General features: G+C 62.1%; 53 protein-coding genes (2 of these 53 only partly in view). 28 read left to right on the forward strand and 25 right to left on the reverse strand.

Going from position 1 to position 56,553, the window contains the following annotated elements; all coding sequences use genetic code 11:
- Positions 1–186: the end of a YbaN family protein gene (locus tag V6765_RS10030; protein ID WP_448428279.1), read on the forward strand. It extends 204 nt beyond the left edge of the window; only the last 186 of its 390 coding nucleotides appear in the window; its start codon lies off the left edge, out of view; it ends in the stop codon at positions 184–186.
- A gap of 12 nt (positions 187–198) precedes the next feature.
- Here V6765_RS10030 and V6765_RS10035 read toward each other — a convergent pair whose 3' ends face one another.
- Entirely contained in the window at positions 199–1,278 is a 1,080-nt protein-coding gene (locus tag V6765_RS10035; protein ID WP_448428281.1) for a LacI family transcriptional regulator, read from the reverse strand.
- Positions 1,279–1,840: 562 nt separating this feature from the next.
- On the opposite strand from V6765_RS10035, the gene V6765_RS10040 reads away from it, so the two are divergent.
- From V6765_RS10040 to mgrA, 7 genes are all read left to right on the forward strand, one after another.
- Complete coding sequence (locus V6765_RS10040; RefSeq protein WP_448428283.1) at positions 1,841–3,073, forward strand: ABC transporter substrate-binding protein; 1,233 nt, start codon at positions 1,841–1,843, stop codon at positions 3,071–3,073.
- A gap of 75 nt (positions 3,074–3,148) precedes the next feature.
- On the forward strand, positions 3,149–4,042 hold the full coding sequence (locus tag V6765_RS10045) for a carbohydrate ABC transporter permease (RefSeq protein WP_448428285.1): 894 nt from the start codon (positions 3,149–3,151) through the stop codon (positions 4,040–4,042).
- Between the two features lie 4 nt (positions 4,043–4,046).
- Positions 4,047–4,943, forward strand: a complete 897-nt coding sequence (locus tag V6765_RS10050; RefSeq protein ID WP_230718428.1) for a carbohydrate ABC transporter permease — start codon at positions 4,047–4,049, stop codon at positions 4,941–4,943.
- Positions 4,944–4,946: 3 nt separating this feature from the next.
- The gene (locus V6765_RS10055; protein WP_448428795.1) at positions 4,947–6,041 is read left to right on the forward strand and encodes an ABC transporter ATP-binding protein; all 1,095 of its coding nucleotides are present in this window, start codon (positions 4,947–4,949) and stop codon (positions 6,039–6,041) included.
- Positions 6,042–6,129: 88 nt separating this feature from the next.
- Positions 6,130–6,891 (forward strand): sugar phosphate isomerase/epimerase family protein, encoded by a 762-nt coding sequence (locus V6765_RS10060; protein WP_448428287.1) that lies wholly within the window; start codon positions 6,130–6,132, stop codon positions 6,889–6,891.
- 11 nt (positions 6,892–6,902) lie between these two features.
- Positions 6,903–8,024: a Gfo/Idh/MocA family protein gene (locus tag V6765_RS10065; RefSeq protein WP_448428289.1), complete on the forward strand. Its 1,122-nt coding sequence runs from the start codon at positions 6,903–6,905 to the stop codon at positions 8,022–8,024.
- Positions 8,025–8,131: 107 nt separating this feature from the next.
- Positions 8,132–9,181 (forward strand): L-glyceraldehyde 3-phosphate reductase, encoded by a 1,050-nt coding sequence (gene mgrA / locus V6765_RS10070; protein WP_448428291.1) that lies wholly within the window; start codon positions 8,132–8,134, stop codon positions 9,179–9,181.
- Between the two features lie 103 nt (positions 9,182–9,284).
- On the opposite strand, the gene znuA is transcribed toward mgrA, so the two are convergent.
- Positions 9,285–10,271: a zinc ABC transporter substrate-binding protein ZnuA gene (gene znuA / locus V6765_RS10075; protein ID WP_448428293.1), complete on the reverse strand. Its 987-nt coding sequence runs from the start codon at positions 10,269–10,271 to the stop codon at positions 9,285–9,287.
- A 123-nt stretch (positions 10,272–10,394) separates the two neighbouring features.
- On the opposite strand from znuA, the gene V6765_RS10080 reads away from it, so the two are divergent.
- The 3 genes from V6765_RS10080 to V6765_RS10090 are packed head-to-tail and all read left to right on the forward strand — an operon-like array spanning position 10,395 to position 12,425.
- Positions 10,395–11,207, forward strand: coding sequence for an ATP-binding cassette domain-containing protein (locus V6765_RS10080; protein WP_448428295.1), 813 nt, complete (start codon positions 10,395–10,397; stop codon positions 11,205–11,207).
- A complete protein-coding gene (gene znuB, locus V6765_RS10085; RefSeq protein WP_448428297.1) occupies positions 11,200–11,997 on the forward strand; it encodes a zinc ABC transporter permease subunit ZnuB in 798 nt (265 codons plus the stop codon). The genes V6765_RS10080 and znuB overlap by 8 nt, the downstream gene beginning before the upstream one ends.
- Before the next feature lie 14 nt (positions 11,998–12,011).
- Positions 12,012–12,425, forward strand: a complete 414-nt coding sequence (locus V6765_RS10090; protein WP_448428299.1) for a Fur family transcriptional regulator — start codon at positions 12,012–12,014, stop codon at positions 12,423–12,425.
- Positions 12,426–12,441: 16 nt separating this feature from the next.
- On the opposite strand, the gene V6765_RS10095 is transcribed toward V6765_RS10090, so the two are convergent.
- The 3 genes from V6765_RS10095 to V6765_RS10105 are packed head-to-tail and all read right to left on the reverse strand — an operon-like array spanning position 12,442 to position 14,985.
- Positions 12,442–13,719, reverse strand: coding sequence for a diguanylate cyclase domain-containing protein (locus V6765_RS10095; protein ID WP_448428301.1), 1,278 nt, complete (start codon positions 13,717–13,719; stop codon positions 12,442–12,444).
- Entirely contained in the window at positions 13,719–14,261 is a 543-nt protein-coding gene (locus V6765_RS10100; RefSeq protein WP_448428303.1) for a gamma carbonic anhydrase family protein, read from the reverse strand. The genes V6765_RS10095 and V6765_RS10100 overlap by 1 nt, the downstream gene beginning before the upstream one ends.
- A 34-nt stretch (positions 14,262–14,295) precedes the next feature.
- Positions 14,296–14,985, reverse strand: a complete 690-nt coding sequence (locus V6765_RS10105) for a fumarylacetoacetate hydrolase family protein (RefSeq protein WP_448428305.1) — start codon at positions 14,983–14,985, stop codon at positions 14,296–14,298.
- Positions 14,986–15,205: 220 nt separating this feature from the next.
- On the opposite strand from V6765_RS10105, the gene V6765_RS10110 reads away from it, so the two are divergent.
- Positions 15,206–16,366, forward strand: a complete 1,161-nt coding sequence (locus V6765_RS10110; protein WP_448428307.1) for a diguanylate cyclase — start codon at positions 15,206–15,208, stop codon at positions 16,364–16,366.
- A 69-nt stretch (positions 16,367–16,435) separates the two neighbouring features.
- Here V6765_RS10110 and gndA read toward each other — a convergent pair whose 3' ends face one another.
- From gndA to V6765_RS10125, 3 genes are all read right to left on the reverse strand, one after another.
- Positions 16,436–17,860 (reverse strand): NADP-dependent phosphogluconate dehydrogenase, encoded by a 1,425-nt coding sequence (gene gndA, locus V6765_RS10115; protein ID WP_448428309.1) that lies wholly within the window; start codon positions 17,858–17,860, stop codon positions 16,436–16,438.
- Positions 17,861–18,096: 236 nt separating this feature from the next.
- Complete coding sequence (gene ttcA / locus V6765_RS10120) at positions 18,097–18,942, reverse strand: tRNA 2-thiocytidine(32) synthetase TtcA (protein ID WP_448428797.1); 846 nt, start codon at positions 18,940–18,942, stop codon at positions 18,097–18,099.
- Between the two features lie 50 nt (positions 18,943–18,992).
- Entirely contained in the window at positions 18,993–19,919 is a 927-nt protein-coding gene (locus tag V6765_RS10125; protein WP_448428311.1) for a glutaminase, read from the reverse strand.
- A 247-nt stretch (positions 19,920–20,166) separates the two neighbouring features.
- On the opposite strand from V6765_RS10125, the gene V6765_RS10130 reads away from it, so the two are divergent.
- Positions 20,167–20,787 carry a PadR family transcriptional regulator gene (locus V6765_RS10130; RefSeq protein ID WP_448428313.1) on the forward strand — a complete coding sequence of 207 codons (621 nt, stop codon included), beginning with the start codon at positions 20,167–20,169 and terminating at the stop codon, positions 20,785–20,787.
- 74 nt (positions 20,788–20,861) lie between these two features.
- Here the strand turns inward: V6765_RS10130 and V6765_RS10135 are convergent, their stop codons facing one another.
- The 6 genes from V6765_RS10135 to V6765_RS10160 all read right to left on the reverse strand — a co-directional run bounded on the left by V6765_RS10135 (position 20,862) and on the right by V6765_RS10160 (position 27,013).
- On the reverse strand, positions 20,862–21,425 hold the full coding sequence (locus V6765_RS10135; protein ID WP_448428315.1) for a GNAT family N-acetyltransferase: 564 nt from the start codon (positions 21,423–21,425) through the stop codon (positions 20,862–20,864).
- A gap of 5 nt (positions 21,426–21,430) precedes the next feature.
- Positions 21,431–22,270 (reverse strand): 3-mercaptopyruvate sulfurtransferase, encoded by an 840-nt coding sequence (gene sseA / locus V6765_RS10140; protein ID WP_448428317.1) that lies wholly within the window; start codon positions 22,268–22,270, stop codon positions 21,431–21,433.
- A 39-nt stretch (positions 22,271–22,309) separates the two neighbouring features.
- Positions 22,310–23,032, reverse strand: coding sequence for an alanyl-tRNA editing protein (locus V6765_RS10145; protein WP_448428318.1), 723 nt, complete (start codon positions 23,030–23,032; stop codon positions 22,310–22,312).
- 10 nt (positions 23,033–23,042) lie between these two features.
- The gene (locus tag V6765_RS10150; protein ID WP_448428319.1) at positions 23,043–24,074 is read right to left on the reverse strand and encodes a cysteine synthase A; all 1,032 of its coding nucleotides are present in this window, start codon (positions 24,072–24,074) and stop codon (positions 23,043–23,045) included.
- Positions 24,075–24,169: 95 nt separating this feature from the next.
- Positions 24,170–25,594, reverse strand: coding sequence for a cryptochrome/photolyase family protein (locus V6765_RS10155; RefSeq protein WP_448428321.1), 1,425 nt, complete (start codon positions 25,592–25,594; stop codon positions 24,170–24,172).
- 84 nt (positions 25,595–25,678) lie between these two features.
- Positions 25,679–27,013 carry a L,D-transpeptidase gene (locus tag V6765_RS10160; protein WP_448428323.1) on the reverse strand — a complete coding sequence of 445 codons (1,335 nt, stop codon included), beginning with the start codon at positions 27,011–27,013 and terminating at the stop codon, positions 25,679–25,681.
- A gap of 151 nt (positions 27,014–27,164) precedes the next feature.
- Between V6765_RS10160 and V6765_RS10165 the strand changes: the two genes are divergently transcribed.
- From V6765_RS10165 to V6765_RS10180, 4 genes are all read left to right on the forward strand, one after another.
- Positions 27,165–28,001, forward strand: a complete 837-nt coding sequence (locus tag V6765_RS10165) for a DUF4432 family protein (RefSeq protein ID WP_448428325.1) — start codon at positions 27,165–27,167, stop codon at positions 27,999–28,001.
- Between the two features lie 75 nt (positions 28,002–28,076).
- Complete coding sequence (locus V6765_RS10170) at positions 28,077–28,415, forward strand: TIGR01244 family sulfur transferase (protein WP_448428327.1); 339 nt, start codon at positions 28,077–28,079, stop codon at positions 28,413–28,415.
- A gap of 67 nt (positions 28,416–28,482) precedes the next feature.
- Complete coding sequence (locus V6765_RS10175) at positions 28,483–28,827, forward strand: RidA family protein (RefSeq protein ID WP_448428329.1); 345 nt, start codon at positions 28,483–28,485, stop codon at positions 28,825–28,827.
- 124 nt (positions 28,828–28,951) lie between these two features.
- Complete coding sequence (locus tag V6765_RS10180) at positions 28,952–29,668, forward strand: ribonuclease T2 family protein (RefSeq protein ID WP_448428331.1); 717 nt, start codon at positions 28,952–28,954, stop codon at positions 29,666–29,668.
- 3 nt (positions 29,669–29,671) lie between these two features.
- Here the strand turns inward: V6765_RS10180 and V6765_RS10185 are convergent, their stop codons facing one another.
- Positions 29,672–29,998, reverse strand: coding sequence for a BON domain-containing protein (locus V6765_RS10185; protein ID WP_448428333.1), 327 nt, complete (start codon positions 29,996–29,998; stop codon positions 29,672–29,674).
- A gap of 178 nt (positions 29,999–30,176) precedes the next feature.
- On the opposite strand from V6765_RS10185, the gene ettA reads away from it, so the two are divergent.
- Entirely contained in the window at positions 30,177–31,826 is a 1,650-nt protein-coding gene (gene ettA / locus V6765_RS10190) for an energy-dependent translational throttle protein EttA (protein WP_448428335.1), read from the forward strand.
- 268 nt (positions 31,827–32,094) lie between these two features.
- Here the strand turns inward: ettA and V6765_RS10195 are convergent, their stop codons facing one another.
- Positions 32,095–32,961, reverse strand: a complete 867-nt coding sequence (locus V6765_RS10195) for an ATP-binding protein (RefSeq protein WP_448428337.1) — start codon at positions 32,959–32,961, stop codon at positions 32,095–32,097.
- A gap of 232 nt (positions 32,962–33,193) precedes the next feature.
- On the opposite strand from V6765_RS10195, the gene yajC reads away from it, so the two are divergent.
- The 5 genes from yajC (at position 33,194) to V6765_RS10220 (ending at position 38,050) form a co-directional block, all read left to right on the forward strand.
- Positions 33,194–33,538 carry a preprotein translocase subunit YajC gene (gene yajC, locus V6765_RS10200; RefSeq protein ID WP_448428339.1) on the forward strand — a complete coding sequence of 115 codons (345 nt, stop codon included), beginning with the start codon at positions 33,194–33,196 and terminating at the stop codon, positions 33,536–33,538.
- Positions 33,539–33,673: 135 nt separating this feature from the next.
- On the forward strand, positions 33,674–36,229 hold the full coding sequence (secDF, locus tag V6765_RS10205; protein ID WP_448428341.1) for a protein translocase subunit SecDF: 2,556 nt from the start codon (positions 33,674–33,676) through the stop codon (positions 36,227–36,229).
- Between the two features lie 4 nt (positions 36,230–36,233).
- On the forward strand, positions 36,234–36,620 hold the full coding sequence (locus tag V6765_RS10210) for an Mth938-like domain-containing protein (RefSeq protein WP_448428343.1): 387 nt from the start codon (positions 36,234–36,236) through the stop codon (positions 36,618–36,620).
- Positions 36,621–36,655: 35 nt separating this feature from the next.
- A complete protein-coding gene (locus V6765_RS10215; RefSeq protein WP_448428346.1) occupies positions 36,656–37,507 on the forward strand; it encodes a phytoene/squalene synthase family protein in 852 nt (283 codons plus the stop codon).
- 120 nt (positions 37,508–37,627) lie between these two features.
- A complete protein-coding gene (locus V6765_RS10220; protein WP_448428348.1) occupies positions 37,628–38,050 on the forward strand; it encodes a hypothetical protein in 423 nt (140 codons plus the stop codon).
- An 18-nt stretch (positions 38,051–38,068) separates the two neighbouring features.
- Here V6765_RS10220 and trmFO read toward each other — a convergent pair whose 3' ends face one another.
- Complete coding sequence (gene trmFO / locus V6765_RS10225) at positions 38,069–39,469, reverse strand: methylenetetrahydrofolate--tRNA-(uracil(54)-C(5))-methyltransferase (FADH(2)-oxidizing) TrmFO (RefSeq protein ID WP_448428350.1); 1,401 nt, start codon at positions 39,467–39,469, stop codon at positions 38,069–38,071.
- A gap of 406 nt (positions 39,470–39,875) precedes the next feature.
- Between trmFO and V6765_RS10230 the strand changes: the two genes are divergently transcribed.
- Both V6765_RS10230 and V6765_RS10235 read left to right on the forward strand, forming a co-directional pair.
- The gene (locus tag V6765_RS10230; RefSeq protein WP_448428352.1) at positions 39,876–42,275 is read left to right on the forward strand and encodes a phosphoketolase family protein; all 2,400 of its coding nucleotides are present in this window, start codon (positions 39,876–39,878) and stop codon (positions 42,273–42,275) included.
- Positions 42,276–42,347: 72 nt separating this feature from the next.
- On the forward strand, positions 42,348–43,550 hold the full coding sequence (locus V6765_RS10235; RefSeq protein ID WP_448428354.1) for an acetate/propionate family kinase: 1,203 nt from the start codon (positions 42,348–42,350) through the stop codon (positions 43,548–43,550).
- A gap of 308 nt (positions 43,551–43,858) precedes the next feature.
- Here V6765_RS10235 and V6765_RS10240 read toward each other — a convergent pair whose 3' ends face one another.
- Both V6765_RS10240 and V6765_RS10245 read right to left on the reverse strand, forming a co-directional pair.
- A complete protein-coding gene (locus tag V6765_RS10240) occupies positions 43,859–44,149 on the reverse strand; it encodes a helix-turn-helix domain-containing protein (RefSeq protein WP_448428356.1) in 291 nt (96 codons plus the stop codon).
- A 94-nt stretch (positions 44,150–44,243) separates the two neighbouring features.
- Positions 44,244–44,459, reverse strand: coding sequence for a DUF2842 domain-containing protein (locus tag V6765_RS10245; protein ID WP_448428358.1), 216 nt, complete (start codon positions 44,457–44,459; stop codon positions 44,244–44,246).
- Positions 44,460–44,563: 104 nt separating this feature from the next.
- On the opposite strand from V6765_RS10245, the gene V6765_RS10250 reads away from it, so the two are divergent.
- Positions 44,564–45,652, forward strand: coding sequence for a COX15/CtaA family protein (locus tag V6765_RS10250; protein ID WP_448428360.1), 1,089 nt, complete (start codon positions 44,564–44,566; stop codon positions 45,650–45,652).
- A 6-nt stretch (positions 45,653–45,658) separates the two neighbouring features.
- Here the strand turns inward: V6765_RS10250 and V6765_RS10255 are convergent, their stop codons facing one another.
- From V6765_RS10255 to V6765_RS10265, 3 genes are all read right to left on the reverse strand, one after another.
- Complete coding sequence (locus V6765_RS10255) at positions 45,659–46,492, reverse strand: DODA-type extradiol aromatic ring-opening family dioxygenase (RefSeq protein WP_448428362.1); 834 nt, start codon at positions 46,490–46,492, stop codon at positions 45,659–45,661.
- Between the two features lie 383 nt (positions 46,493–46,875).
- Positions 46,876–47,802 carry an N-acetyl-gamma-glutamyl-phosphate reductase gene (gene argC / locus V6765_RS10260; RefSeq protein WP_448428364.1) on the reverse strand — a complete coding sequence of 309 codons (927 nt, stop codon included), beginning with the start codon at positions 47,800–47,802 and terminating at the stop codon, positions 46,876–46,878.
- Positions 47,803–47,901: 99 nt separating this feature from the next.
- Entirely contained in the window at positions 47,902–49,158 is a 1,257-nt protein-coding gene (locus V6765_RS10265; RefSeq protein WP_448428366.1) for an AGE family epimerase/isomerase, read from the reverse strand.
- Between the two features lie 262 nt (positions 49,159–49,420).
- On the opposite strand from V6765_RS10265, the gene metH reads away from it, so the two are divergent.
- Complete coding sequence (gene metH / locus V6765_RS10270; RefSeq protein ID WP_448428368.1) at positions 49,421–53,191, forward strand: methionine synthase; 3,771 nt, start codon at positions 49,421–49,423, stop codon at positions 53,189–53,191.
- An 18-nt stretch (positions 53,192–53,209) separates the two neighbouring features.
- Here metH and V6765_RS10275 read toward each other — a convergent pair whose 3' ends face one another.
- The 3 genes from V6765_RS10275 to V6765_RS10285 form a co-directional block, all read right to left on the reverse strand.
- Positions 53,210–54,001: a phytanoyl-CoA dioxygenase family protein gene (locus V6765_RS10275; protein WP_448428370.1), complete on the reverse strand. Its 792-nt coding sequence runs from the start codon at positions 53,999–54,001 to the stop codon at positions 53,210–53,212.
- Positions 54,002–54,151: 150 nt separating this feature from the next.
- Positions 54,152–54,778, reverse strand: coding sequence for a glutathione S-transferase family protein (locus tag V6765_RS10280; protein WP_448428372.1), 627 nt, complete (start codon positions 54,776–54,778; stop codon positions 54,152–54,154).
- A gap of 118 nt (positions 54,779–54,896) precedes the next feature.
- Positions 54,897–56,111, reverse strand: a complete 1,215-nt coding sequence (locus V6765_RS10285) for an NADP-dependent isocitrate dehydrogenase (protein WP_448428374.1) — start codon at positions 56,109–56,111, stop codon at positions 54,897–54,899.
- Positions 56,112–56,344: 233 nt separating this feature from the next.
- Here V6765_RS10285 and V6765_RS10290 point away from each other — a divergent pair, with 233 nt between their 5' ends.
- Positions 56,345–56,553 carry the 5' end (the start) of a carbohydrate kinase gene (locus tag V6765_RS10290; RefSeq protein WP_448428376.1) on the forward strand. Its footprint extends 922 nt past the window's final position, so 209 of the gene's 1,131 nt are visible here — the first part of the coding sequence; it begins with the start codon at positions 56,345–56,347; the stop codon falls past the right edge of the window.

A 56,553-nucleotide genomic window follows, 5' to 3' on the forward strand; every position in this document is an offset into this window, starting at 1 on the left:
GAGGGCGCGATCTCGTTGCCGGCCAAGCTGCTTGCCGTGGCGGCCATGGGCTGCAGCATGGTCTCGGTTCTGCTGTTTGCCGGCGCATGGCCGTGGCTGCAGGCCGGCGTCGCGATCGTGCTCGCCTGTTGCGCGCTCTACGTGCTCACCCGCCCTTCGCCGTCCAGAATGGCTGCAGACGGCTGATCTCCCCGCGTTTTAGCTGTTTTCCCGCGCCCTTGCCGCCGGCGCTTTCGACCAGTCCGGCTTGCTGATGCTCTGACGCGGCTTTGAGCCGGCATTGTCGATGCGGGCGAGAACGGCGCGGGCGAGTTCGCGGCCGGCCTGGCTGAAATCCTCGCTCATGGCGATGAGTTCCGGGTTGATCCAGTTCAGGAAATCGGCCGGCTGCTTCGCCACCACGTCGACCTCGCGGCCAAGCGTCAGGTTGCAGTCTCTCAGCGCCGCCATGATCGGTATCGCGCTGCTGCCGCTGCAGGCGATCACGGCGTCAGGCGGATGGCTGGAGCGCAGCGTCGCGAGCATGCCGCTACGGATCTCGGTCAGGGGCGAATCGGTCGAGATCGATGTCAGCGGCGTCTCCTCCAGCGAAAACTGGCTGAGGCCGCGCTCGAAGCCGGAGCGGAAATATTTGTAATAGGTCAGATGGCTCGGCGGCTGCAGGCTGACGATCCGCCGCCGCCCGCGCCCCGCCAGCATTTCAACGGCATCGAAGGCATAGGCATCGTTGTCGAAGTCATGGAAGGGATAGTCGATACTGCCTTCCGTGCGGCCATGGGCGGCAAACGGCATGCCGCGCTCGCGCATGAGCTTGATGCGGGGATCGTCGGGCTCGATGCGCGAGATGATCACGCCATCGGCCGAGCCGGTGTCGAGGATGTAGCGCACCGGCGCCATCTGGTCGTGATGGATCGGCTGCGGCATCAGCACGAGATGATAGGGCGTGTCAGCCAGGATTTCCGAGATGCCGAAGATCATCTGGCCGGCCATGCCCATGATTTCCTCTTCAAGGTTGAGGATGAGGGCAATGACATTGGTCTTGCCGGTCCGAAGCCTGACGCCGGCGCGATTCGGCATGTAGCCGAGCTGTTTGGCCACCAGCCGCACCCGCTCCTTGGTGTTCTCTGCGATATCCGGCGCATCCTTCAGCGCACGCGAAACGGTGGTGACGCCGAGCCCGGTCATATAGGCGATGGTCTTCAGCGTTGGTCGGGCGTTCGCGGTCTCGGCTGTGCGGCCCTCTGTTCGGCCATCTGTGCGGCTTGTCGTCGGTTTCATTGCGTCTCCTCATTCGCCGGCAACCGGACATGATTGCAAACGTGCTTTGCCGCGCGAAACTGGTCGCGCGCCCCGGCTCGTCTGTGTCTCGAGGTTGCACCTCTTCCGCCTTGCCCTGAACAGCCCCGCCTGTCGCCGACGCTTATAGCGTCTCCCGGCAATCCATGCGCAAAAAAAAGCGCTGTCTGCCATGCCTCAAGCGGCCTCCTCCCGTCCAGGAACGGGGATGACAGCAATGTAGCGCGGCACGAGCTGAAACGATACAGAAAAGTGTTTCTGAGCGTTCGAGCCCCTGATTTTCAAGGCGTAAGCGGGGTCATGACGCATAGGTCACCGCATTGTGTGCGTTAGCGAACAAGCGCTGCGACGGACGCCGGTTTTCTGTAAGAAATGCCATAAAATTAACTGTTTAATGGGGTATTTGCATTGCAATACGATTTGCGGTCGGAGCGCAGGGGATTCCGACTAAAGTCGCATCGAAACAAAAACTTCGACAAAAAGGTTGCCAGCTTCCGGGAATTTGAATACCGTTTTCCGGTAACGTTTCAGTTGGGAGGACAAGATGAAACATGCACTTCTCACCGCAGCACTCGCTGCCGGCGTCGCGATGCCGCTTTCCGCCAGCGCGACCGATCTCGAAGTAACCCATTGGTGGACCTCCGGCGGGGAGGCTGCCGCCGTGAAGGTTCTTGCCGACAATTTCAACGAAACCGGCAATACCTGGGTCGACAGCGCCATCGCCGGTTCCGGCACCACCGCCAACCCGATCATCGTCAGCCGCATTCTCGGCGGCAACCCCATGGGCGCGACCCAGATGAACACCGGCCGCGATGCCGAGGAGCTCATCAAGGCCGGCCTGATGCTCGACCTGACCGAGCTTGCCGAGAAGGAAGACTGGGCCAGCAAGATCCGCCCGGCCAAGCTTCTCGAAGCCTGCGAATATGACGGCCGCATCTATTGCGTTCCGATCAACATCCACTCCTGGCAGTGGATGTGGCTGAACCGCCATGTGTTCGAGGATAACGGCATTCCGGTCCCGACCAACTGGGCTGAACTGGTGGAAGCCGCGCCGAAGCTGCAGGAGGCCGGTGTTATTCCGCTCGCCACCGGCCAGCCCTGGCAGGTCGACGGTATCCGCAACGTGATGCAGGTCGCCATCGGCGGTGTGGACAATTACCTCGCCGTCAACGGCGACAAGGATCCCGAAGCGGTGATGAGCGATGAGAACCGCGCCATCTGGGAAGCCTTTGCTGAAGCCCGCACCATGGTCGATGATGCCTATTCCGGCCGCGACTGGAATGTCGCCACCAATATGGTGATCCAGGGCGATGCCGCGGCCCAGATCATGGGTGACTGGGCGCAGGGCGAGTTTGCCCAGGCCGGCCAGGAAGCCGGCGTCGACTATGATTGCCTGCCGGGCCTCGGAAACAACCCGGTTCTGGATACCGGCGGTGACGCCTTCTATTTCCCGAAGACGGATGACCCGGATATCACGGCCGCCCAGCTCGAGCTCGCCTCCATGCTGGTCTCGCCCGAAACCCAGGTCGAGTTCAATCTGGTCAAGGGCTCGCTGCCGGTGCGCGGCGATGTCGATCTGGAAGCCGCCAATGCCTGCATGAAGAAGGGTATCGAGATTCTCGCGAACCCCGAAAACGTGCTGCCCTCGACCGAGCAGCTGCTCGACTCCGATACGCAGGGCCAGATCACCGACCTCGCGCTCGAATTCTTCTCCTCCGACATGTCGGTCGACGAAGCGATGGAGCGCCAGCAGGAAATCATCGAACAGGCAATGTAATTTGCCCGGTTGAGTGGCGGGGCGGGTTTACCGCTCCGCCTTTCTTTCTGCACCAATCTCGTGAGGGGAGCAGCAATGGCTGATGTCGCTCGCCGTCCGATGGGCCTGTTCAAGAATCTGAACGCCAAGATCGCGGCCATACCGATGATGCTCACCGCGGTGGTCATCTTCATCGGTTGCACCGCCTGGACGGTCATCTATTCATTCACCGATTCAAGGCTTCTGCCGAGCGAGAACTTCGTCGGTTTCGCGCAGTATGATCGCCTGTTCGACACCACGCGCTGGAATGTCGCGATCGTCAACCTGATGATCTATGGCGGGCTGAGCCTGATCTTCTCTTTCGTCGTGGGCTTCATTCTGGCAACGCTGCTCGACCAGAAGATCCGCTTCGAAAACACCTTTCGGACCATCTTTCTCTATCCCTTCGCGCTTTCCTTCATCGTGACCGGTCTGGTGTGGCAATGGATCCTCGATCCCGGCCTTGGCCTGCCGAAATTTCTCGATGAACTCGGGCTGCCCGGCGGCGACCTCGCGCTGCTCGGCAACAAGCACACGGTGATCTACGCGCTGGTGATCGCCGGCCTGTGGCAGGGCACGGGCCTCGTCATGGTGCTGATGCTGGCGGGGCTTCGCGGCATCGACACCGAAATCTGGAAAGCTTCGAAGATCGACGGCATCCCGGCATGGCGCACCTATATCTTCATCGTCATCCCGATGATGCGCGGCGTTTTCGTTACCACGCTGGTGATCGTCGCCTCCGGCATCGTCCGGGTCTACGACCTTGTCGTGGCCATGACCCAAGGGGGACCCGGCTTCGCCTCCGAAGTGCCCGCGAAATATGTCTACGACCTGATGTTCCAGCGCGGCAATATCGGGCAGGGGCTGGCGGCATCCACCGTCATGCTGGTCACTGTGTTCATCATCCTCGTGCCCTGGGCATTGATGGAATTCAGAGGCAAGAAGAGGTAGCAACATGGCTGACATCGCTTTGAACGGACCTGCGGGTCCGCGCCCGAAACGCCGGCTCGCCCCCTCCAGGATCATTCTCTATTCCATCCTGTTCGTCGCCGCTGTCTATTATCTGATCCCGCTTTACGTAATGATCGTGACCTCGCTGAAGGGCATGCCGGAAATCCGCATGGGCAACATCTTCGCCCCGCCGGTGGAAATCACCTTCGAGCCCTGGGTCAAGGCCTGGAGCGGCGCCTGTACCGGACTTTACTGCGAAGGGATCAGCGTCGGTTTCTGGAACTCGGTCAAGATCACCGTTCCCGGCATCATCATCTCGATCGCGGTCGCCTCGGTGAACGGCTATGCGCTTGCCAACTGGCGCTTCAAGGGCTCGGAATTCTTCTTCACCGTGCTGCTGTTCGGGGCCTTCATTCCCTATCAGGTGATGCTCTATCCGCTGGTGATCATCCTGCGCGAACTGCACCTGTTCTCGACGCTCCCGGGCATCGTGCTGGTGCACACCATTTTCGGCATGCCGATCCTGACACTGTTGTTTCGCAATTATTTCGCCTCGCTGCCGGAAGAGCTGTTCAAGGCGGCCCGCGTCGATGGCGCGGGGTTCTGGCAGATCTTCTTCAAGATCATGCTGCCGATGTCGCTGCCGATCTTCGTCGTCGGCATGATCATCCAGACCACCGGCATCTGGAACGACTTCCTGTTCGGCGTGATCTTTGCCGGTCAGCAGAACTATCCGATGACGGTCCAGCTTAACAACATCGTCAACGCGGTTCAGGGCGTGAAGGAGTACAATGTCAACATGGCGGCGACCCTTCTGACCGGCCTTGTCCCGCTCGCCGTCTATTTCGTTTCCGGACCGCTGTTCGTGCGCGGCATCGCCGCCGGCGCGGTGAAAGGGTAAATGATGAATACCAGTGTTTCCATCAAGGACCTGTCGCTCTCCTTCGGGGCCGTGGACGTCCTCAAGAACCTCGATCTCGATATCCAGGACGGCGAGTTCCTCGTGCTGCTCGGCTCGTCCGGTTGCGGCAAGTCCACGCTTTTGAACTGCATTGCGGGCCTGCTCGACGTCACCGGTGGGCAGATCTTCATCAAGGACAAAAACGTCACCTGGCTTGAGCCGAAGGATCGCGGCATCGGCATGGTGTTCCAGTCCTATGCGCTCTATCCGCAGATGACGGTCGAGAAGAACCTCTCCTTCGGCCTTCAGGTCGCCAAGGTGCCGAAACAAGAGATCGACAAGCGCGTCAAGCGCGCCTCCGAAATCCTGCAGATCGAGCCGCTCCTGAAGCGCAAGCCCGCCGAGCTTTCCGGCGGCCAGCGCCAGCGTGTCGCGATCGGCCGCGCTCTGGTGCGCGATGTCGATGTGTTCCTGTTTGACGAGCCCTTGTCGAACCTCGACGCAAAGCTCAGGTCGGAGTTGCGCGTCGAGATTAAGCGGCTGCACCAGTCCCTTGAAAACACGATGGTTTACGTGACCCACGACCAGATCGAGGCGATGACGCTGGCCGACCGGATCGCGATCATGCGCGGTGGGGTGATCCAGCAGCTCGACGAACCGACCACGATCTATAATCGTCCCGTCAACCGCTACGTCGCCGGCTTCATCGGTTCGCCGCCGATGAACTTCATGGATGGCGAGCTGCGCCGCGAGAACGGCAAGCCGGTGTTCCGCACCAATGATGTCGACTTCTCGCTCGAAGGCTATGATGCCAATGGCGAATTGCCGGAATCCGGCAAGGTCACGCTCGGCGTCAGGCCGGAACATATCGTCATCGACAAGGCGCTGTCGGAGGAAAACCTCGAAGTGCATGAGGCGACCGTCGACCTCGAGGAGCCGATGGGCGCCGACAGCCTGCTGTGGCTGAAACATGCAGGCCACCTGATCACGGTCAGGGTCAACGGCAATGTTCGCTACAAGGTCGGGCAGAAGATCCGCTTCGCCTTTGATATCCCGCTCGCCTCGGTCTTCGACGCGGAGACCGAATTGCGGCTTTGAAGCAAGGCCGCGAGGGGACAGCCCCGCGCGGCATGAATAACAGGAAGGGCCTGCCGGCCGGAGCAATGGCGGCAGCCGGAGGAAACAGATGACAAAACTTGGATTCCAGCTTTACAGCGCGCGCAACTACCAGCCGTTTTCGGCGATCTTCAAGAAACTCGCCGCGGCGGGCTACAGCGAAGTGGAAGGCTATGGCGCGCTTTACGACGATCTCGATCAGGCGGCGCTCGACCGGCTTTCCTCCGATCTGGCGACGATCGGGCTTACAATGCCGACCGGTCACTTCAGCCTCAACATGCTGGAAAATGATCCCGAGCGCGTGCTCGAGATCACATCGGCGCTGAAGATGGACAGCGTGTTCTGCCCCTTCCTGATGCCGGATGACCGCCCGACGACGGCCGAAGGCTGGCGCGATTTCGGGGCGCGGCTGGAAAAGGCCGGCGCGCCCATGCGCGATGCAGGCCTCGTGTTCGGCTGGCACAACCACGATTTCGAATTTGCAGCCCTTGAAGATGGCAGCGTGCCGATGACGCATCTGATGGAAGGCGGACCGTCGCTTGCCTGGGAGGCTGATATCGCCTGGGTCATCCGTGGCGGCGCCGATCCGCTGCACTGGATCGAGACGTTCAAGGATCGCCTCAGCGCCGTCCATGTCAAGGATATCGCCGAGCCGGGCGAAAACGAGGATGAGGACGGCTGGGCCGATGTCGGCCACGGCACGGTCGACTGGAAAGGGCTGATGGGCGTCCTGAAGTCGCTGCCGATCCGCCACTACATCGTCGAGCACGACAATCCGAACGATATCGACCGTCTTATCGAGCGGTCGATCGCATCCTTCCAGTCTTTCTGAACGAGGCATTCATGACCAGCGAACTTGGTGTCGGCATCCTCGGATGCGGCAATATTTCCGCGACCTATTTTTCTCTCGCGCCGCTGTTTCGCGGCCTGAAGGTGCTCGCCTGCGCCGACATCAATCCGGCGGCGGCCACCGCGCGCGCGGAGGAATACGGCGTGACGGCACAGAGCGTCGACGAACTGCTCCAGAACGACGAGCTCGACGTCATCGTCAACCTCACCATTCCGGGCGCGCATTACGAGATGTCGAAGCGGATTCTCGAGGCGGGCAAGCATGTCTATTCGGAAAAGCCGCTGGTGCTTTCCGTCGACGAGGGCAAGGAACTCGGCCGCATTGCCGCCGAGAAGGGTCTTTCCGTCGGCTGCGCGCCGGATACGTTTCTGGGTGGCGCCCATCAGCGCGCCCGCAAATATATCGATGAGGGCGGCATCGGGCGGGTCACCTCCGGCACCTGCCACGTGATGAGCGCTGGCATGGAGATGTGGCATCCCAATCCGGATTTCTTCTTCCTGCCCGGCGGCGGCCCCGTGCTCGATCTCGGCCCCTATTACATCGCCAACCTGATCAACCTCATCGGCCCGGTGAAACAGGTGGCGGCGCTGACCTCGATGGCCAACGAGACCCGCACCATCACCTCCGAACCGCGCCGCGGCGAGATCATCCCGGTGAAGACGCCGACCAATATCCATGCGCTGCTGGAGTTTCAAAGCGGGGCGACCATCTCGCTTGGCGCAAGCTGGGATGTGTGGGCGCACCGTCACTCCAACATGGAGCTTTACGGCACGGAAGGGACGCTGTTCGTGCCCGACCCCAACTTCTTCGGCGGCAAGGTCGAGGCGGCGGGCCGCGACGGCAAGACGTCCGAACTCGACAGCCAGGATCACCCCTTCGGCAAGCCCAACCAGGGCGAGCGCGCCAATTACCGCACGGCCGGCCTTGCCGATATGGCAGTGGCGCTGATCGAAGGCCGCGATGCCCGCTGCTCGCTCGCCCGCGCGCTGCACGGCGTCGACGTCATGGCCGCGATCCTGAAGTCCGGGGAGACCGGCGCGTTCGTCCCGCTTTCAACCACCTGCACCCAGCCGGCGGCGCTGGATGCGGCGGCGGCGAGGGCGCTGTTGCGGTAGGGCGTGGCGCTTTGCGCCCGGCTTGCCTATAATCGAATCGCAAGAGGCGGCGTTCTGCCGCCTTTTTCATGGCCGGGCCGTCCCGGCCCTTCAGGCAGGAGGATATGATGCGCTGGACACCCTCGAAGACCCGCTACGATACGATGCAATATAACCGCTGCGGCGCGTCCGGGCTCAAGCTGCCGGCGATATCGCTCGGCCTGTGGCACAATTTTGGCGACGATACCGAGCGCGCGCGCAAGGTTGCGATCTGCCAGACCGCCTTTGATGCCGGGATCACCCATTTCGATCTCGCCAATAATTACGGCCCGCCGCCCGGTTCCGCCGAAAAGGCCTTCGGCGATATCCTGCGCAACGAGTTTGCCGGTCTGCGCGACGAGCTGATCATCTCCTCCAAGGCCGGCTATGGCATGTGGGACGGGCCCTACGGCGAGTGGGGCAGCCGCAAGAACCTTCTCGCCTCCTGCGACCAGAGCCTGAAACGGCTTGGCCTCGACTATGTCGATATCTTCTATTCCCACCGCTTCGATCCGGATACGCCGCTCGAGGAAACCATGATGGCGCTCGACCAGATCGTGCGGTCGGGCAGGGCGCTCTATGTGGGAATTTCTTCCTACAATTCCGAGCGCACGCGTGAGGCCTACAAGATACTGAAAGAACTGAAGACGCCCTTCGTCATTCACCAGCCGAGCTATTCGATGATCAATCGCTGGGTCGAGGAGGACGGTCTGCTGGATACGCTTGCGGAACTCGGGCTCGGCTCGATCGTGTTCTCGCCGCTGGCCCAGGGCATGCTGACGTCGAAATATCTGAAGGGCATTCCCGAAGACAGCCGGGCGGCGCAGGGCAAATCGCTACGCCATGAATTCCTGCGCGAGGACACGCTTGATCATATCCGGGCATTGAACGCGATCGCCGAGCGGCGCGGCCAGACGCTGGCGCAGATGGCGCTGGCCTGGGTGCTGCGCGGCGGGCGGGTTACCACCGCGCTGATCGGCGCAAGCCGGCCGGAACAGGTGCTCGATTGCGTGAAGGCCCTCGACAAACCCGATTTCACTGAAGCCGAGCTTGCCGAAATCGACAAATATGCTCGCGAGGCCGACATCAACCTCTGGGCGCGATCGGCCGAACGTAAGGGGCCGGAGCGGCAGAAATAGCCGGGTCCCGGACCGGCGGACAAAAAAAGGCCTGCGGGGGCACTACTCACCCGCAGGCCACAACGCCCGGCCATGCGCGCCCGGGCGATGTCCTTGTGGTCGATTACCCGGCCACAAAGCAGTCGGTGAGGTTGCCCGCGAGGTTTTCCAGAAGCAGGAAATAGAGATCCGGCCCGTCCTCAAGACCCGCGCCCAGCGGATCGAGAATGCCGGTGCGGGCATCGGTTCCTTCGATCACGGTATCGATGATCTTCGGCGGGAATTGCGGTTCGGAGAACACGCAGGCAGCACCCAGTTCGGTCAGCTTGTCGTGGATTTCGCGGATGCGCTGTGCGCTCGGCGGGGCTTCGGGATTGACCGTGATCGAACCCGCGGCCTCGACGCCGAACCGGTTGCCGAAATAGTGATAGGCGTCGTGGAAGACGACGTAGGGCTTGGGGTTCACGGCATCGATCTGCGCTTGAATGTCAGCCGACAGCCCATCAAGCCGGGCCTCGAGCTTTTCGGCATTGTCGGCATAGATCTCGGCATTGGCGGGGTCGTTTTCCGAAAGCGTTTCCGCCATGGCGGCGGCAAAGGCCTTCGCATTCATCGGATCGAGCCACATATGCGGATCGACTTCTCCGTGGTGGTGGTCGTCATGATCGGCTTCGTGATCATGGTCGGCATGGTCGTCGTGCCCGTCCTCCTCATGACCCTCGTGATCATGGTCATGCGCATCGAAGGCGCCGCCTTCGCGCGGGGCGAGCGTCTCCACGCCAGGGGCGTCTTCCAGTTCCACGATCTCGGCATTGCCGCCGAGCGCGTCGAGCGGCTTGTCGAGAAAATGCTCCAGCGCCGGACCGATCCAGAACACGACGTCGGCATTCTGCAGCGCGCGCGCCTCGGAGGGCGTCATGTTGTAGGTGTGAGGCGAGGCGGCGCCCTTCACCAGCAGCGTCGTTTCGGTCGCGGTTCCCGCGGTCAGCGCGGTCGTCAGCGAATAGAGCGGCTTGATCGACGTCACGACCTTGAGGGCATCTTCTGCCGCTGCGGTCTGGGCGAGGGCCATCGCGGCCGTCGTGAGGAGAAGCAGGCGGGACGTTTTCATGAGAACCTCATTATTTTCGAAGGCGGGTAGCCCGGGGATTGCAGTTCGACGTAATGTTATTACATCAATTGCGTTACGCTATAACGTATGCCATAGACGCGGACAAGACGGAGTTTTGAAAAAATGCATTCGAATGACCTGCTGGTCTCGCTCGACAATGCCGGGCTCCACCGCAATGGAAGGTGGCTCGTGCGCGGCGTGGGCTTCAGCGTGCGCCGCGGCGAGATCGTCACTCTGATCGGGCCGAACGGCGCGGGCAAATCCACCAGCGCGCGGATGGCGCTCGGGGTTCTCGCGCCCGATGAGGGCCGCGTCGAGCGCGCCGGCGGCCTGACCATCGGCTACGTGCCGCAGAAGCTCGCCATCGATCATTCCCTGCCGCTGACGGTGCGGCGGTTGATGACCCTGACCGGGCCGCTTTCGGCTGATGCGATCGCCGAAGCGCTGGAGGAGGTCGGTATCGCCCATCTCGCAAAGGCCGAGGTCCAGACCCTTTCCGGCGGCGAGTTCCAGCGCGCGCTACTGGCGCGGGCGATTGCCCGCAAACCCGATCTGCTGGTCCTGGACGAGCCGGTGCAGGGCGTCGACCATGCCGGCGAGATCGCGCTTTACGCCCTGATCTCGCACATCCGGGAGCGCCAGGGCTGCGGCATATTGATGATCTCGCACGACCTGCATGTGGTGATGGCGCGAACCGATACGGTCGTCTGCCTCAACGGCCATGTCTGCTGCACCGGCACGCCGGAGGCCGTGAGCGGCAGCGAGGCCTATCAGTCGCTGCTCGGCGCCCGTGGCGATGGCGCGCTCGCGCTCTACCGACATGATCACGACCACACCCATCTGCCCGATGGCAAGGTGCGCCATGCCGATGGCTCGGTCACCGAACATTGCCATCCCGATGACGGCCATCATCACGAGGCGCAGGAACATGCTTGACGATTTCTTCGTGCGCGCGCTGGTCGCCGGCATCGGCGTTGCGTTGATGGCGGGCCCGCTCGGCTGCTTCATCATCTGGCGCAAGATGGCCTATTTCGGCGACACCATGGCGCATTCGGCCCTGCTCGGCGTGGCGCTGTCGCTGTTGTTCACGGTCAACCTGACGCTCAGCGTGTTCGTCGTCGCGACCATCGTGTCGGTGATGCTGATCATGCTGGAGCGGCGGCGGGCGCTCTCCACCGACAGCCTGCTCGGCATTCTCGCCCATTCGACGCTGGCGATCGGCCTGGTGATCGTTTCGTTCCTGACCTGGATCCGGGTCGATCTGATCAGCTTCCTGTTCGGCGACATCCTTTCGGTGACGCGCGCCGATATCGCCACGATCTGGCTTGGCGGGCTGGTGGTGGTCGCGGCCGTGGCGGGCCTGTGGCGGCCGCTCCTGGCGGCCACGGTTTCGCCGGAGATCGCTCAGGCCGAGGGCATGCGGCCGGAGACGGTGCGCTTCATCTTCATGCTGCTGATGGCGCTGGTGATCGCGATCGCGATGAAGATCGTCGGCATCATGCTGATCACCTCGCTGCTGATCGTGCCCGCCGCCACCGCGCGTCGGTTCGCGCGGACGCCGGAGATGATGGCGGTGTTCGCATCGCTGATCGGGGTTGTGAGCGTGGTGGCAGGATTATATTCCTCGCTCTATTATGACACGCCGTCCGGTCCGTCGATCGTGGTGGCCGCCATGCTGATATTTCTGGTGACGCTGGTGCCCGAAGCGGCAAGGCGGCCGCGATGAAAACGAGGGACGATATGAAAAGGCCCGATGAAAAGCTGACCCGCAACCAGGCGCTGGTGTTCGACTGCCTCAGCGGCAGCGAGGCGCCGATTAGCGCCTACACCATTCTGGACCGGCTGCGCGATCAGGGCTTCAAGGCGCCGCTGCAGGTCTATCGCGCGCTTGAAAAACTCACCGAGGCCGGGCTGGTCCACCGGCTGGAGAGCCTGAATGCCTATGTCGCCTGCGCCCATCCGCATCAGGATTGCAGCCATCACGGTATGACGGCCTTCGCGATATGCGAGGGCTGCGGCGCGGTGATCGAGTTCCATGCTCACGATATCGAGGATGCGCTCGGCCGGCTGGCGCGTTCGAAAGGGTTTCGGCCCGGCGCGATGACGGTGGAAATGCGGGGGCTATGCGCCGCCTGCGCTGCCGGCGAAGCATGAAGCCGTCTATGCGGGCTCAGTTTCGCAGGACGGCCTTTGCGGCATTGTCGGCAAATTCCGGAGCGGGATCCATCGAGAGGTCGACCCGCGTGCAGTTGCGGCCCGCGCGCTTGGCGGCATAAAGCGCCCGATCGGCCCTGATCAGCAGATTGCGCGAATCGTGTTGGGTCGTCGCGGGGTATTCGACGGCGATGCCGATACTGACCGACAGCCGCTTGCGCGGGCTCGATGCATGTGGAATCGCGAGTTCTGCAATGGCGTCATGAATGCGGGCGCTGAGGGCAAGGGCCGCATTCTCGTCGCTGTCCGGCAACACAAGGGCAAACTCCTCGCCGCCGAAGCGCGCCGGAAGATCCTCGTCGGACCGGGTCGATGCCTTGAGCGCGGCGGCAACCCGTTTCAGACATTCGTCGCCGGCGGGATGGCCGTAGGTGTCGTTATAGCCCTTGAAGTGATCGATATCGATCATCAGCATGGCAAGCGGCTGGTCCGTCTCCCCGGCTGCCGTCCAGCTCTGTTTCAGAAAATCATCGAACAGACGGCGGTTGGCGAGCGCCGTAAGGGCGTCCGTGTTCGAGATATCGTTGAGCGAGCGATACTTGGCATAGAGCGCGTCGGCATAGACCTTTTCGCGCAGATAGAGGAGGAACACTTTCCGCTCGACCGACTCGATGCGGTAGCTCGCCAGCAAGGTGAGCAGGCTTGTCACGCCGAGAAAGATCAGGGGAGAGGCCTTTTCCATCGGCAGCAGTGTCGGCAGCGGAAGAATGAAGAAGGCGGCGATGGCGAAGTTGACCGATGCGGCAACCACGGCCTGTGACGTGCGCAGCGGCAACGCGATATTGCCGACGATCGCCAGCAGAATAAAAGTGTACGGTTCGAATTCCACGATCGGGTTGCCGGGCGTCTTCAGCATCAGCCCGGTGCCGATCGCCGAGACTGCGACACCGAAAACCGAAATCCAGCCCGGAAGGCGGGTGTCGAGATCGCGCATGATCAGAACTGTTAGCGCTGACAGCAAGGCCAGAACAACGCCGGATCTGATCAGGGTCATGCGGGCCAGCAATTCCTCCCGATAAATCATATCGATAAACGCAAAACCTGCGATCACGAGGATGCCGATCGCGCCTGCCCAGACGAGCTGGCGGTGGCGGCTGCGATGCATCTCCTCCACGAAACGGCTTTCGAGCGGGCGCGTGAAGCGGAGCAACACCCCCCGTCTTCTCAGGTTGAGCTCGATCTGCTCGTCGAGCAACTGGTCCGTGCTCGACAGGCTCGCTACGCGTCGCAGCATCATGGCGTCCGAGACTCCGTCGGCGCGAGATCCCGGCTGAAACGTTTCCAGTTGGCGATATAGTTCTCGGCCGATTGGCGAAGGCCAGCAATCGCGGCGTCATCGAGTTCGCGAATGGCGCGGGCCGGCGATCCGACGATCAGGCTGTTGTCGGGAAAGGATTTGCCCTCGGTCACCAGTGCGTTTGCGCCGACCAGCGAGTTGCGGCCGATCGTTGCGCCGTTCAGGATCGTGGCCCCCATGCCGACAAGGCTGTTGTCGCCGATCGTGCAGCCATGCAGGATCACGCGATGGCCGACGGTGCAGCCTTCGCCGATCGTGGTCGGGAATCCAAAGTCGGTATGGATGATGACGCCGTCCTGGATATTGCTGCCCTTGCCGATGGTGATCGGCTCGGTGTCGCCGCGCAGCACGGCGGTAAACCAGATGCCGACATCCTCGCCGACGATGATGTCGCCGATCACCGACGCGTCGGGCGCGATCCAGAATCTGCCTTCAGGCGGCAATTGCGGCCGTTTATCGGCGAGGTTGTAAAGCGGCACGTCTATCTCCTCTCAAACGCAGACAGAGACTATATCAGATTACCTCGAATGCAAGGTCTCCAACGCCTTCGATGGTGCACGCAATGCGATCACCGCGCTCGACCGGTCCAACGCCCGCGGGCGTGCCGGTGAGGATGACGTCGCCGGCGGCAAGGCGCACATAACGGGAAAGCTCGGCGATGATTTCCGCGGTCTTCCAGATCATCTGCGAGAGATCGCCGTTCTGGACCACCGCGCCGTTGCGCACAAGGCTGATCGCGCCGCGCGCGGGATGGCCGATTTCGGCGGCGGGCGCGATTGCGGAGACGGGCGCGGACCCCTCGAAGGCCTTGGCCATTTCCCACGGCCTCGATTTCGCCTTGGCTTCGTCCTGAATGTCGCGCCGGGTGAAATCCACGGCGACGCCATAACCGTATACACAATCCAGGGCCTCACCGACGCCGATATCGGCGCCGCCATTTTTCAGGGCAACGAAACACTCCACCTCGTGGTGGACGTTCCGCGACTGGACGGGATAGGGAAAGGGTTTGCCGTGGGCGACGAGATTGTCGGGGTTCTTCTGGAAGAAGAACGGCGCTTCGCGGCTGGGATCATGCCCCATTTCCACCGCGTGTGCGGCGTAGTTGCGACCCACGCAATAGACCCGGCGAACGGGAAAAGTGCTTTCACTGCCTCTGACGGGCAGGGCGACGACGGGCGGAGAGGGAATGACGAATGATGACATCGGTGTTTGTCCTGAAAGCGGAAACCACGACAGGTGCATTTTGACAACAGCCGGGCTCCCACGTCGGGCCGGATGAAGCAAAACAGGTCACAAAGTAGGAACTTCAGTTGCGCTGGTCCAGCGTTAACCCTACCAACTTTGCGGCGGAGCGGTATATATCGGACATCCCTTGCTCTGACGGCGCCCTTCAGCGAGCTGCAGGCCTTGTTGTTGGAAATCGATGGCTGTGTTTTCGCGGCTTCGAAGATTGAAGAAAGGCCTGGCGGTTCAGGACGCGATGCTTGAGAATCTGGAAATCGTCATCGCCATGCTGGAAAAGGTCGGCATGGCGGCCCTCATCGTGCTCGCCTACAGGTTGATCCGGTATGCGCGCTTTTCGATCGTCCGTTCATCGCTCGCGACCGGGTTGCTGTTCGGCTTCGGGGCCGTGGTTACGATGGTCGATCCGCTCGAGGTGCTGCCGGGCATCATCGTGGATATCCGGGCGGTCATGGTTGCCCTTGCGGCGCTTTTCGGCGGTCCGCTAGCCGCCTTGATCGCCTCGGCCGTGACCATCGCAATGCGGATATATATCGGCGGCGTCGGTGCGCTTGCGGGCTGCGTCAGCATTGCGCTCGCCGCGGTGATCGGACTTGTCTACACGCGCCTCAGTGGCGGACGACGCGATGCTCTCGGTCTTGCCATCTTGGGGCTTTTGCTCTCGCTCACTCTGGTCGCCGGCGTATTCGCGCCCGTGCCGGTGGTGTCCTCCACAACGCCGGCGCTCATCATCCGCAATCTGCTGGGAACCATGATCCTTGGCTATCTGCTTGCCATGGAGGAGCGGCGCGAGGCTGAATATCGCGCCTACAAGCGCGAGGCGGAGCGCGATCCGCTCACGGGGCTCAAGAACAGGCGGGCGCTCGAGGCGTTCGACCAGCGGCGCGCCACCGAAGAGGAGCGGCCTCCGTTCGCCGTTCTGATGATCGATATCGATCGGTTCAAATCCCTGAATGACGTTTACGGTCACGCCTTCGGAGACGTGGTTCTGCGACGGCTTGCCGAGATTGTCCGCGGGCGCATGCGCGGCTTCGATCTTGTGGTGCGCTATGGCGGAGAGGAATTCTGCGTGGTGGTCAAGGAGGCGACGCTGCGTAATGCCAGGCGCATCGCGGAGGATATCAGGATCCAGATCATGGAAGAGCGTTTCCAGACGGCGACCGAGGCGGTCGCCGTGACTGTCAGCGTCGGCGTCGCGGAATCAACCCCCTCGGCCCTGTCGGTATTCCATGTCATAGAGCATGCCGACAAGGCGCTCTATGATGCCAAGAACAGCGGCCGCAACCGCGTGTGCACCTATCGACCGGAAACCGATCGCAGGCAGAATACCCGTTCGGTCTGAGGCTCAACCCGGAATACGAAAAAAGCCCCGTCGCCGGGGCTTTCCGATTTGCTATGCCTTGCGGCCGGTTCAGACCGCGCCGCTGCCCCAGGGCCCGTGATGGATGTCGAGGCCGTCGAGACGGTCGAAACCATGGGCGCCGAAGAAATCGCGCTGCGCCTGAATCAGGTTGGCAGTGCCGCGCGACTGGCGATAGGCATCGAAATAGGTGAGCGCCGAGGCAAGGCCCGGAACCGGAAGGCCGGCGGCGGTGGCCGCAGATACGATCCGGCGCAGCGACGGCATGCACTCGTTGACCATCTCGGAGAAGGCCGGCGTCACGATCAGATTGGCGACATCCGGGGTGTCGGAGAACGCCTTGGTGATCTCGTCCAGGAACTGCGAGCGGATGATGCAGCCGGCGCGCCAGATGCGCGCGATTTCCGGCATCGGCAGGTTCCAGCCATATTCCTCGGAGGCCGAGGCCATTACGTCGAAGCCCTGGGCGTAAGCCGCGATCTTGGCGGCGAACAGCGCCAGTTCGAGGTCGCGGTTGAGCCAGGGGCCGGCTTCGATGCCGAAGGAAAGCTCCTCCTTGTTGAACATCGGTTCCGCTGCGGCACGCTCGCCGCGCATGGCGGAGATGCAGCGGGCGGCCACGGCCGCCTCGATCACGGTGGCGGGCACGGCAAGCTGCTGGGCCTCGATCGCGGACCAGCGGCCGGTGCCCTTCTGGCCGGCGGCATCGACGATCACGTCCGGCATCGGCTTGCCGGTTTCCGGATCGCTGGCGCGCAGCACCTTCTCGGTGATCTCGATCAGGAAGGAGTTCAGCCGCCCCTTGTTCCATTCGCCGAAGATGTTGGCGATATCGTTGGCGTCCATGCCGCAGCCATCGCGCAGAATGCCGTAGATTTCGGCGATCATCTGCATGTCGGCATATTCGATGCCGTTATGGATGGTCTTGACGAAATGGCCGGCGCCGTCCGGGCCGAGCCATGCGCAGCAGGGGTCGTTGTCGAATTTGGCGGAGATCGAGGTCAGCACCTTCTCGACGCGCTTGTAGCTGTCCTCGGTGCCGCCGACCATGATCGAAGGACCATGACGCGCGCCTTCCTCGCCGCCCGACACGCCCATGCCGATGAAGGTCAGGCCGGTGCCGTCGAGTTCCTTGAAGCGGCGGCGGGTGTCGTGGAAATTGGCGTTGCCGGCATCGATGATGATGTCGCCCTTGCCGAGATAGGGGCGCAGCTTTTCCATTTCCTCATCAACGGGATCGCCGGCCTTGATCATGATGATGATCGGGCGCGGCGGGCGGATGGCCGCGACGAAATCCGAAAGCGTCTCGGTGGGGACGATGTTCTTCTGCAGCTCGCCCGCTCCGGCGTAGAATGCGCGCGTCTTGTCGGCCGTGCGGTTGTAGACCGCGATCCTGTTGCCCTTCTCGGCAATGTTGAGGGCGAGGTTGGAGCCCATCACTCCAAGCCCGATCAGTCCGATTTCTGCTTTTTCCAAGACATCACCTCTTGTCTTTGGCGCATCATGTGGATTGCCGTGGGCAATGATGCGCAATTTCGAAAACCCGGATAGCCTTCAGCTGCGCCGGGGAGTGCGCGGCAAACCGGGGTTGGCCTTTTGTGGCACCGCCACGGGCAAACGGCAAGACGTGGCGGCGCAAAACCGGCGCTTTTCGCCGGGCGGCCGAGAAGTTTTGCCGTTCTGTCACAAAGCTTAGACGTGAAAACGCGGGGTTAGCGTTTGGCGGTCAGCGCGGAGAAATCGAACAGCGACGGATCGAGCAGATGCGAGGGATTGACGCTTGCAAGCGCCCGCAGCATCACGTCCTTGCGGCCGGGCATGCGCGCTTCCATGTCGGCCAGCATCTCTTTCATGGCGTTGCGCTCCAGTCCGTCCTGCGAGCCGCAGAGATCGCAGGGGATGATCGGAAACCGCATCGCCTCGGCAAACCGCGCGAGATCGTCCTCGGCGGCATAGGCGAGGGGGCGCAACACCATCAGGTCGCCCTCGTCGTTCAAAAGCTTTGCCGGCATGGTCGCGAGCTTGCCGCCATGGAACAGGTTCATGAAGAAGGTCTCGAGAATATCCTCGCGGTGGTGGCCGAGCACCAGCGCGTCGCAGCCTTCCTCGCGCGCGATCCGGTAGAGATTGCCGCGCCTCAGACGCGAACAGAGCGCGCAATAGGTGGAGCCCGGCGCGAGCTTCTCGGTCACGATCGAATAGGTGTCGCGATATTCGATCCTGTGCGGAACGCCGAGCTTCGTCAGGTAATCGGGCAAGACATGTTTGGGGAAATTCGGCTGGCCCTGATCGAGATTGCAGACAAGGATGTCGACCGGCAGCAGCCCGCGCCATTTCAGCTCCAGCAGTACGGCGAGCAGGCCATAGCTGTCCTTGCCGCCTGAAAGCGCGACCAGCCAGCGCTTCTGGTCCTTCAGCATGTCGAAATCGGCGATCGCCTGACGCACCTGCCGGAGCAGCCGCTTGCGCAGCTTGGAAAAGCCGACGGAGGAGGGCGCGTCGGCAAACAATGCCTGGAAGGCATCGGGCAGGGTATCGTCGGCCAGTTCGTTCATCATCGCTCCGGGCGCTTGGTTTGCCATGGGAATGCCTGTTTACGCCGAAAGGATCAACCCGCAAAAACCGACCAGCCGGTGCGCGCCGCCAGCATTTCCAGCGCGACGGAACCGAGCGCGGGGTTGCCGGTGGCATCCAGCCCCGGCGACCACACCGCGATCGAGGCCTTGCCGGGCGCGACCGCCAGAATGCCGCCGCCGACGCCGGACTTGCCGGGAAGACCGACCCGGAAGGCGAAATCGCCGGAGCCGTCATAATGGCCGCAGGTCAGCATCAGCGCGTTGATGCGGCGCGCCCTTCGCGGCGAGACCACGGAAAAGCCTGTCAGCGGATTGGTGCCGTGATTGGCGAGGTAAAGCCCGGCATGTGCAAGCTGGACGCAGTTCATCATCAGCGCGCATTGATGAAAATAGACGCCAAGAACATGATCGACCGGGTGGTGGATGTTCCGGAAGCCACGCATGAAATTGGCAAGTGCGAAATTGCGGAAACCGGTGCGCTGTTCCGATTGCGCTACCTTCTCGTCGATCGACAGCGTCTCGTCATTGGCGATGAAATGCATGAAGCGCAGAAATTCGCCGATCGCCTCGCGGGGCGCGTGGCCGGCAAGCACGATATCGGACACCACGATCGCGCCGGCATTGATGAAAGGATTGCGCGGTATGCCGTGCTCGTGCTCAAGCTGGACAATGGAATTGAAGGCGGAGCCCGAGGGCTCGCGCCCGACCCGTTTCCAGATCGCCTCGCCGACCTTGCCGAGCGCCAGCGTCAGCATGAATACCTTGGAAATGCTCTGGATCGAAAACTGCGTCTCGGCGTCGCCCGCCAGATAGGTCTTGCCGTCGATGGTGGTGATGGCGATGCCGAACTGATCGGGGTCGACCTTGGCAAGCTCGGGAATGTAGTCGGCCACCTGGCCTTCGCCGGCGCGCGGCTGGAGCTCGCGCACGATATCGTCAGCAATGGTCTGCAGGTTCATGCCGGTCATCTCCCTTCAAAGCATTTCATGATCGATGACGCCATCCCATCCCCGCGCCAGGGCGGCAGGACCGCTGCATAGAGAAATCGGCGTCCGCGGTAAACGCCGATTTTCCCCGTAGTGTATTGGAATTCACCGCTGGATGAGAAGCCGCTCGGGCTCAATTGAATTTTCGATATATCGTATCTTGCAATTTTCTCCAGAAATTATATCTTTAGATATATCGTAAACAGCAGGAGCACTCATGATGAGACAATTTGAAGAGCATCGGTCGCACGATCCCCGCGCAGGGTTCCGCGAATATATGATGATGGCGCGCGGCGGCGGCGGTTTCGGTCGGGGCGGCTTCGGCGGTCCGTTCGGTTTCGGCGACGGCGACGGTCCCGGCAGGCCGGGCCGCTTTCTCGGGCAGGGGCAGATTCGCCTTCTGGTTCTCCACCTGATCGGGGAGGAGCCCCGCCATGGCTACGAAATCATCAAGGCCATCGAGGAAATGAGCGGCGGTTTCTATGCGCCGAGCCCCGGCGTGATCTACCCGACGCTCTCCTTCCTTGAGGAAGGCGGCTATGTGGCGGCCACCGAGGACGGAAACAAGAAGCGCTATGCGATCACGGAGGAGGGCAGCGCCTATCTCGCCGAAAACATGTTCGAGGCATCCATGGCGTTGAAGGCGCTGTCGGCGATCGGCGACAAGATGAAGCAGCGAAAAGAGCGTCACAAGGCCGAAGCCGGCCCCGAACTGCCGCGAAGCGTCGACGTCGCGATGCTGAACCTGCGCGAGGTGATCGCCCGCAAGCTGGATGATGACCCTGCCGCCGCCAGCGACATCGTCCGCTCCCTCCTGGAGTTCACGGCTCGCTACGAATAGTCTTCGCGGAATTTCGATATAACGAAAGATATAACCCGGCGCTCTCGCCGGGTTATTGCCTCATGTGGCGAATTCTAAAACCGCCGCGCCAATTCCAGAAGTTCGGCATCCGACAGCGGCGCGATTTCGCTTTCATGGGTGGAGACCGGCGAGAAGCCGAATTGCTGGTAGAGCTGGAGCGCGCGCGGGTGGTCGAGATTGTTGGTCTCGGTGATCACTTTCTCGGGCTGATCGGCCCAGATCGCCTTCAGCGCCTGCAGCAGGAACCATTTGCCGACGCCGAATCCGAGCGCGCGTTCGAACAGGCCGAAATGCACAAGTCGCGTAACGCTGTCATCCTCGCGGTGGTATTCGTAAAAGCCGGCCGGCGCGCCCTCGAGATAGAACACGGTCACCGTTGTGCGGTCATTGTGGATGGTGGCGGCCAGATCCTCGTCGCTCATGCGCACCCGGTCGACCCATTCCCAGCGGGTGCCGACTTGGCGATAGAGAAAACGGTAATAGGCAAGCGGAATTTCCGGCACCCGCATCAGCGCGATATGAAGGTTCGACGGCGCCAGCATATGGGCCTTCGGCGCAGCGGTCATTTCAAGCCGGGTGACGTGAACCGGGATCGATGTTGTCTTTTTTTTCGGCATCGCGCTCAGGCCTTTCCGGTCGCGACGGGCGTATCATCGCGGCTGCCCCATTCCGACCACGAGCCGTCATAAAGCGTATTGTCCGTGTGGTCGAGGGTTTCGAGCGCGAGCGTGATGATGGCGGCGGTGACGCCCGAGCCGCAGGTGGTGACCACCGGCTTCGAAAGGTCGATGCCGGCCTCTTCAAACATCGCGCGAAGCTCTTCGGGCGACTTGAACCGGCCGTTTTTTGCGAATGTCGAGGATGGCAGGCTTTTCGCGCCCGGCATATGGCCGGATCGCATGCCCGCGCGCGGTTCCGGCTCCACGGCCTCGAACCGGGCGGCGCTGCGCGCATCGGCGATCTGCCGGCTTCCGGAGGCAACGATATCGCGCATGTCTTCAAAAGAGGTAACGCGGTGCGGTTTGGCGTCGAGCTTGAACTTCGCCGGCGCGGGCGAGGGAGCCCCTTTCTCCTGGGCGCGGCCCTCGTTGCGCCAGCCGTCGAGGCCGCCATCGAGAACGTAGACGTCGCTGGCGCCCATCATCCTGAGCATCCACCACAGGCGAGGCGCGGCGAAATAGCCGGGGCCGTCATACACCACGATGGTGTGATCGCTGCCGACGCCGAGGGCTTCCATCTCGCCGGCAAAGATTTCCGGCGAAGGCAGGGTGTGCGGCAGGCCGGAGGAGGTATCGGCAATCGCATCGTGATCGAAAAACACCGCGCCCGGCAGGTGGCCGGCCAGGTATTCGGCCTTCGGATCGCGGTTGTGGGCCGGCAGGTACCAGGAGGCGTCGATGACGGAGAAGCCGGGCTTGCCCAGCCTTTCCTCGACCCATTCCGGCGAAACGATAAAATTCATCTGGCGACACTCCTCATGCGATGATCTGTATGCGACGACCTATGCATCAAACCGTATACGAAAACGGCGGTTCTCGCGGCCCTTCTTTTCGATCTTGCCGATATGGATGCCGCCGACCTCGCCGGTTGTGCGCACATGGGTGCCGCCGCAGGGCTGGCTGTCCACGCTGGCATTCGCGCCGATCGCGATCAGCGAGATCCGGCCCATGCCCATCGGCGGGCGGACATTCTTCGATTTCACGATGTCGGGATTGGCGGCCAGATCCTCATCCGTGATCCACTGGACGTAGACCGGGTGGTTTTCCTCAACCAGCTTCATCATTGCTGCGGTGACCGCGTCCTTGTCGATTGTCTCAGACATGTCGAAATCGACGCGCGATTCGTCCTCGCCAACGGAGGCGCCGGTAATGGGGTAGGGACAGACGACGGAGAGCAGGTGGCAGGCGGTGTGCATGCGCATCAGTTTGAGACGCCGCGGCCAGTCGATCTCCAGGCGCAACCAGTCGCCGACGACGGGCATCGCCTCGCCGTCTGCCGGTACATGCAGGATGATGTCCTTGGTCTCGCCGTGTCGGGTAACGGCAAGCGCGATCGTCGAACCATCGGTGCGCCGGGCAATGCCGGTATCCCCCGGCTGGCCGCCGGAGGTTGCGTAAAAACAGGTGCGGTCGGTCTCGAAAGAACCGTCCTCATGCACTGCCGTGACCACCGCATCGCAACTTTTAAGGGTGAAATCGTTGCGGAAGAGGGCATCAACAGGCATGGGTTACTTTCTATTCAAACGGAGCGGAAATCTCCGTTTTCCGGGTCAGCCATTGCGGCAGCGGCAGCCCTTTATCCTTCAGGAATTCCGGGTTGAAAAGCTTCGACTGATACCGGTTGCCATAGTCGCACAATATGGTGACGATGGTGTGGCCGGGGCCGAGCTCGCGCGCCAGGCGAATGGCGCCCGCTATATTGATGCCCGATGAGCCGCCGAGGCACAAGCCCTCATCCGTCACCAGATCGAATATCAGCGGCAGCGCCTCGCTGTCGGAAATGCGGTAGGCGAAGTCCGGGGTGAAGCCTTCCAGATTGGCGGTGATCCGGCCCTGACCGATGCCCTCGGTGATCGAGCCGCCCTCGCTCTTCAGTTCGCCATGGGCATAGAATTCGTAAAGCGCTGCCCCTTCCGGGTCGGCGATGCCGATCTTGACGTTCTTGTTCTTTGCCTTGAGGCCGATCGCCGTGCCGGCAAGCGTGCCGCCGGAGCCGACGGCGCAGATGAAACCGTCGACCTTGCCGTCGGTGTCGCGCCAGATTTCCTCGGCCGTGGTCTCGATATGGGCATTGCGATTGGCGACGTTGTCGAACTGGTTCGCCCAGATCGCGCCGTTCGGGTTTTCCCTGGCGAGCTTCTCGGCAAGCCGACCGGAGAGTTTTACGTAATTGTTCGGATCGCGATAGGGTTTGGCCGGCACCTCGACCAGTTCCGCGCCGAGCAGACGCAGCGCGTCCTTCTTCTCCTGCGCCTGGGTCTCGGGGATCACGATCACGGTCTTGTAGCCGAGCGCGTTGGCGACCATGGTCAGCCCGATGCCGGTATTGCCGGCGGTGCCTTCCACGATCGTGCCGCCGGGCTTCAGCAGGCCTCGTTTCTCGGCATCACGGATGATGTAGAGTGCCGCGCGGTCCTTGACCGACTGGCCGGGATTGAGGAATTCGGCCTTGCCGAGGATCGTGCAGCCCGTCGCCTCCGAGGCGGCGCGAAGCTTCACCAGTGGCGTGTTGCCGATCAGGTCGATGACGGAGGAATGCGTGGTCATGATCTCGCTTTCAATTTTTCCGTACTTGTGCCGCCGGGGTGGCTATTTGCCAAGGATTAGGTTTGCGTGAGGAGGTGTTCTCGCGCAAAGCGATTTCAGTTTTTGACCGCCTCAAAGGCGGAAAGTGCGCGTTTGCGCGCTGCCTTGTGGTCGACCAGCGGCTTGGGGTAGGTCTTGCCAAGTGTTACGCCCGCTTCCTTCAGCATGTCGTCAGGCGCGTCGAACGGGGCGTGGATGTGTTTCTTCGGCATTTCCTTCAGCTCCGGCACATAGGCGCGGACATAGTCGCCGGCCGGATCGAATTTTTCGCCCTGAAGGGTCGGGTTGAAGATGCGGAAGAACGGAGCCGCATCCGCGCCCGAACCCGCGACCCATTGCCAGTTCGCGGCATTGGAGGCGGGATCGGCGTCGACCAGCGTATCGCGAAACCATTTCTCGCCGCGCCGCCAGTCGATCATCAAGTCCTTGATCAGGAAGGAGGCCGCGATCATGCGCACGCGGTTATGCATGTATCCCTCGCGCCCGAGCTGGCGCATGCCGGCGTCGACGATCGGGTAGCCGGTCTGGCCTTTGGTCCAGGCGGTAAACGCTTCCTCGTCGTCCTTCCAGCCGAAATCATCGAAGCGCCCGTTCCAGTTCTTCTCTGCAAGGTCCGGCGCATGAAACAGCAGATGATGGCAGAAATCGCGCCAGACGAGTTCCTGCAGGAATTTCTTCCTATTTTCCGCGGATATCGATTTTGCTGCATTGATGCGATGCCAGACCGTCGCTGGCGAAATCTCACCGAGCGCCAGATGCGGGGAGAGCATCGAGGTCGCCTGCCGGTCCGGCCGGTCGCGCTTTTCGGCGTAATCCTGCACGACATCGTCAATGAAATGGTCGAGGCGCTCGATCGCGCCTTCCTCGCCCGGCTCCCAGATCTCGGAAAAACCTGCCGCCCAGTCGGGCTTTGCCTCGTAGAGCTTCCAGTCCTTCACACTCTCGGATTTGATTTTTTTCGATATGCCCCCAAGGCTGTTCGGGGCATCGACAGGATCGGGCACATGCTGTTCCGCCGAAAACGCCTTCCAGAACGGGGTGTAGACCTTGTAGGGACCGCCCGACTTGGTCTTGAAGTTCGAAGGCTCGTGCAGGATCTGGCCGGCAAAGCTCTTGACGGTGATCCCGTCATCGTCCAGCGCCTTTTTTATCGTCTTGTCGGCGCGAATGCCTTCTGTGCTGTAGCGCCGGTTCCAGACGACGGTCTCGGCGCCGGTTTCCTCGATCAGCGCGCGCAAAACCTTCAGCGGGTCGCCGCTCAGCAAAACCAGCGGCGCGCCGAGATCGTCATAGCGCTCCGACAGTTTCTCCAGCGAGCGCTCCAGCCACCAGGCCTGTGCCGCGCCAAGCGGGCCATTGCCATTGTCCTCGCGGATATAGACCGGCACCACCGGTCGGCCGTCGGCCGAGGCTTCGGCAAGCGCGCGGTTGTCTGCAAGGCGCAGATCATTGCGGATCCAGTAAACTGCCGGTTTGGCCATAGTCCCTCGTCATCCGTTCGTTTCGCGGATGATGTAGGGCACAGAAAGCGGATGGCAAAGGCCGTCATGCAAAGCGCTACGGGCTCAGTCGATGAACTCGACCGTTGTGCCCGGTGACACCATGTGTGCGAGTTCATTCGCATCCCAGTTGGTCAGCCTTACGCAGCCATGGCTCGAGGTCTTGCCGATCTTGTCGGGATCGGGCGTGCCGTGAATGCCGTAGCTCGGCTTCGACAGCGCGATCCAGACATTGCCGACGGGCCCGTTGGGACCGGGATTGATCGTCAGCACCTGATTGTTGTCGCCCTGCTTGAAGTTCTTGTGCGGATTATAGGTGTAGTTAGGGTCGATCGCGATCCGCTCCACCGAGACGGTGCCGGAGGGCGAGGGGGTGTCGGCCGAGCCGATCGTGGCCGGATAGGCAGCGACCAGCACGCCCTCGGCGTCATAGGCGCGCAGCTGCTTGCGTGCCTTGTCGGCGAGGATCTTCGTGACCTTGGTCTTGTCCGGTTTGCCGACGCTCGTGACCTTGATCGTGGTGCCGGGCCGGGAGAAGTCGGCATCCGGGTTCATCTTCTTCAGGAAGCCCTCGTCCATATGGAATTTCTCGGCGAGCATTTCGGTGACGGAGGTGTAGGACATCTCCGGAAGCTCGGCCTTTTCGGCGTAGTCGGACGGGATGGCCGCCACATAGGGACCGGCGGCATCCGTGGCGGTGATGGTATAGGTGGTGAACGGCAGGCCGCCCTCCAGCGATAGCGCCTGCATGATCTTTTCGCTGTCGGCGACGGGATCGAGCCTTTCGCCGGTGGCCTCGGCATAGGCGTCCAGCGCTTTCCGGACATTGTCGCCCATCAGCCCGTCGATGACGCCTGGCGAAAAGCCCTTGCGGTCGAGAAACACCTGGGTCGCGACCACGTTCATATCCGGCTTGGCGGGCGTCTTGGCAACCGGAGCGCCGGTTTCCGGCCGGTCGGGCGTCGCGGTCTGCGGCGCTGAAGGAAAATCATTGGCGGGCGGCGGCGGGTAGGCGTTCTGATTGCCAAAGTCCCGGCTCCAGCGGGCCCGGCCGTTCGTGCCGAACGGGCGCTCGCCCCAGCTGTTGCCGCGCTGCCAACCCTGGTCGAAGCCCTGATTGGTATTGTAGCCGGCATTTTCCGAGCGGTACTCATCCGCATAGAATTCCGTCGCAACGAGGCTGCCATTGGCATCGAGCAGGATCTGGCGGCCATTGGCATCGCGGCTCAGGACCACGCTGCCGGCTTCCGGCACATAGTCGAGCATTGCGCCATCGGGCGCGATCAGCAGAATCTGCCGGCCATCCCTGTAGAGCGGCTCATGCGCCTGGGCCGGCGTAACGGCGGATGCCGCCGCCAGCGCCAGACAGAAGGGAATGGTGTACAATCTCGCTTTTCGCATGTCTTCGACCGTGTGAGCGTTATAATCGGCAAAATCCTTGCCGGATTCGTTTTGGGATGGATTCAAAGCCCTGGAGAATGAACGTCGGCTGAACCGGCAGGTTTCATTATCTTACAAACGTGGTTAAATTTGGTTTTATGACGGACGTATCATGATCGATTTCAGCATTCCCGACGGCCCGGCTTTTCAACTCGATCCGACATCGGTTCTCGATATCGGCGGCTGCGTTGTGGCGGGCGTCGACATCGCGCCGAAACGGGCCATTCCAGATGATGGCGATCCGCGCATCGACCACTCGCTGGAAGGATTTCTGTTCACCTGCGGGCCCGAGCATATCCGTCATCCCGAGCCCGTCGAGGGCGAGGAGGGGCGTTTCTATCCGCTGCACGGCTCCGCCTCCGCCAATGCTGCCGTCGTCAAATCGCTGGAGACCGGTCCGGCGGGCGCCGAATGCATTGCGGCCATTCCTGTAAAGACTGCCAATGGCGGCGATATGCTGATCGAGCGCCGCTGGACGCTGGATGCTGCGACCGGCGAACTGAGCCTTGCCGATACCGTGATCAACCGCTCCGAGACGGCGCTGCCGATCATGATGATGTATCACATCAATTTCGGCGCGAAGCATTTCGATGACGGCGTGCGGCTTGAAGGCGCCTCTCTGCCCGAGGGCGCGCTGCCCTGGCGGTTCGGCGAGGGCGATCACGGCATCTTCTGCGTGCCGGCGGAAAGCGGCGAGGACGGCTGGTCGACGACGCGGCTTGGCCCGATCGCGGCGCTCGGCGGGCGCTCCTTCGTGCTTTCCGTCGATACGGCGACGCTGCCCTATCTGCAGATCTGGCGCAATCAGGAAGCGCCGGCGCATATTCTCGGCATCGAGCCGGTTTCCCACCGCTGGACCTCGCGGCGCAAACTTGCCGAAGCCGGCGAGCTGGAGCCGGTTGAGCCGGGCGGCTCGAAGCGATTTTCGCTCAAAATTCGTTTCGAATAGCCAGGTCGTCCGCCATCTTGCAAATCGTCAGAATCTTCTTAGTTTCTGCGGACCAAACGCAACAAGGATAGCGCCATGAATATCCGCCCGATCGATGAATTTTATGCCGTAAGCCCGCAGATCACGCCCGACCAGATCGCCGAGATCAAGGCGGCGGGGTTCAAGTCCATCGTCTGCAACCGGCCGGACGGCGAGGAGCCGGGGCAGCCGGCCGTTGCCGAAATCAAGAAGGCGGCCGAGGATGCCGGGCTTTATTTCGCCCATGTGCCCGTCGGCGGCATGGGGCTCACGCCCGACGCCGTGACCGGCATGGTCGATGCGCTGGATGACATGGAAAAGCCGGTGCTGGCCTATTGCCGCTCGGGTGCGCGCTCGACCCGGATCTACGAGGAGGCCAAGCGTCTGCGCGGCTGAGTTTTGATAATCAGGGCGGTCCCGTCGGGCCGCCCTTTGTTTCTGCATGCAAAAGAAAGTGAATGCGATGACGGTAAAACGTATCAAGCCCGGCCCCCTGATGTCCGGCGCGGTTGTCCACGGCAACACGGTCTATCTTTCCGGCCAGACCGGCGAAGGTCCCGATGTAACGACGCAGGCGAAGGAATGCCTTGCCAAGGTCGACGCACTTCTGGCCGAGGCCGGGACCGACAAGTCAAAGATCCTGCAGACGCTGGTCTATCTGAAGGATATGGGCAATTTCGCCGAGATGAACGCGGTCTGGAAAGATTGGGTCGATCCGGCAAACACGCCCGCGCGCGCCACCAGCCAGGCCGAGCTTGCCGCGCCGCATATCCTCGTGGAGTTCACGGTGATCGCTGCTCTGGACTGATCGCGGTGCCGTTTGCCGCCGGAATGGCCTGGTGCACATCCAGGCCATTTTTCGGCGGCGCGTATTAGAACTGTTCAGCCGGCAGGCTATTCTGCGCCGGTTCAGCTTGGGGAGATCGGGGGACATGAAAATCAGGGCAGCATTGATCGCAATAGCGATGATGGCAAGTGCGGCGACGCCGACGATGGCGCGCGGGACCGCGGCGATCCTGGCCGTCAGCTGGCAGCCTGCCTTCTGCGAAGGCCATCAGGACAAGCCCGAATGCAAGAGCCAGACGGAAAGCCGCTTTGATGCCGGCCATTTCTCGCTGCATGGGCTCTGGCCGCTCGGCGAGAACTATTGCGGCGTTACGGCGGACGTTCGCGCGACTGATGAAAACGGCAACTGGAACGCCTTGCCGGCGCTCACGCTGAGCGATGACCTTCGCAAAACGCTGGCGAAGGTGATGCCGGGGACGCAATCCAATCTCCAGCGCCACGAATGGGTAAAGCACGGCACCTGCACCAGGTTCACGCCGGAAAACTACTTCCAGACGTCTGTCGACCTGCTTGAGCAATTGAACGGTTCGGAGGTCGCCAGGCTGTTTCAGGCGAACATCGGCAACGAACTCTCCGCCGATGAGATTGCCAAGGCTTTTGACAGCGCATTCGGGCGTGGGGCGAAGAATCGCATCAAGATCAGCTGCGTTGCCGATGGAGATCGTCAGTTGATCGACGAGATCACGATCGGCCTCTCCGACAAATATGCGCCGGGGACGTCGCTGGAAGACCTTATACAGGGCGCGGGCAGGACCTCGATCGGTTGCGACGGCGGGATCGTCGACCCCGCCGGTCTGCAGTAAAGTTCAGAGCGTGCGGCTCTGGGCGCGGGCATCGTCTTCCTTGCCGGCGCTGCGCAGATGGCGCTGTTTCGGGCGGATGGCGTTGCGCACCCGCTTGATGCCCTCGACGGAAAGCGCGATATTGCCGGCGACCGCGATTTCCTCGCGCATATAGACCTCGCCGGTGAGCCGGGCCTCCTCGCCCTTGACGGTGACGTGCACTTCGCTGGCATCGAGCAGGCCGGAGGAGGCCAGTTCGCTGGCGATCTCATCCTCCCTGCGGGCGTCGGGATTCCATTCCTCGGTGTCTTCAACCGGTTCGCCATAGAAAGCCGCTTTTTTCAGTACCATTGTCGCTTCCTTCCAAATGCCGTTTCAATTCTAAAGCCTTAAACGTCTGACGAGGCTGATTGTTCATTTCATGACGTCTTTGTGACGGCGGCGGCAATTCGGGAAGGCGCATTGTTTCCTAAGCCGGTTTCGCATACATAGCGGCCCAAGCATCCAATTGACGGGAAGCAGGAAAGATATGGCACGACAGTTCATCTACCACATGGCCGGGCTCAAGAAGGCCTATGGCGCCAAGAAAATACTCGAAGACATCCACCTGTCGTTCTACCCGGACGCCAAGATCGGCATTCTCGGCCCGAACGGCGCGGGTAAGTCGACCGTGCTGAAGATCATGGCCGGCCTCGACAAGGAATGGACGGGCGAGGCCTGGCTCGCCGAAGGCGCGACGCTCGGCTACCTGCCGCAGGAGCCGCAGCTCGATCCGACAAAGACCGTGTTCGAAAACGTGATGGAAGGCGTCGCCCACAAGAAGGCGATCGTCGACCGCTACAACGAACTGATGATGAACTATTCCGACGAGACGGCGGACGAGGGGGCGCGTCTTCAGGACGAGATCGACGCGCAGAACCTCTGGGACCTTGAAAACCAGGTCGAGATGGCGATGGACGCGCTGCGCTGCCCGCCCGGCGACGCGAATGTTGAAAATCTCTCCGGCGGTGAAAAGCGCCGCGTCGCGCTCTGCCAGCTCTTGCTGCGCCAGCCCGACCTGCTGCTGCTCGACGAGCCGACCAACCATCTCGACGCCGAGACCATCGCCTGGCTGGAAAAGCACCTGCGCGAATATCCGGGCGCGATCCTGATGGTCACCCATGACCGCTACTTCCTCGACAATGTCACCGGCTGGATCCTCGAGCTCGACCGCGGCCGCGGCATTCCCTACGAGGGCAATTACTCGGCCTATCTGCAGGCCAAGGCCAAGCGCCTTGCGCAGGAAGCCCGCGAGGAGGGCAGTCGCCAGAAGGCGCTGTCGCGCGAGCAGGAATGGATTGCCTCGAGCCCCAAGGCCCGTCAGGCCAAGTCGAAGGCCCGTATCCGCGCCTATGACGAACTCGTGGCATCCGCCGAAAACCGTCGCCCGGGCGATGCCCAGATCATCATTCCGGTCGGCGAGCGTCTCGGCAATGTGGTGATCGAGGCCGAAAACCTGTCGAAGGCCTATGATGGCCGCGTGCTGTTCGAGGACCTGTCGTTCAAGCTGCCGCCCGGCGGCATTGTCGGCGTCATCGGCCCGAACGGCGCTGGTAAGTCGACGCTCTTCAAGCTGATCACCGGTCAGGAAAAGCCCGATACCGGCGATATCCGCATCGGCGAAACCGTCGATCTCGGCTATGTCGACCAGAGCCGCGATTCGCTCGATGGCAACAAGAATGTCTGGGAAGAGATTTCCGGCGGCAATGACATCATCAAGCTCGGCAAGTTCGAGATGAACTCGCGGGCCTATTGCGGCGCGTTCAACTTCAAGGGCGGCGACCAGCAGCAGAAGGTCGGAAACCTCTCCGGCGGCCAGCGCAACCGCGTCCATCTCGCCAAGATGCTGAAATCCGGCTCCAACGTTCTTCTTCTCGACGAACCGACCAACGACCTCGACACCGAGACGCTCGGCGCGCTCGAGGATGCTCTGGAAAACTTCGCCGGCTGCGCCGTGGTCATCAGCCATGACCGCATGTTCCTCGACCGCCTCGCCACCCACATCCTCGCCTTCGAGGGCGACAGCCACGTGGAATGGTTCGAGGGCAACTTCGAAGACTACGAAGCCGACAAGATCAGAAGGCTTGGGCCGGAAAGCGTGAACCCGAAACGGGTGACGTATAAGCGGCTGACGCGGTAATTAGTCCTGAAGCTTTGCGGTACTGGAAATCATTGCCGCAAAGCCACCCAATCTTCTCGCCCCAGCGGGGAGAGATGTCGCGACAGCGACAGTGAGGGGAGAGAGTATCCCCGCGAACGCCCTCACGGCTTGAAATGCCGCGCCACCCTCACTGCCCCTGTCGGGGCATCTCTCCCGCCAGCGGGAGAGAGTATTGGGAGCAAGCCGATCTGCTTCAGACAACACGCCTGCTCTTTCGAGCAAGCTGTCCTCGCAGCCAATCCGCTCACTAACCTAACCGCTTCCGCTGCCGTCCCGCGATATCCTGCACGAACTGCCACGCCACGCGACCCGAACGGCCGCCGCGGGTGGTGGCCCAGGTCAGCGCCTCGGCGTGGAGGGTTTCAGGGGTGCCTTCGAGGCCGAAATGGGCGGCGTAGCCGTCGATCATCGCCAGATAATCGTCCTGCGAGCATTTGTGGAAGCCGAGCCAGAGGCCGAAGCGGTCCGACAGCGAGACCTTTTCCTCGATCGCTTCTGACGGGTTGATCGCGGTGGAGCGCTCGTTTTCGATCATGTCGCGCGGCATCAAATGGCGGCGGTTGGAGGTGGCGTAGAGCAGCACGTTTTCCGGCCGCCCCTCGACGCCGCCATCAAGCGCCGCCTTCAGCGATTTGTAGGCGGCGTCGTCGTGATCGAAGGAGAGGTCGTCGGAAAACAGCAGGAAGCGGTGTGAGGAAGCCTTGATGATCTCGAGCAGGTCGCCGAGCGTGCCGATATCCTCGCGGTAGAGTTCCACCAGCTTGAGCGGCAATTTGTGTTCGGCGATGATGGCGGCGTGAACCGCCTTCACCAGCGAGGATTTGCCCATGCCGCGCGCGCCCCACAAAAGCGCGTTGTTGGCCGGAAAGCCTTCGGCGAAGCGCAGCGTGTTTTCAAACAGGATGTCGCGGACATGATCGACGCCGCGGATCAGCGACAGATCGACGCGGCTGGGGCTTGCGACCGGCGCGAGGTAAAGCTGCTCCGGCTTCCAGACGAAGCAATCGGCGGCGTCGAGATCGTTTTCGCGCGGCTGCGGGCCGGACAGGCGCTCCAGCGCATTGGCGATCCGCGTTACCTCTGCAAGGAGCCTGTCTGTCGTCTCGGTGTTCACGTCGTTCTCCTATGCTATCCGTCATTGCCGCCCAGATTTCCGGTTTCGGCAGCCGATGCAAGGTCGATTCCCGGGCAAAATGGCCACTAAAGCGCAAAAAGCATCGGTGTTTCTTAGGCTATTGTTGCATTGGACAGGGCTCCGACTATATACCGGCGACACGTTTGCGGGGGTGGGCCCCGTCTTGACGCCGGGCGTGGCCCTGGTTCTGGTTTGAGGAGTTTTGAACACGATGTTTAGCACGGCTTACGCCCAGGCGGCAGGCGCCGCAGGTCCGTTCGGTTCCGGCATGGAAATGATCTTCCTGTTCGTGCCGCTGATGGCGATCTGGTATTTCCTGCTGATCCGGCCGCAGCGCCGCCAGGCCAAGAAGCGCCAGGAAACGCTGGCCGCCATCCGCCGCGGCGATCAGGTCGTCACCGGCGGCGGCATTGTCGGCAAGGTGGTCAAGGTCATCGACGACAACGAGCTTGAAGTCGAGATCGCCGACGGCGTGCGCATCCGCATCATGCGCGCCTACGTCTCCGACGTGCGCGTCAAGGGCGAGCCGGTGAAGACCGAAGACGCCAAGTCCTGATTTCATTACGGCCGAACCGTGAAAAAGCCCGGTTCGGCCGTAATTCTATTGCATGCCTTCGGCCCGAGCGCCGAAACAGAGGCGGGACCTTCCGGGTTGCCGCCTGCTTCGTGAAACCGACGAACCGAGACCTTCATGCTGTATTTTTCCCGTTGGAAGACCTTCTTCATCTGGCTAGTCGTTGCGGTGGGCATCGTCATCGCTTTGCCGAATATCTTCAGCGACCAGCAATTGTCGAAGCTCCCGGGATGGATGCCCGACAGCAAGATCACGCTCGGCCTCGACCTTCAGGGCGGCTCCTACATCATGCTGCAGGTCGATCGGGATGACATCGTTACCGACCGGCTGAACACGCTGGTAGACGATGTGCGCGCCGATCTGCGCGAGGCGCAGGTGCGCTATACCGGACTTTCCGGTACGGGCGACAGCGCCCAGGTGCGGATCACCGATCCGGCGCAGTATGTGGAAGCCGAAACCGCGCTCGAGCCGCTTGCCGAATATGTCAATGCCGGCACGCTCAACGGCGGCACCTTCCAGGAAGTCACGATGGATGATGACGGCAACGGCCTCATCCGCCTGACGCTGACGGAACAGGGCATCGATTACCGCATGCGCTCGGCCGTCGAACAGTCGATCGAGGTGATCCGCCGCCGCGTCGATGAGCTCGGCACCACCGAGCCGCTGATCCAGCGACAGGGCGACGACCGCATTATCGTGCAGGTGCCGGGCCTTGACGATCCGCAGCGCCTGAAGGCGCTCTTGAACAAGACCGCGAAACTGACCTTCCACATGGTCGACACCACGACCTCGGCGCAGGATGCGATCGAAGGACGTCCGCCGGCGGGCACCGAAGTGCTCTACTCGATGGACGATCCGCCGGTCCCCTATGTGATCGAGAAGCGCGCGCTGATCTCGGGCGAGGACCTGGTCGACGCCAAGGCCGCCTTCGACCAGCGCACGAATGAGCCGGTGGTCAATTTCCGCTTCGATTCGCGCGGCGCCCAGCGCTTCGCCCAGGCGACCCAGCAGAATGTCGGCCGCCCCTTCGCGATCGTGCTCGACGACCAGATCGTTTCCGCGCCGGTGATCAATGAGCCGATACTTGGCGGGTCGGGCCAGATTTCGGGCAATTTCACGGTTCAGGGCGCGAACGACCTTGCCGTTCTGCTGCGCGCCGGCGCGCTGCCGGCAACGCTGACGGTGGTCGAGGAGCGGACGGTCGGTCCGAGCCTCGGCGCCGATTCGATCCGCGCCGGCGTCATGGCATCGGTCATCGGCGCTGCCGCCGTGGTCGTGTTCATGGTCGCCTTCTACGGCATGTTCGGCCTCGTCGCGAATATCGCCCTGTTCTTCAACATCGTGCTGCTGCTTGCGCTGCTCAGCGTTATCGGGGCAACGCTGACATTGCCGGGCATTGCCGGCATCGTGCTGACGATCGGCATGGCGGTGGACTCCAACGTGCTGATCTACGAGCGTATCCGAGAGGAACGGCGCAATGGCCGCAGCATCGTGCAGGCGGTGGATGCCGGCTTCTCGCGCGCCTTCGGCACCATCATTGACGCCAACCTGACGACGCTGATTGCTGCCGTCATCCTGTTTTTCCTCGGCTCGGGTCCGGTGCGCGGCTTCGCGGTGACGCTGGCGATCGGCATCATCACCACGATCTTCAGCGCCTTCTATCTGACGCGCTGGATGATTGCCGAATGGGTTCGCCGTAAGCGCCCGAAGGAACTGCCGAAGGGCATCCGCACCGGCATGTTCGACGGCATCAATTTCTCGTTCATGAACTTCCGCCGGGTCACCTTCATCATCTCGGTCGTGCTGGTCATCGCGTCGGTCGTCGGCTTCGGCACCAAGGGTATGAATCTCGGCATCGACTTCACCGGCGGTTCGGTGGTGCAGGTTGAGGCGAAGTCCGGGCCCGCGAACCTTTCCGAAATTCGCACCACGCTGAACGAGCTGAACATCGGCGCGGTTCAGGCCCAGGGCTTCGGCTCTGACAAGGACGTGCTGATCCGCATTCCGGCCCAGGACGGCGGCGCGAATGCCGAGCAGAGCGCGATCACCAAGATCCGCTCCGCGCTGGAAAGCGACTACACCTTCTCGCGCGTCGAGGTGGTCGGTCCGGTTGTCTCCGGCGAACTCAGCCGCTCGGCGACCATCGGCGTGCTCGCCTCGCTGATCGCGATCCTGATGTATATCTGGTTCCGCTTCGAGTGGCAGTTCGCCGTCGGCGCGATCATCGCGACAGCGCATGACGTGATACTGACCATCGGCGTATTCGTGCTGACGGGGGTCGAGTTCAATCTCACCAGTATCGCGGCGGTGCTAACGATCGTCGGCTATTCGCTGAACGATACGGTGGTGGTCTATGACCGCGTCCGTGAAAATCTGAGGCGCTATCAGAAGATGCCGCTGCCGGAGCTGATCGATATCTCGATCAACCACACGCTGTCGCGCACCATCCTGACGGCGGTGACGACGATGCTGGCGCTGGCGGCCCTCTACGTCTTCGGCGGCGAGGTGATCCGTTCCTTCACCTTCGCCATGCTGTTTGGCGTGGCGATCGGCACCTTCTCCTCGATCTATATCGCGGCCCCCGTGCTGATCGCCTTCAAGTTGCGCCCCGACACCTTCAACAAGAAGGACGAGGGCGCGCCCGAGGAGCAGGGCACGGTGGAGACGATCTGACGATATGGCGCGCGGCATCGAAATACGCGAGGCGCATTTTCCCGGTCGCGCGCCGATCGACACTTACGGCAATGGCGGCTTCCGCTTTGCCGACATGTCGCATCGCGGCTCGCTTCTGTGCCTGCCATCCGGCATCCACGGCTGGGATGTGACCTCGCCGCAGGAGATGGCGGTGGAGACGTTCGAGCGGGTGCTGGCCGAGGCGGACGGAATAGAGGTTCTGCTGGTCGGCACGGGCCTCGACCTTTCGCTGCTCCCGCGTCCGTTGAAGGAGGCGCTGAAGGCGCGCGGCATTGTCGCCGACCCGATGAATACGGGTGCGGCGGTGCGCACCTACAATATCCTGCTGGAGGAATCCCGCGCGGTGGCCGCGGCGCTGATCGCGGTATAGTTCCAAGCGACCTCGCCTTGATACCGGAGAAACCATTGGCCGAAGCAAAACAAGGGCCGGATCCGCTGCTCGCCGAGCTTCGCGAGGCCGATCGCGATCGCTATCTCGCGGTGCTGCTTTCGCCGGCGGAACACCGGCCGGCGCTGACGGCGCTCTATCTGTTCAATGCCGAACTGGCGCGCGTGCGCGAGCGGATCAGCGAGCCGCTGCCGGGCGAGGTGCGCCTGCAATACTGGCGCGATCTGCTGGAGGGCAGCGGTCATGGCGAGAGCCAGCGCAACCCGCTGGCCGCCCGGCTGCTGCAGACGCTTGAGGCATACCGCCTGCCGGCCGCGCCGCTGATCGGCATGAGCGAGGCGCGGATATTCGATCTCTATGACGATCCGATGGGCAGTCTTTCAGATTTCGAGGGCTATGCCGGCGAAACCGCCTCCGCCCTGATCCAGCTTGCTAGCCTGGTGCTCGACAGCGAAAAGGCCGCCGCTTCGTCCACCGCGGCCGGCCATGCCGGCGTGGCGCAGGCGGTGGCGGGTTCGCTGCTCCTGATGAGCCGGCATCGCGCCAACGGCCAGGTCTTCATTCCGACCGAAATCCTGTCGGCGACCGGGCTCGACCGCGAATCATTCCTGATCGCCAGCGACCGCGACCGGGTGGGCAACGCGATCCGCGCCTTTGCCGGGTTCGGTCGCTCCCATCTGGAGAAGTTCGACGCGGAGGGGCCCGTCGCAAGGGAAATCGCGCCGGCCTATCTGCCCATGGCGAACTGCAAGAACATTCTTGTAAAGGCGGAACGTTTGGGTGAAACTGTGCTCGATATTTCAATCCAGCCGCCACAGTGGAAGAGGCAGTTCGCAATGATGCGCTCTTTGCTGTTTCGTAAGTTTTGATTTATATAGAAGCGTCGACCTTGGGTTCTCCTGCCGGTTCCGGGCACAGGCTTTCAACCATCCAGCATTTCCGTCCGGAGGGCAGGGCGCGCGTGATGCAGCAGCAGAGGAAATGGGCGCATGGAAACTTGGATATGGGTCGCAATCGCCATTGCAGCCGTCGTCGCAGCCTATTATTTCCTGCTCCGTCCCAAGAGCCAGCCCACCGCGTCGGACGTTTCGGTCGACGAGACCTATAAGTGGGCCGCGAGCGAGTTCCGGCGCAGCTATCCCGATGAAAAGGTTGCCGCCGTGATCGGCGACAAGGAGATGGAAACCTTCTTCCTGCGGCTCGCCGATGGCAAGGTCGGCATATACCGCTCAAGGCGCGGCAAGGGCCAGGCGATCATCGTGGTGCAGAGCGAATATCGTCTCAGGGCGCTGCCGGAGGCGAACGGCCTTCAGGTGGATTATCCCGAGGCGGATTTTTTCAGCGGCAATTACCTGTTCCAGACCGAACAGGATGCCGCCGACGTTTCCACTTGGATGCTCAACGCCCGCTGAGACCTGGCAGGCTGCCTCTCAGCTCTCAAGCCACACCTTGCAGGCAGTGAGTGCGCGCGTTGCCATGAGCTGCTTCTTGACGCTGGATTTCGCCTTGCCGCGCGGCTTCTTGCCGGTCTCGGGATCGATCAGCGCGCCGGGTTCGAGTTCCGGAAACAGGCCGAAATTGACGTTCATCGGCTGGAACGAGCGCTTGCCGCCTTCCTCCTGATGGGCGAGATGCCCGCCGGTGACATGGCCGAGCAGCGCGCCAAGCGCGGTTTCCGGCGGCGGGACGACCGGCGTTCTGCCAAGCCGCTCGGCGGCGGCGAAACGGCCGGCGAGAAGGCCGATGCCGGCGCTTTCAACATAGCCCTCGCAGCCGGTGATCTGGCCGGCAAAACGCAGGCCCGGCCGGCCCTTCAGCACCAGCGTGCCGTCGAGCAGCACCGGCGAATTCAGATAGGTGTTGCGGTGGAGGCCGCCGAGCCGCGCGAATTCGGCCTCCGCCAGGCCGGGGATCATCTGCAGCACCTCTTTCTGCGCGCCATAGCGCAGCTTGGTCTGGAAGCCGACCATGTTGTAGAGCGTGCCGAGCGCATTGTCCTGGCGAAGCTGGACGACGGCGTAGGGCTTGACACTGGGGTTATGGGCATTGGTGAGGCCCATCGGCTTCATCGGCCCGTGGCGCAGGGTCTCGCGGCCGCGCTCGGCCATCACCTCGATCGGCAGGCAGCCGTCGAAATAGGGCGTGCCCTCCCATTCGCGGAAATCGGTCTTGTCGCCGGCGATCAGCGCGTCGATGAAGGCATTGTACTGCGCCTCGTCCATCGGGCAGTTGATATAGTCCTTGCCCGTGCCGCCGGGACCGATCTTGTCGTAGCGCGACTGGAACCAGCAGATATCCATGTCGATCGTGTCGCGATAGACGATCGGGGCAATCGCGTCGAAGAAGGCCAAAGCCTCGCTGCCGGTTCTTTCCTGAATGGCTTCGGCGAGCGCCGGCGCGGTCAGCGGCCCGGTGGCGATGATCGCCTGGTCCCACTCTTCCGGCGGCAAGGCCGCAATCTCCTCGCGCACGATAGTGACCAGCGGATGGTCGGTCAGCATCGCGGTCACGGCGGCGGAAAAGCCGTCGCGATCGACCGCCAGCGCGCCGCCGGCCGGCACCTGGTGGGTATCCGCCGAGGCCATGACCAGCGATCCGGCAAGGCGCATTTCCGCATGTATCACGCCCACGGCATTACTGGTGGCGTCGTCGGAGCGGAAGGAATTGGAGCAGACCAGTTCGGCAAGCCCGTCGGTCTTGTGGGCGGCGGTCTCGCGCACGCCGCGCATTTCGTGCAGGATGACCGGGATGCCGGCATTGGCGATCTGCCAGGCGGCCTCGGAACCGGCAAGGCCGCCGCCGATGACATGAATGGGTTTGTGCTCGGACATCTGTGCCTCAATCGTTTTGCTATTTCGGGCCGTCAGGGCGCGCGCCGTGGCGCGGCTTCGAATGCCCTTGCACATGCCAGATGCCGCCGTCGCCGTCGAGGTCCGGCGGGCAGAAATCGCCGGAAGCGCCGGGCGGAAAATTCTTGTCCCCCGTCAAACACGCGACATCTTTTATGAGGTAGGCTGTTGAAAGGCGCTTTGCAATTGTCAAACTATTGGAAGGGAAGCAATGCCCGACGGATTTCGGCTGCCGGCGCAAGGCGGCGTCAAGCCTGACGGGCTATCCGATCTAAAAAGCTTTGCCGCAGTGCGAGAAAAACTTGACTTATATCATGTCGCGGGCGGCGAGGTTGCGGGATACCGATAGCGGTTCAGAATGACCTTCCACTTGAAAGGGGAAATCGACATGGAACAGATTACGCCTGATGCCACTCGGAATATTCTCGGGCAGGACGAGCTCGATCTGATGAACAGATACTGGCAGGCGGCCAACTACCTGTCGGTCGGTCAGATTTATCTGATGGACAATCCCCTGCTGAAGGCGCCGCTTGCAGCCGAACATGTGAAGCCGCGCCTGCTCGGTCACTGGGGCACGACGCCCGGCCTCAACTTCATTTACGTTCATCTCAATCGCATCATCAAGGAACATGATGCGGACATGATCTATATCGCCGGCCCCGGCCATGGCGGCCCCGGCCTTGTCGCCAATGCCTATCTCGACGGCACCTACACGGAAATCTATCCGGAGGTCACCGAGGACGAGAAAGGGATGCAGAAACTGTTCAAGCAGTTCTCGTTCCCCGGCGGCATCCCGAGCCATGTGGCGCCGGAAACGCCCGGATCGATCCATGAGGGCGGCGAGCTCGGCTACGCGCTGGTCCATGCCTTCGGCGCGGCTTATGATAACCCCGACCTGATCGTCGCCTGCGTCGTCGGCGATGGCGAGGCCGAGACCGGTCCGCTTGCCGCTTCGTGGCATTCGAACAAGTTCCTGAACCCGATCGTTGACGGCGCGGTGCTGCCGATCCTGCATCTGAACGGCTACAAGATCGCCAATCCGACCGTGCTCGCGCGCATGAAGAAGTCGGACCTGACCGATCTTTTCACCGGCTATGGCTACGAGCCTTTCTATGTCGAGGGCGACGATCCGGAATATATGCATCAGCGCATGGCCGAGGTCATGGAGGATTGCTACGCCCGCATCCGCGAAATCCAAGAAACGGCGCGGGCCGACGGCACGATCTACGAGATGCCGCGCTGGCCGATGATCATCCTGCGCAGCCCCAAGGGCTGGACCGGGCCGAAATTCGTGGACAACAAGAAGGTCGAGGATTTCTGGCGCGCCCATCAGGTGCCGATCGCCGAGGCGCGCAAGAACGGCGAGCATCGCGCGGAACTGGAAGAATGGATGCGCAGTTATGCGCCGGAGACGCTGTTTGACGAAAACGGCCGGCTCGTGCCGGAACTGAAGGCGCTCGCGCCGGAAGGCAACCGCCGGATGAGCGCCAACCCGCATACCAATGGCGGCCTGTTGCGCAAGGAGCTGAACATGCCCGACTTCCGGGCGCTCGCCATTGATGTGAAGCAGCCCGGCGAGGTGATGGCCTCGGCGACCAAGCATCTCGGCATGCTGCTTGCGGAGGTCATGAAGCTCAACAAGGACGAGCGCAATTTCCGCCTGATGGGCCCGGACGAAACCGCTTCGAACCGGCTTCAGGACGTGTTCACCACGACCGACCGTGTGTGGATGGCCGATATCCTCGAATATGACGAGGGCATCGCCCGCGATGGCCGGGTCATGGAAGTGCTGAGCGAGCATCTGTGCCAGGGCTGGCTGGAAGGTTACCTGCTGACCGGGCGTCACGGCCTGTTCTCGTGCTACGAGGCCTTCATCCACATCATCGATTCGATGTTCAACCAGCACGCCAAATGGCTGAAGACCACGCGGACGATGGAATGGCGCAAGCCGATCTCGTCGCTGAACTATCTCCTGACCTCGCATGTCTGGCGTCAGGACCATAACGGCTTCAGCCATCAGGACCCGGGCTTCGTCGACCATGTCGTCAACAAGAAGGCGGATGTGGTGCGCACCTATTTCCCGCCGGACGCCAACACGCTGCTGTGGGTCGGCGACCACATCCTGCGCACCTATAACCGCGTCAACGTGGTGGTCGCGGGCAAGCAGCCGAGCCCGCAATGGCTGTCGATCGAGGAAGCGATCGTGCATTGCGAGGCCGGTCTTGGCGAATGGCGCTGGGCGAGCAATGTACCTGAAGGCGAGGAGCCCGATGTGGTGATGGCCGCCGCCGGCGACGTGCCGACCCTGGAAATGATGGCCGCCGTTGACCTTCTGCGCCAGAAGCTGCCGGAAATGAAGGTCAAGGTGGTCAACGTCGTCGACCTGATGGCACTACAGCCGAAGGAAGAGCATCCGCACGGATTGCGCGATGCCGATTTCGACGCGATCTTCACCGAGAACAAGCCGGTGATCTTCGCCTATCACGGCTATCCGTGGCTGATCCATCGGCTCGCCTATCGCCGCCACAACCACAACAACATCCATGTGCGCGGTTATGTGGAAGAGGGGACCACGACGACGCCGTTCGACATGGTTGTCCTCAACCGCCTCGACCGCTACCATCTGGCCATCGATGCGATCGAGCGGGCCGGCGGGTTCGGCGAACGGGGCGCCGCGGCGATCAACTACCTGAACGACATGCGCGCCAAGCACCACGATTATGTGCGTGAGCATGGCGAGGACATGCCGGAGATCGCCGACTGGAAATGGCCCTATCCCAGGGGCTGATCCGGGGACCAGACAACACGCATGCCGCCGCCGGAACGGGCGGCGGTGTGCGGCACATTATGGAAAGTCAATATGAACGGCAGCATTCTGGCGCTGAACGCCGGTTCCTCCAGCCTGAAATTCCGTCTTTACGAAGTGCATGGCGAGCAGTTTTCTCTGATCCTGCGCGGCCAGTTCGACGGGCTCAACGCCACTCCGCATCTGACGGTCAAGGAGGCGAGCGGCAAGGAAATCGCCGATCTCGACCTGGAACTGGAAGACAATATGCGCGAAGACATGCTCTCGCGCATCTTCGAGATCATTTCCCCCTATACCGTCAACAACCCGCTGCGCGCCGTCGGTCATCGCGTGCTGCATGGCGGCGAGCGGTTTTCGGCGCCGGTGCTGCTGGACGATGCCGTGCTCGACTATCTGGAAACGCTGGTGCCGATGGGACCGCTGCACCAGCCGGCTAATCTCGCCTCGGTCAAGCTGTTTCGCAAGATCCGGCCCGACCTGCCGCAGGTCGCCTGTTTCGACACCGCCTTTCACGTCAATATCGACGAGCGCGCCGCGCGCTATCCGATCCCCCGCCGCTATGGCGACAAGGGCTATCGCCGCTTCGGCTTTCACGGGCTGTCCTACACCTATATCGCGGAGCGACTTCACCAGATTTCCGACTATCTGGCGCGCAAGCGTAGCGTGGTGGCGCATCTCGGAAACGGCTCCAGCCTCTGCGCCATGCGCAACGGCAAGGCCGTCGACACCACGATGGGGATGACGCCGCTTGGCGGGCTTATGATGGGCACGCGCTCCGGCACGGTGGACCCAGGCCTTGTGCTGGCGCTGATCGAGACCGAGGGGCTTTCCCCCGCCGATCTCAAGCATATGCTCTATTATGATTCCGGTCTTCTTGGCGTCTCCGGCATTTCGCCGGACCTGCGCGACCTGCTTTCAAGCGACGAGCCGCATGCGGCCCAGGCGATCGCGCTCTACGTGTTTTCCGCCACCCGCGAAATCGCGTCGATGGCGGCCAGCATGGAGGGCATGGACGCACTGGTGTTCACCGCCGGCATCGGCGAGAATTCCGCAGTCATGCGCAAGATGATCTGCGACCGGCTTGCCTGGATCGGGGTGACCCTCGACGAGGAGGCCAACCAGGCCAACGCCGCCATCATCTCCGCCCCCGAAAGCCGGATAGAGGTGCGGATCATTCCGACCGACGAGGAAGTGGTTCTGGCCAAGCAGACCGCGAAGGTGATCGGGGAAGGGGAGCACGGCGACGCGGCGGCGTGATTGTCGTTGCGTGCCGACATAGACGGTGACGCGCAGCTTGTTGTCTTCAACAGCCTTCCCACAAGGGTCATGCTCGGACTTGATCCGAGCATCCAGGCGGCTTAAGCCATTGATCAGAAATATTCTTTCGCAGGCGCCCGTCGTATTTTCCTGGATCCTCGGGTCGAGCCCGAGGATGACGCGGAGCGTGGGGACAGGCTTGTCGACACGCCGAGGGCGCTGGCGGACGCCTTCCTCTTTATGACGTCAGAAGCCGCCCGCTGGAGGCTACTTGGCGACAGGGCTTGAGCCCTGTTGCCCGTGCGCTGTCACCCGTCGTTGGCGGAATTCAAGTTCTCCGGCCGAATACTGCCGCACTTGCCGATCTGCTGCTTGAGCCGGACGCCGGGGCCGAAGCCGCCCTCGCCATCCTCGATGAAGACCACGCCTTGTGTCTCGAAGGCCTTTTCCAGTTTGTCGGCGATGGCGAGATCGCGCTCGGCCGCGTCGTCTTCCGCCTGCAACAAAAGGTCGCGGTCAATGCCGGTCATGGCGGCGGCCTGATCGTGCGAGAGGCCGAGGAGTGCGCGGGCGGCGCGGATTTGGTGGGGTGTCGTCATCGAAGCCTTCCGTGAAGTTCAAATCTTCTCTTACCATGTCCAATGTGCCAAATCTTCGGCGGTTCCGCGCAATCCGCAATAATTATCGCGGCGTTCATTTGCGGTTTGCCGGCGGGCCAGCCATCCATTTGATGATGAACATCGCCGGGATGATCCACAGAAGTCCGGTGAGGATGAAATAGATCAGGGCCGCGCCGGCGGAGCGGCCGTCGAGCACGACGGTTGCCAGCATGGTGGCAGTCAGTGCATAGACGATGACGAGGGTGACGATTGCGATCGTCCCGATGAATTTGCGCAATCTGACTGGCACGGCTGCGATACCCTCCTTATGGGTGTTCGAGATTATGCCGTTGAGCGGCAGGTGTGAAGTCCGTAAGCCAGATCGGCGCAAATGGCAAAGCGAGCGGAGCAGGAATGATGGCGTTTGGTAAAAACATCACGTGGAGCGCAGACGAACTGCGGTTCAATGCCGCCATGGTGCGGGGGTGGCTGTATTTCGTGGTGCTGGTGCTGTTCTGTCTGGTGATTGTCGGCGGCGCGACGCGGCTTACCCATTCCGGGCTTTCGATCACGGAGTGGAAACCGCTGCATGGCGTCATTCCGCCGCTCAATCTGGCTCAGTGGCAGGAAGAGTTCGAGCTCTACAAGCGCATCCCGGAATATCAGCTCCTGAACAAGGGCATGTCGCTCGCCGAGTTCCAGGGCCTGTTCTGGTGGGAATGGGCGCACCGACTGCTGGCGCGCACGGTGGGACTGATCTTCGCCGTGCCGCTGTTTTTGTTCTGGATCACCGGCCGTCTGCCCAAGGGGCTGGGGCTGCCGTTGGTCGGCGTTCTGGCGCTTGGCGGGCTTCAGGGTTTCATCGGCTGGTGGATGGTGTCGTCCGGCCTGTCGGAGCGCACAGACGTCAGCCAGTACCGGCTCGCGGTGCACCTGATCATGGCCTGTCTGATCATCGCCTCATGCGTCTATATCGGCCGCGGGCTTACCCCGCGCAAGCATGAGCATGTCGGCGGCGCGCACTGGCTTGCGGTGATCCTGCTGGTCGCGACCTTCGTGCAGCTCTATCTCGGCGCGCTGGTGGCCGGCCTTGATGCCGGTATGGCCTATAATACCTGGCCGCTGATGGATGGCGCGGTGGTGCCGGGCGGTTTGCTGTTGCATGAGCCGGGCTGGATCAATTTCTTCGAAAATCCCAAGACGGTGCAGTTCGCCCACCGCTGTGGCGGATATGTGCTGCTGCTTCTGGCGCTTGCGCATTTCGTCATCGAATGGCGCAGCGCCGTTGCGCGCGGGCTTGATCTGGAACTCTCCCAGCATGCCCGCGGCGCGCTGATCCTGCTTGGAGCCATAGTAATCCAGGCCGTGATCGGCATCATCACGCTGGTGACGATGATGCCGCTGCCGATCGCGCTCACGCATCAGGCGATGGCGATCATCGTGCTGATCATCGTCACCGCCCATCTGCGGGGCTATAGCGCGCCACGCTTCGAACTGGCGTAGGCAGCATTAGCCGAAGCGGTAGGCCGAATAGGGCTTGCCGAGATATTCGCCGCGAAAGATGCGTTCGCCGGCATCGGGACCAGCCGCGCCCGCCGCGGCGAACACCGGCACCAGATGGTCGTGGTCGGGTACGTGGGCGGCGAGCGCATCGGGATTGTCTTTCCACTCCGCCAGCTTCTGCGCCCGCTCTACCGGGTTCTCGATCGCCACGGCCTCCGTCAGCCAGTCGTCGAAACGGGCGGCGGCCTGTTCGTGGTCGCCATCCCGGCGGCGGAACATGCGCATGTTGTGGTAGGACAGGCCCGAGCCGACGATCAAAATATCCTCGTCCCGCAGCCCTTCCAGAGCCTGTCCGATCCGGAAGTGGGTTTCGGCGGAAAGGTCCGGATCGAGCGACATCATGATGATCGGCACATCGGCATGCGGATAGATCATCATGAACGGGATGAATACGCCGTGATCGAAGCCGCGTTCGGAATCCGCCGCTGTCTCGATGCCGGCCTCGCGCAGCACGTCGCGGACGTGCTCGGCGATGAAAGGCGCGCCGGGGGCGAGGTAGTCAAGCTGGTATGTGTGGGGCGGAAAGCCGTAATAGTCGAACAGCATCGGCGGCTTTGCGGCCGTCGAGACCGTGAGCCTGTCGACCTTTTCCCAGTGTGCGGAAACCACCAGAACCGCCTTCGGACGTCGGCCGATCGCGGCGTCGAGCCCCTTCAGGAAAATCTCGAGTTCCTTCCACGGATCGTCATCGGGAAGCCGGCCCTCGGTGTCGTACATGAACGGCCACGGACCGCCACCATGGGGGATGAACAGGACGGGAAAGCGCGTTTCGTCTGACACGGCCGGAAACCTCGTTGGTTGCTTAAATACAATATAGCGAGGCAGAGCACCGGCGGCGATGGCCGATCCGGTCGACGGAGCGTTCACGATATTGGGGGGATTGTTGCGACGACGCTTCAGTTTTTGAGGACGTTGTTTTTGCCGAGGGCCTCGCAGCCATAATCTCCCCCCTTGAGGGGGAGATGTCGCGAAAGCGACAGAGAGGGGTAAAGGGCGCAAGCCCTATAAGCCGCAAGCTCCGAATTTGCCGAGAGGGTTCACCCCTCTCTGCCCCTGTCGGGGCATCTCCCCCTCAAGGGGGGAGATTGTTGCCTGAGAGATTCGGAGACGTGGAAAGGCAGAATGCGGCTGCATCCACTGCCGGATTCGAGTGCCCTGCAACCTCACGCCGAGAGCATCAGATCCATGTTCTGCACTGCAGCACCCGAGGCGCCCTTGCCGAGATTGTCGAGCTGGGCCACCAGATTGACGTGGTCGCTGCTGCCGAAGACATAGAGCTTCATGATGTCTTGGCCGGCAAGTTCCTCGGCGTTGACGCGTGCAAGCGCGCCACTCTTGTCGAGCGGCATCACCTGAACGATGTCCTGGCCGGCATAGTATTCGGCAAGCGTCGCGTGGATGGTCTCGACAGTCTGGCTGCCTTCAAGGTCTTCCAGATAAAGCGGCACCTGCACCAGCATGCCCTGGGCAAAGCGGCCGACGGAGGGTGAGAAGATCGGCGGGCGGGCCAGCAGGCCGTGGGTCGTCATCTCCGGCACGTGCTTGTGCTTGAGGTTGAGCCCGTAGAGGAAATACGGCGCGTCGATATGGTCGTCCCGGCTCGCATCCTCCATCTGGGCGATCATGTTCTTGCCGCCGCCGGTGTAGCCGGAGACCGCGTTGATCGTGACCGGGTAGCTGTCGGGCAGAGTGCCGGCGGCCCTCAGCGGCCGGATCAGGCCGATCGCGCCGGTCGGGTAGCAGCCGGGGTTTGCCACATGGCGGGCGGCGCGGATGCGCTCGGCCTGCGCCTTGTCCATCTCGGCGAAGCCATAGGCCCAGTCGGGATCGGTGCGATAGGCGGTGGAGGTGTCGATGACGCGCACCTTGTTGTTACCAGAAAGCATGGCGACGGCCTCCCGCGAGGCGTCGTCCGGCAGGCACAGGATCGCGATATCGGCGCTGTTCAGCATGTCCTCGCGCATGGCGGCGTTGCGCCGTTCCTCATGCGGGATCGACAGCATTTCGACATCGCGGCGGCTTTCCATGCGGCTGCGGATCTGCAGGCCGGTGGTTCCGTGTTCGCCGTCGATGAAGATTTTCGCTGCCATGGTCTCGTCCTTCGATGGGATTTATGCGGCGTTATATAGAGCGGGCCGGGCAGACCCGCAATCATTCTGTCCCGCAATCGTTCAATCCGGATGACGATATCAGGGCTGCTTGACGTCGCGGAAGATCATCTCCGGCAGGCTGCCGACGGCGGGGTAGAGCGGAATCAGGCAGGCCTGAAGGGCATGATAGATATCGCTCTTGCCGGGAAACAGCGTGGCCTGCGGCACCAGGTCTTCGGACAATTCCTCATGCCAGCCGCCGTTTTCGTGGTCGAGCAGGTGGTTGGCGATGAAGCTCCACTGCTTGCGATAGGCATACATGTGCATGTCCTCGCCGAAATGAGCGGTGAGGAAGTGGGTGGCGCCGATGCCTTCTGCATGCGGCCACCACAGCTTGGCCCGGTTCTTCGGCTGGTTGTTCCAGTCGAGCGTGTAGAACATGCCGCGTTTTTCGAAATCCCAGCCGAACTTGAAGGCGGAGACGAACAGTTCGCGCGCCGCCTTCGGCATCCATTCATGTGAGCGGCCGGTGAGCGTGTAAAGCTGGAGCAGAAGCCGGGTCCATTCCAGCCAGTGGCCGGGCGTGGTGCCGGAGGGGCGGAACATCTCGTTGCCGGAATAATTGTAATCGACCTTCCAGTCCTCGGTGAAATGTTCGGCGACGCGATATTCACACGCGACCGCATGCTTTTTTATGACCAGTTCGGCGATGCGCTTGGCCTTGGTGAGGTATTCGACGTCGCCCGTCACCTCATAGGCTTCCATCAGCGCCTCGGTCATGTGCATGTTGCAGTTCTGGCCGCGATAGCCGGGCACCGGCGTCCAGTCGGTCTCGAACTCCTCGGCGACCGCGCCATGCTGTTCTTCCCAGAAGCGGGTGGTGATCACCTCGGTCACGTCCGCGATCATCGCATCGGCCAGCGGATGACCGGCGAATTTGGCGGAGGAGGCGGCGAGCAGCACGAAGGCGTGGCCGTAGGCCTGTTTTGTCGGCTCGCCGCACGGGCCGTCATTGTCGACCTGCCAGAAATAGCCGCCATTCTTCTTGTCGCGATGATGCTCCCACAGATAGTTCATGCCGTGGTCCATCAGGTCGTCGCAGCCGGGGCGTCCCAGAAGGTGGCCGATCGCCATGCAGTGGACCATGCGCGTGGTGGTGTGGATGCCGCGCACCGGATTATCGCCGCCGGTCGGGCGGCCGTGCTTGTCGAATTCGTAGAAGCCGCCCTTCGGATTGATGGAGCGATACTGAAAATAATCGAAGAGGTTGTTTGCCTGCTGCATCAGCCATTCGCGGTGATAGGGCCTCTTGATCCAGCGTGGCGGTGCAACCAGCGTGTTGATCTTCGGCTTCATGGCAAATCCTCCAATTTGTGCGGCCGGAGCCGGCCATGCTATGCGGATGCGCCGGGAAATGCGGCGTGGGTCGATTGATTAAGGTATATCGCGCTCAGGCCATCATCACAATTCTGATTTGCATCGTCCTTGATCATGCGCAAACAATGAAGCACATAGGTGACAGCTGCGGCGCGCGCTGAAAGGCTCGAATTCAGCCGCTATATATTGACATAAAGATATCTTTATGTGATCTGGCAGCTTCAAATTCTGGAGATAAGTGATGTTTGACGACCTGTTCGGGGAAGAAGCGCCCAAACGCGACGGCAAGGAAATCCGGGCAGCGCTGGAAAAGGCCGCGCGCGAGCGCATTCTGGTTCTCGACGGCGCCATGGGCACGCAGATCCAGGGGCTCGGCTTCGACGAGGATCATTTCCGCGGCGACCGTTTCATCGGCTGCGCCTGCCACCAGAAGGGCAATAACGATCTCCTGATCCTGTCCCAGCCCAAGGCGGTGGAGGATATCCACTTCGCCTATGCCATGGCCGGGGCCGACATTATCGAGACCAACACGTTTTCCGGCACGCGGATCGCCCAGGCCGATTACCAGATGGAGAACATTGTCTATGATCTGAACCGGGACGGCGCGCGGGTGGCCCGCCGTGCCGCGATCCGGGCTGAGAAGGAGGATGGCCGCCGCCGCTTCGTGGCCGGCGCCGTCGGCCCGACCAACCGCACGGCCTCGATATCGCCGGACGTGAACAACCCCGGCTATCGCGCTGTTTCCTTTGACCAATTGCGCGATGCCTATCGCGAGCAGATCAACGGATTGATCGATGGCGGTTCCGACCTGATCCTGATCGAGACGATCTTCGATACGTTGAACGCCAAGGCCGCCGTGTTCGCCGCGCGCCAGGCCTTCCGCGAAAAGGGCATCGCGCTGCCGCTGATGATCTCCGGCACGATCACCGACCTTTCCGGCCGCACGCTTTCCGGCCAGACGCCGACGGCGTTCTGGAATTCACTGTCCCATGCCGACGCTTTCACGATCGGGCTCAACTGCGCGCTTGGCGCGGATGCCATGCTGCCGCACCTGCAGGAACTCTCCGGCGTTGCCGATACCTTCATCTGCGCCTATCCCAATGCCGGCCTTCCCAATGAGTTCGGCCAGTACGACCAGGACCCCGACGAAATGGCCGCGCTGATCCGGCCGTTTGCCCAGCAGGGACTGGTGAACGTCATCGGCGGCTGTTGTGGCTCCACGCCGGAGCATATCGCGAAGATTCGCGACACGGTTTCAGCATTTGCCCCGCGCGAAGTGCCGGAGCATCGCGCCGTGATGTCGCTGTCGGGGCTCGAGCCGTTCACGCTCACCAAGGACATTCCCTTCGTCAATGTCGGCGAGCGCACCAATGTCACCGGCTCGGCCAAGTTCCGCAAGCTGATCACCAATGCCGATTACGCCGCCGCCCTCGATGTCGCGCGCGATCAGGTGGAGGCCGGCGCGCAGATCATCGACATCAATATGGATGAGGGCCTGATCGACTCGCAAAAGGCGATGGTCGAGTATCTCAACCTGATCGCCGCCGAACCGGATATCGCCCGCGTGCCGCTGATGATCGATTCCTCCAAATGGGAGATTATCGAGGCCGGGCTGAAATGCGCGCAGGGCAAGTCGCTGGTGAACTCGATCTCGCTGAAGGAAGGCGAGGAGCAGTTCATCGAGAAGGCCCAGCTGATCCGCGATTATGGCGCGGCGACCGTGGTGATGGCCTTTGACGAGAAGGGCCAGGCGGACACCTATGAGCGCAAGGTCGAGATCTGCACGCGGGCCTACAATATCCTGACGCAGAAGGTTGGCTTTCCGCCGGAAGATATTGTTTTCGATCCGAATATCTTTGCCGTCGCCACCGGCATCGAGGAGCATGACAATTACGGCGTCGACTTTCTGCAGGCGACCAAGACCATCCGTGAAACGCTGCCGGGCGCGCATATTTCCGGCGGCGTGTCGAACCTGTCCTTCTCCTTCCGCGGCAACGAGCCGGTGCGCCAGGCGATGCATGCCGTGTTCCTCTACCACGCCATCCAGGCGGGCATGGATATGGGCATCGTCAATGCCGGCCAGCTGATCGTCTACGAGACCATCGACCCGGAACTGCGCGAGGCCTGCGAGGACGTGGTGCTGAACCGCCGTTCCGACGCGACCGAGCGGTTGCTCGATATCGCGGAGCGCTTCCGCGGCACGGGCAAGGCCGAGGAGCGCAAGCAGGACCTCGCCTGGCGCGAATGGCCGGTCGAGAAGCGGCTCGAGCACGCGCTGGTCAACGGCATCACCGAATATATCGAGGCCGATGTCGAGGAAGCCCGACAGGCCGCCGAGCGCCCGCTGCACGTCATCGAAGGGCCGCTGATGGCAGGCATGAACGTGGTCGGCGACCTGTTCGGCGCCGGCAAGATGTTCCTGCCGCAGGTGGTGAAATCCGCGCGCGTGATGAAGCAGGGCGTGGCCGTGCTGCTGCCCTATATGGAAGAGGAAAAACGCATCAATGGCGGCGAAGAGGGGCAGTCCGCCGGCAAGGTGATCATGGCGACCGTCAAGGGTGACGTGCACGATATCGGCAAGAACATCGTCGGCGTCGTCCTCGCCTGCAACAATTACGAGATCATCGATCTCGGCGTGATGGTGCCGTCGGAGAAGATCCTCGCCGCCGCCAAGGAGCACAAGGCCGATATCATCGGGCTATCCGGCCTGATCACGCCCTCGCTTGACGAGATGGTGCATGTCGCCGCCGAGATGGAGCGGCAGGGTTTTGACATTCCGCTCTTGATCGGCGGGGCGACGACCAGCCGCGTCCACACGGCGGTGAAGATCCACCCTGCCTATGAGAAGGGCCAGGCGATCTATGTGACCGACGCTAGCCGCGCCGTGGGCGTGGTGTCCTCGCTGCTGACGCCGGAGATGCGCGACAACTATATCGGGAATATCCGCGCCGAATATGCCAAGGTCGCGGATGCCCACCGCAAGGCCGAGGCCGCGAAGAACCGGCTGCCGCTGCCGGCCGCCCGCGCCAATGCGGTGAAGATCGACTGGAACGCCTATGAGCCGACGCGGCCGTCCTTCCTGGGCACGAAGACCTTCGAGGACTACGACCTCGAGACGCTGGCGCGCTATATCGACTGGACGCCGTTCTTCCAGACCTGGGAGCTGAAGGGCCGCTATCCCGATATCCTGAAGGACGAGAAGCAGGGCGAAACCGCGCGTCAACTGTTTGACGACGCCCAGGCGATGCTGAAGAAGATCATCGACGAGAAGTGGTTCCGCCCGCGCGCCGTAATCGGCTTCTGGCCGGCGAACGCTGTTGGCGACGACATTCGGCTCTACAAGGATGAAGACCGCACGGAAGAGCTCGCGACCTTCTTCACGCTCCGCCAGCAGCTTTCCAAGCGCGGCGACCGGCCGAATGTGGCGATGTCCGATTTCGTTGCGCCGGAGACAAGCGGCAAGCAGGACTATGTCGGCGGCTTCGTGGTTACGGCTGGTTTTGAGGAAATCGCGATCGCCGAGCGCTTCGAGCGCGCCAATGACGATTATTCCTCGATTATGGTCAAGGCGCTCGCCGACCGCTTTGCCGAGGCCTTCGCGGAATGCATGCATGAGCAGGTGCGCCGCGAATACTGGGGTTATGCCCCGGATGAAGCGCTTTCGAACGCTGAGCTGATTGGCGAAGGCTATGGCGGCATCCGCCCGGCGCCGGGTTATCCGGCCCAGCCGGACCACACCGAGAAGAAGACGCTTTTCAACCTTCTCGATGCAACCAAGGCCACCGGCGTGGAGCTGACGGAAAGCTATGCGATGTGGCCCGGTTCCTCCGTCTCCGGCATCTATATCGGCCATCCCGACAGCTATTATTTCGGCGTCGCCAAGGTCGAGCGCGACCAGGTGGAAGACTACGCGAAGCGCAAGGGCATGAGCATCGAGGAGACCGAACGCTGGCTCTCCCCGATCCTCAACTATATTCCGGCGGATGCGAAACCGGTGGATGACGCCGCCTGAGGGCGGCGTCATCCAGCATCAGAAGGTGAGCCCGCAGGCTCGCCGGATAGCGATCTGAACCGGAGAGGGCGGAAGCGCGGGATCGAACGCGCCGACAGGCAGCAGCGGCGGCTGCGCCATGAAGCGCGGCGTCGTGCCGCGATGCGGCTGGGCGCGGTGTACCAGGAACGGATGGCAGAGATAGACCGTCCCCGCCGGTCCCGTCGCCTCCACTTCCGGGCAATCCGCGGTCGAGGCGTAACCGTCAGCCGAGAGCGCCCGCAGGGACAGACCCGCCTCGCCATGCGGCAGAAGCTGCCGCGCGATCGCGGCGTGCGACCCGACCCGGATGATGGTGGGCGCGTCGTGTTTTCCGACATCGGAAAACAGGAACAGCATCAGGAGAGACCGTCCGGAACTCTTCACATTCGCGCGCCATTCCATGAAGTCCGGGTTGTCGAAGCCGAAGCTGACATCGACATGCCAGCCGTTATCGCCGGCAGGCGTCGGCGAGGGAAAGCGGATCGGGAAGGTGCCGAGGCCGCGGGGCGCGAGCCATCGTCCCTTGCCCGCCAACTGGTCGTAGCAGCGGTGAAGGCGCGGCGTGTTGGCAGCGTCCACAAAGGGCTGCGAGACCATCGATCCGATCCGGATCACCGGTTCGGTCCAGGTCTCCGGCGCATCCGGGGATAGCCCCATCGCCCGCCACAGCGCTGCGCGGCACTCCTCGGCAAGCGCGGCGCTGAAGGCGTCGTCGACCCGCACATAACCGTCTTTGATAAAGGATGAGACCTGAGCGTCGCTCAGGTCGACAGAATGATGTTCTGGCATATCAACATTTCTCCTGCGGGGCGTCGCATGGCGCGGCCCCGTTAAAACCAAATCTGAAAACCCGCGCGGGGCGGCGTTCTCAGTTCAGCGGAAAAAATGTTGCCTTCATCATCATCGCTTCATTCTACACTGGCTGTCCGAGGGGACAAGTCAGGTTTGGGTCTGCTCGGCAGCAGCCGCCTCGTCATCCAGCTTGCTGGCGCGAATGAAGGCCGGACGGGCGGCAATGCGTTCGGCATAGGCCGCAAACGAATCGCGCTTGTCGATCGTGCCGAATTGAAGGCCCCAGCCGACCTGAGCGCCGACATAGACATCTGCGGCGGTGAAACTGTCGCCGGCAACGAAGCGGTTTTCCGACAGCAATTTGTCGAGCGTATCCATGACATGCTCGAAGTTGCCGTAGCCGACCGAGCGTTCCCGTTCCGCGGGCACGACAAAGCCGAAACTGTTGTTGACGATGGCTGCTTCGAACGGGCCCGCGGCGAAGAACAGCCAGCGGTAATAGGAAGCGCGCTCGGAAGGCGGCGGCGCAAGCCCGGCCTCGGGAAAGGCGTCGGTGAGATAGGCGCAGATCGCCGCGCATTCCGTCACCACATTGCCATCATGGACAATCGCCGGCACCTTGCCCATCGGGTTGATGGCCAGATAGGCCGGTTCCTTCATCGTGCCGTTATAGGTCAGGATGCGTGGCTCATAATCGGCCCCGACTTCCTCCAGCATCCAGCGGGCGATCCGCGCGCGCGATAGCGGGTTTGTGTAAAATGTGATCTTGCTCATGAGTGTCTCCCGATGTTCTTTTTATGTTCTCGCTGATTGACGGCGATAATGCAAGTCCACAAGCAAAAACCCGGCGCGAGGGCCGGGTTTTCGGTATTTATCGCTGAAGGCGTGGGCCTCAGGCCGCCATGGCCTTCTGGAGGTTTTCGTCGATCTTGTCGAGGAAGGCGGTGGTCGAGAGCCAGGGCTGGTCGGGGCCGATCAGGAGCGCCAGGTCCTTGGTCATGTGGCCGCTTTCGACGGTGTCGACGCAGACCTTTTCCAGCGTTTCGGCGAAGTGGATCAGGTCCTGATTGTCGTCGAGTTTGCCGCGATGGGCGAGACCGCGCGTCCACGCGAAGATCGAGGCGATCGAGTTGGTCGAGGTTTCCTGGCCCTTCTGGTGCTGGCGGTAGTGACGGGTCACCGTGCCGTGGGCGGCTTCGGCTTCGACCGTCTTGCCATCCGGCGTCATCAGAACAGAGGTCATCAAGCCGAGCGAGCCGAAGCCCTGGGCGACGATGTCTGACTGGACGTCGCCGTCATAGTTCTTGCAGGCCCAGACGTAACCGCCGGACCATTTCAGGGCGGCCGCGACCATGTCGTCGATCAGGCGATGCTCGTACCAGATCTTCTTCTTTTCGTACTCGGCCTTGAATTCGTTCTCATAGACTTCCTGGAACAGGTCCTTGAAGCGGCCGTCATAGGCCTTGAGAATGGTGTTCTTGGTCGAGAGGTAGCAGGGAACACCGCGCATCAGGGCATAGTTCAGCGAGGCGCGGGCGAAGTCGCGGATCGAATCGTCGAGGTTGTACATCGCCATGGCAACGCCGGAGGAGGGGGCGTCGAACACTTCATGCTCGATTTCCTTGCCGTCCTCGCCAACGAATTTGATCGAAAGCTTGCCCTTGCCCGGGAACTTGAAGTCGGTTGCGCGGTACTGGTCGCCGAAGGCGTGACGGCCGACGATGATGGGCTGGGTCCAGCCGGGCACGAGGCGCGGCACGTTCTGCATGATGATCGGCTCGCGGAAGATCACGCCGCCGAGAATGTTGCGGATCGTGCCGTTGGGCGAACGCCACATCTTCTTCAGGCCGAATTCCTCGACGCGGGCTTCATCGGGCGTGATGGTCGCGCATTTGATGCCGACGCCGTGCTTCTTGATGGCGTTGGCGGCATCGACGGTGACCTGATCGTCGGTGGCGTCGCGGTTCTGGACCGAAAGGTCGTAATATTCGATCGGCAGGTCGAGATAGGGCAGGATCAGCTTGTCCTTGATGAACTGCCAGATGATGCGCGTCATTTCATCGCCGTCGAGATCGACAACCGGGTTAGCCACCTTGATCTTCGTCATGCTTCTTCCTCGTCTGCTGGGCCTGAAAGCCCGTGTTTTAACGTTTCCCGAGGGCTATAGCATCGCGGTCGCGGGGAAAAAAGGCATGGCGCGTCGAAACTTTGCGAAAAGTGCGTTCGCAGGCTATCCGCCTCTGGATTGATGACATAACAAGTGTTATGAATGTAACTATTGTTGTGAGAGTTGTTCCGCGCGATGAAGCGCCCAGCATTCCTGCGGCAAGGGAAGGTGACATGTCCGATCTGAACGAAGCTGAGCAGGCACTGCTGGCTCTGATCCGGGAGAACCCGTTTGCCGGTCAGCAGCAGATGGCCGACCAGCTCGGTCTGTCGCGTTCCGCCGTGGCAGCCCATGTCGTGCGGCTTACCGAGAAGGGCCATATCCTCGGGCGGGGCTATCTGCTGCCGCAAGAGGGGCGGGTGGCGGTTGTCGGCGGGGCGGT

The sequence above is a fragment of the Martelella sp. FOR1707 genome (assembly GCF_053484265.1).

What these genes read in the sequence shown, in the direction of transcription:
- V6765_RS10035 (WP_448428281.1), bottom strand. Translation starts at nt 1,278, where the DNA reads ATGAAACCGACGACAAGCCGCACAGATGGCCGAACAGAGGGCCGCACA.
- V6765_RS10040 (WP_448428283.1), top strand. Translation starts at nt 1,841, where the DNA reads ATGAAACATGCACTTCTCACCGCAGCACTCGCTGCCGGCGTCGCGATG.
- V6765_RS10045 (WP_448428285.1), top strand. Translation starts at nt 3,149, where the DNA reads ATGGCTGATGTCGCTCGCCGTCCGATGGGCCTGTTCAAGAATCTGAAC.
- V6765_RS10050 (WP_230718428.1), top strand. Translation starts at nt 4,047, where the DNA reads ATGGCTGACATCGCTTTGAACGGACCTGCGGGTCCGCGCCCGAAACGC.
- V6765_RS10055 (WP_448428795.1), top strand. Translation starts at nt 4,947, where the DNA reads ATGAATACCAGTGTTTCCATCAAGGACCTGTCGCTCTCCTTCGGGGCC.
- V6765_RS10060 (WP_448428287.1), top strand. Translation starts at nt 6,130, where the DNA reads ATGACAAAACTTGGATTCCAGCTTTACAGCGCGCGCAACTACCAGCCG.
- V6765_RS10065 (WP_448428289.1), top strand. Translation starts at nt 6,903, where the DNA reads ATGACCAGCGAACTTGGTGTCGGCATCCTCGGATGCGGCAATATTTCC.
- mgrA (WP_448428291.1), top strand. Translation starts at nt 8,132, where the DNA reads ATGCGCTGGACACCCTCGAAGACCCGCTACGATACGATGCAATATAAC.
- znuA (WP_448428293.1), bottom strand. Translation starts at nt 10,271, where the DNA reads ATGAAAACGTCCCGCCTGCTTCTCCTCACGACGGCCGCGATGGCCCTC.
- V6765_RS10080 (WP_448428295.1), top strand. Translation starts at nt 10,395, where the DNA reads ATGCATTCGAATGACCTGCTGGTCTCGCTCGACAATGCCGGGCTCCAC.
- znuB (WP_448428297.1), top strand. Translation starts at nt 11,200, where the DNA reads ATGCTTGACGATTTCTTCGTGCGCGCGCTGGTCGCCGGCATCGGCGTT.
- V6765_RS10090 (WP_448428299.1), top strand. Translation starts at nt 12,012, where the DNA reads ATGAAAAGGCCCGATGAAAAGCTGACCCGCAACCAGGCGCTGGTGTTC.
- V6765_RS10095 (WP_448428301.1), bottom strand. Translation starts at nt 13,719, where the DNA reads ATGCTGCGACGCGTAGCGAGCCTGTCGAGCACGGACCAGTTGCTCGAC.
- V6765_RS10105 (WP_448428305.1), bottom strand. Translation starts at nt 14,985, where the DNA reads ATGTCATCATTCGTCATTCCCTCTCCGCCCGTCGTCGCCCTGCCCGTC.
- V6765_RS10110 (WP_448428307.1), top strand. Translation starts at nt 15,206, where the DNA reads ATGGCTGTGTTTTCGCGGCTTCGAAGATTGAAGAAAGGCCTGGCGGTT.
- ttcA (WP_448428797.1), bottom strand. Translation starts at nt 18,942, where the DNA reads ATGATGAACGAACTGGCCGACGATACCCTGCCCGATGCCTTCCAGGCA.
- V6765_RS10125 (WP_448428311.1), bottom strand. Translation starts at nt 19,919, where the DNA reads ATGAACCTGCAGACCATTGCTGACGATATCGTGCGCGAGCTCCAGCCG.
- V6765_RS10130 (WP_448428313.1), top strand. Translation starts at nt 20,167, where the DNA reads ATGAGACAATTTGAAGAGCATCGGTCGCACGATCCCCGCGCAGGGTTC.
- V6765_RS10135 (WP_448428315.1), bottom strand. Translation starts at nt 21,425, where the DNA reads ATGCCGAAAAAAAAGACAACATCGATCCCGGTTCACGTCACCCGGCTT.
- sseA (WP_448428317.1), bottom strand. Translation starts at nt 22,270, where the DNA reads ATGAATTTTATCGTTTCGCCGGAATGGGTCGAGGAAAGGCTGGGCAAG.
- V6765_RS10145 (WP_448428318.1), bottom strand. Translation starts at nt 23,032, where the DNA reads ATGCCTGTTGATGCCCTCTTCCGCAACGATTTCACCCTTAAAAGTTGC.
- V6765_RS10150 (WP_448428319.1), bottom strand. Translation starts at nt 24,074, where the DNA reads ATGACCACGCATTCCTCCGTCATCGACCTGATCGGCAACACGCCACTG.
- V6765_RS10155 (WP_448428321.1), bottom strand. Translation starts at nt 25,594, where the DNA reads ATGGCCAAACCGGCAGTTTACTGGATCCGCAATGATCTGCGCCTTGCA.
- V6765_RS10160 (WP_448428323.1), bottom strand. Translation starts at nt 27,013, where the DNA reads ATGCGAAAAGCGAGATTGTACACCATTCCCTTCTGTCTGGCGCTGGCG.
- V6765_RS10165 (WP_448428325.1), top strand. Translation starts at nt 27,165, where the DNA reads ATGATCGATTTCAGCATTCCCGACGGCCCGGCTTTTCAACTCGATCCG.
- V6765_RS10170 (WP_448428327.1), top strand. Translation starts at nt 28,077, where the DNA reads ATGAATATCCGCCCGATCGATGAATTTTATGCCGTAAGCCCGCAGATC.
- V6765_RS10175 (WP_448428329.1), top strand. Translation starts at nt 28,483, where the DNA reads ATGACGGTAAAACGTATCAAGCCCGGCCCCCTGATGTCCGGCGCGGTT.
- V6765_RS10180 (WP_448428331.1), top strand. Translation starts at nt 28,952, where the DNA reads ATGAAAATCAGGGCAGCATTGATCGCAATAGCGATGATGGCAAGTGCG.
- V6765_RS10185 (WP_448428333.1), bottom strand. Translation starts at nt 29,998, where the DNA reads ATGGTACTGAAAAAAGCGGCTTTCTATGGCGAACCGGTTGAAGACACC.
- ettA (WP_448428335.1), top strand. Translation starts at nt 30,177, where the DNA reads ATGGCACGACAGTTCATCTACCACATGGCCGGGCTCAAGAAGGCCTAT.
- yajC (WP_448428339.1), top strand. Translation starts at nt 33,194, where the DNA reads ATGTTTAGCACGGCTTACGCCCAGGCGGCAGGCGCCGCAGGTCCGTTC.
- secDF (WP_448428341.1), top strand. Translation starts at nt 33,674, where the DNA reads ATGCTGTATTTTTCCCGTTGGAAGACCTTCTTCATCTGGCTAGTCGTT.
- V6765_RS10210 (WP_448428343.1), top strand. Translation starts at nt 36,234, where the DNA reads ATGGCGCGCGGCATCGAAATACGCGAGGCGCATTTTCCCGGTCGCGCG.
- V6765_RS10220 (WP_448428348.1), top strand. Translation starts at nt 37,628, where the DNA reads ATGGAAACTTGGATATGGGTCGCAATCGCCATTGCAGCCGTCGTCGCA.
- trmFO (WP_448428350.1), bottom strand. Translation starts at nt 39,469, where the DNA reads ATGTCCGAGCACAAACCCATTCATGTCATCGGCGGCGGCCTTGCCGGT.
- V6765_RS10230 (WP_448428352.1), top strand. Translation starts at nt 39,876, where the DNA reads ATGGAACAGATTACGCCTGATGCCACTCGGAATATTCTCGGGCAGGAC.
- V6765_RS10235 (WP_448428354.1), top strand. Translation starts at nt 42,348, where the DNA reads ATGAACGGCAGCATTCTGGCGCTGAACGCCGGTTCCTCCAGCCTGAAA.
- V6765_RS10240 (WP_448428356.1), bottom strand. Translation starts at nt 44,149, where the DNA reads ATGACGACACCCCACCAAATCCGCGCCGCCCGCGCACTCCTCGGCCTC.
- V6765_RS10250 (WP_448428360.1), top strand. Translation starts at nt 44,564, where the DNA reads ATGATGGCGTTTGGTAAAAACATCACGTGGAGCGCAGACGAACTGCGG.
- argC (WP_448428364.1), bottom strand. Translation starts at nt 47,802, where the DNA reads ATGGCAGCGAAAATCTTCATCGACGGCGAACACGGAACCACCGGCCTG.
- V6765_RS10265 (WP_448428366.1), bottom strand. Translation starts at nt 49,158, where the DNA reads ATGAAGCCGAAGATCAACACGCTGGTTGCACCGCCACGCTGGATCAAG.
- metH (WP_448428368.1), top strand. Translation starts at nt 49,421, where the DNA reads ATGTTTGACGACCTGTTCGGGGAAGAAGCGCCCAAACGCGACGGCAAG.
- V6765_RS10275 (WP_448428370.1), bottom strand. Translation starts at nt 54,001, where the DNA reads ATGCCAGAACATCATTCTGTCGACCTGAGCGACGCTCAGGTCTCATCC.
- V6765_RS10280 (WP_448428372.1), bottom strand. Translation starts at nt 54,778, where the DNA reads ATGAGCAAGATCACATTTTACACAAACCCGCTATCGCGCGCGCGGATC.
- V6765_RS10285 (WP_448428374.1), bottom strand. Translation starts at nt 56,111, where the DNA reads ATGACGAAGATCAAGGTGGCTAACCCGGTTGTCGATCTCGACGGCGAT.